The sequence below is a fragment of the Streptomyces sp. SID12488 genome, from assembly GCF_010548275.1.
GTDB lineage: Bacteria > Actinomycetota > Actinomycetes > Streptomycetales > Streptomycetaceae > Streptomyces.
The window spans coordinates 1-46,634 of the sequence record NZ_JAAGLT010000047.1; the positions used below are offsets into that span (position 1 = coordinate 1).

37 protein-coding genes and 7 pseudogenes are annotated in these 46,634 nt (G+C 67.3%); 24 read left to right on the forward strand and 20 right to left on the reverse strand.

The window, feature by feature from the left end:
* Positions 1-180: 180 nt before the first annotated feature.
* Positions 181-672 carry a hypothetical protein gene (locus tag G3I56_RS40095; protein WP_164418079.1) on the forward strand — a complete coding sequence of 164 codons (492 nt, stop codon included), beginning with the start codon at positions 181-183 and terminating at the stop codon, positions 670-672.
* A gap of 993 nt (positions 673-1,665) precedes the next feature.
* Positions 1,666-1,856 (forward strand): annotated as a pseudogene (locus G3I56_RS44470) (repressor LexA); the annotation flags it as partial.
* A 64-nt stretch (positions 1,857-1,920) separates the two neighbouring features.
* On the opposite strand, the pseudogene G3I56_RS40105 reads toward G3I56_RS44470, so the two are convergent.
* Positions 1,921-2,751: pseudogene (locus tag G3I56_RS40105) on the reverse strand (vitamin B12-dependent ribonucleotide reductase); the annotation flags it as partial.
* Positions 2,752-2,868: 117 nt separating this feature from the next.
* Complete coding sequence (gene nrdR / locus G3I56_RS40110; protein WP_164411112.1) at positions 2,869-3,420, reverse strand: transcriptional regulator NrdR; 552 nt, start codon at positions 3,418-3,420, stop codon at positions 2,869-2,871.
* Here nrdR and G3I56_RS43445 point away from each other — a divergent pair.
* Positions 3,406-3,605 (forward strand): annotated as a pseudogene (locus tag G3I56_RS43445) (S24 family peptidase); the annotation flags it as partial. The gene nrdR and the pseudogene G3I56_RS43445 sit on opposite strands and share 15 nt — an antisense overlap.
* Before the next feature lie 95 nt (positions 3,606-3,700).
* On the opposite strand, the gene G3I56_RS40120 reads toward G3I56_RS43445, so the two are convergent.
* On the reverse strand, positions 3,701-4,057 hold the full coding sequence (locus tag G3I56_RS40120) for a hypothetical protein (protein ID WP_164418081.1): 357 nt from the start codon (positions 4,055-4,057) through the stop codon (positions 3,701-3,703).
* A gap of 215 nt (positions 4,058-4,272) precedes the next feature.
* Here G3I56_RS40120 and G3I56_RS40125 point away from each other — a divergent pair, with 215 nt between their 5' ends.
* Positions 4,273-4,494, forward strand: a complete 222-nt coding sequence (locus tag G3I56_RS40125) for a hypothetical protein (protein ID WP_164418083.1) — start codon at positions 4,273-4,275, stop codon at positions 4,492-4,494.
* Here G3I56_RS40125 and G3I56_RS40130 read toward each other — a convergent pair.
* Together G3I56_RS40130 and G3I56_RS40135 are read right to left on the reverse strand one after the other, a co-directional pair.
* Positions 4,488-5,630 (reverse strand): caspase family protein, encoded by a 1,143-nt coding sequence (locus G3I56_RS40130; protein ID WP_164418085.1) that lies wholly within the window; start codon positions 5,628-5,630, stop codon positions 4,488-4,490. The two genes, G3I56_RS40125 and G3I56_RS40130, sit on opposite strands and share 7 nt — an antisense overlap.
* Positions 5,627-5,986, reverse strand: a complete 360-nt coding sequence (locus G3I56_RS40135; protein WP_164418087.1) for a hypothetical protein — start codon at positions 5,984-5,986, stop codon at positions 5,627-5,629. Before G3I56_RS40135 ends, G3I56_RS40130 begins: the two co-directional genes overlap by 4 nt.
* 371 nt (positions 5,987-6,357) lie before the next feature.
* Here G3I56_RS40135 and G3I56_RS40140 point away from each other — a divergent pair, with 371 nt between their 5' ends.
* The 3 genes from G3I56_RS40140 (at position 6,358) to G3I56_RS40150 (ending at position 9,002) form a co-directional block, all read left to right on the forward strand.
* The gene (locus G3I56_RS40140; protein ID WP_164418089.1) at positions 6,358-6,711 is read left to right on the forward strand and encodes a hypothetical protein; all 354 of its coding nucleotides are present in this window, start codon (positions 6,358-6,360) and stop codon (positions 6,709-6,711) included.
* Positions 6,712-6,990: 279 nt separating this feature from the next.
* Complete coding sequence (locus G3I56_RS40145) at positions 6,991-7,359, forward strand: hypothetical protein (protein WP_164418091.1); 369 nt, start codon at positions 6,991-6,993, stop codon at positions 7,357-7,359.
* 23 nt (positions 7,360-7,382) lie between these two features.
* Positions 7,383-9,002: an RIP homotypic interaction motif-containing protein gene (locus tag G3I56_RS40150; protein WP_203691790.1), complete on the forward strand. Its 1,620-nt coding sequence runs from the start codon at positions 7,383-7,385 to the stop codon at positions 9,000-9,002.
* A 326-nt stretch (positions 9,003-9,328) separates the two neighbouring features.
* On the opposite strand, the gene G3I56_RS40155 is transcribed toward G3I56_RS40150, so the two are convergent.
* Positions 9,329-9,886, reverse strand: a complete 558-nt coding sequence (locus tag G3I56_RS40155) for an XRE family transcriptional regulator (RefSeq protein WP_164418095.1) — start codon at positions 9,884-9,886, stop codon at positions 9,329-9,331.
* A 3-nt stretch (positions 9,887-9,889) separates the two neighbouring features.
* Positions 9,890-12,124, reverse strand: a complete 2,235-nt coding sequence (locus G3I56_RS40160) for a helix-turn-helix transcriptional regulator (protein ID WP_164418097.1) — start codon at positions 12,122-12,124, stop codon at positions 9,890-9,892.
* Between the two features lie 259 nt (positions 12,125-12,383).
* Between G3I56_RS40160 and G3I56_RS40165 the strand changes: the two genes are divergently transcribed.
* Positions 12,384-12,638, forward strand: a complete 255-nt coding sequence (locus G3I56_RS40165) for a hypothetical protein (RefSeq protein ID WP_164418099.1) — start codon at positions 12,384-12,386, stop codon at positions 12,636-12,638.
* 122 nt (positions 12,639-12,760) lie between these two features.
* Positions 12,761-15,250, forward strand: a complete 2,490-nt coding sequence (locus G3I56_RS40170) for a hypothetical protein (protein ID WP_164418102.1) — start codon at positions 12,761-12,763, stop codon at positions 15,248-15,250.
* 739 nt (positions 15,251-15,989) lie between these two features.
* On the opposite strand, the gene G3I56_RS40175 is transcribed toward G3I56_RS40170, so the two are convergent.
* On the reverse strand, positions 15,990-16,181 hold the full coding sequence (locus tag G3I56_RS40175) for a hypothetical protein (protein ID WP_024126132.1): 192 nt from the start codon (positions 16,179-16,181) through the stop codon (positions 15,990-15,992).
* Between the two features lie 121 nt (positions 16,182-16,302).
* On the opposite strand from G3I56_RS40175, the gene G3I56_RS40180 reads away from it, so the two are divergent.
* Together G3I56_RS40180 and G3I56_RS40185 are read left to right on the forward strand one after the other, a co-directional pair.
* The gene (locus tag G3I56_RS40180) at positions 16,303-19,191 is read left to right on the forward strand and encodes a helix-turn-helix domain-containing protein (protein ID WP_164418104.1); all 2,889 of its coding nucleotides are present in this window, start codon (positions 16,303-16,305) and stop codon (positions 19,189-19,191) included.
* A 129-nt stretch (positions 19,192-19,320) separates the two neighbouring features.
* Positions 19,321-19,710 (forward strand): hypothetical protein, encoded by a 390-nt coding sequence (locus tag G3I56_RS40185; RefSeq protein ID WP_164418106.1) that lies wholly within the window; start codon positions 19,321-19,323, stop codon positions 19,708-19,710.
* Positions 19,711-19,756: 46 nt separating this feature from the next.
* Here the strand turns inward: G3I56_RS40185 and G3I56_RS40190 are convergent, their stop codons facing one another.
* The 3 genes from G3I56_RS40190 to G3I56_RS40200 all read right to left on the reverse strand — a co-directional run bounded on the left by G3I56_RS40190 (position 19,757) and on the right by G3I56_RS40200 (position 23,177).
* Positions 19,757-20,842 carry a hypothetical protein gene (locus tag G3I56_RS40190; RefSeq protein ID WP_164418108.1) on the reverse strand — a complete coding sequence of 362 codons (1,086 nt, stop codon included), beginning with the start codon at positions 20,840-20,842 and terminating at the stop codon, positions 19,757-19,759.
* 74 nt (positions 20,843-20,916) lie between these two features.
* On the reverse strand, positions 20,917-21,144 hold the full coding sequence (locus tag G3I56_RS40195; protein ID WP_164418110.1) for a hypothetical protein: 228 nt from the start codon (positions 21,142-21,144) through the stop codon (positions 20,917-20,919).
* Between the two features lie 785 nt (positions 21,145-21,929).
* Positions 21,930-23,177 carry a hypothetical protein gene (locus G3I56_RS40200; RefSeq protein WP_343240202.1) on the reverse strand — a complete coding sequence of 416 codons (1,248 nt, stop codon included), beginning with the start codon at positions 23,175-23,177 and terminating at the stop codon, positions 21,930-21,932.
* A gap of 182 nt (positions 23,178-23,359) precedes the next feature.
* On the opposite strand from G3I56_RS40200, the gene G3I56_RS40205 reads away from it, so the two are divergent.
* The 3 genes from G3I56_RS40205 (at position 23,360) to G3I56_RS40215 (ending at position 26,170) form a co-directional block, all read left to right on the forward strand.
* Complete coding sequence (locus tag G3I56_RS40205; RefSeq protein ID WP_164418075.1) at positions 23,360-23,611, forward strand: hypothetical protein; 252 nt, start codon at positions 23,360-23,362, stop codon at positions 23,609-23,611.
* Positions 23,612-24,080: 469 nt separating this feature from the next.
* A complete protein-coding gene (locus tag G3I56_RS40210; protein ID WP_164418112.1) occupies positions 24,081-24,497 on the forward strand; it encodes a hypothetical protein in 417 nt (138 codons plus the stop codon).
* A 17-nt stretch (positions 24,498-24,514) separates the two neighbouring features.
* Positions 24,515-26,170, forward strand: coding sequence for an RIP homotypic interaction motif-containing protein (locus G3I56_RS40215; RefSeq protein ID WP_164418114.1), 1,656 nt, complete (start codon positions 24,515-24,517; stop codon positions 26,168-26,170).
* 153 nt (positions 26,171-26,323) lie between these two features.
* Here G3I56_RS40215 and G3I56_RS40220 read toward each other — a convergent pair whose 3' ends face one another.
* The 4 genes from G3I56_RS40220 to G3I56_RS40235 form a co-directional block, all read right to left on the reverse strand.
* On the reverse strand, positions 26,324-27,817 hold the full coding sequence (locus G3I56_RS40220) for a UvrD-helicase domain-containing protein (RefSeq protein ID WP_164418159.1): 1,494 nt from the start codon (positions 27,815-27,817) through the stop codon (positions 26,324-26,326).
* On the reverse strand, positions 27,814-28,296 hold the full coding sequence (locus G3I56_RS40225; RefSeq protein WP_164418116.1) for a hypothetical protein: 483 nt from the start codon (positions 28,294-28,296) through the stop codon (positions 27,814-27,816). The genes G3I56_RS40220 and G3I56_RS40225 overlap by 4 nt, the downstream gene beginning before the upstream one ends.
* Positions 28,293-29,171, reverse strand: a complete 879-nt coding sequence (locus G3I56_RS40230) for a DUF6083 domain-containing protein (protein ID WP_164418118.1) — start codon at positions 29,169-29,171, stop codon at positions 28,293-28,295. The genes G3I56_RS40225 and G3I56_RS40230 overlap by 4 nt, the downstream gene beginning before the upstream one ends.
* A gap of 171 nt (positions 29,172-29,342) precedes the next feature.
* A complete protein-coding gene (locus G3I56_RS40235; protein ID WP_164418120.1) occupies positions 29,343-29,606 on the reverse strand; it encodes a helix-turn-helix transcriptional regulator in 264 nt (87 codons plus the stop codon).
* 155 nt (positions 29,607-29,761) lie between these two features.
* Here G3I56_RS40235 and G3I56_RS40240 point away from each other — a divergent pair, with 155 nt between their 5' ends.
* Positions 29,762-30,832 (forward strand): hypothetical protein, encoded by a 1,071-nt coding sequence (locus tag G3I56_RS40240; protein ID WP_239135392.1) that lies wholly within the window; start codon positions 29,762-29,764, stop codon positions 30,830-30,832.
* A 216-nt stretch (positions 30,833-31,048) separates the two neighbouring features.
* Positions 31,049-31,705 (forward strand): BlaI/MecI/CopY family transcriptional regulator, encoded by a 657-nt coding sequence (locus tag G3I56_RS40245; RefSeq protein ID WP_164418122.1) that lies wholly within the window; start codon positions 31,049-31,051, stop codon positions 31,703-31,705.
* A 1,551-nt stretch (positions 31,706-33,256) separates the two neighbouring features.
* On the opposite strand, the gene G3I56_RS44475 is transcribed toward G3I56_RS40245, so the two are convergent.
* Together G3I56_RS44475 and G3I56_RS40265 are read right to left on the reverse strand one after the other, a co-directional pair.
* Complete coding sequence (locus G3I56_RS44475) at positions 33,257-34,186, reverse strand: transposase (RefSeq protein ID WP_164418126.1); 930 nt, start codon at positions 34,184-34,186, stop codon at positions 33,257-33,259.
* Positions 34,183-34,674 carry a transposase gene (locus G3I56_RS40265; protein ID WP_164418128.1) on the reverse strand — a complete coding sequence of 164 codons (492 nt, stop codon included), beginning with the start codon at positions 34,672-34,674 and terminating at the stop codon, positions 34,183-34,185. Before G3I56_RS40265 ends, G3I56_RS44475 begins: the two co-directional genes overlap by 4 nt.
* A 152-nt stretch (positions 34,675-34,826) precedes the next feature.
* On the opposite strand from G3I56_RS40265, the pseudogene G3I56_RS40270 reads away from it, so the two are divergent.
* The 4 genes and pseudogenes from G3I56_RS40270 to G3I56_RS40285 all read left to right on the forward strand — a co-directional run.
* Positions 34,827-34,916: pseudogene (locus G3I56_RS40270) on the forward strand (IS5/IS1182 family transposase); the annotation flags it as partial.
* 505 nt (positions 34,917-35,421) lie between these two features.
* The gene (locus G3I56_RS40275) at positions 35,422-36,030 is read left to right on the forward strand and encodes a DUF6879 family protein (protein WP_164418130.1); all 609 of its coding nucleotides are present in this window, start codon (positions 35,422-35,424) and stop codon (positions 36,028-36,030) included.
* 86 nt (positions 36,031-36,116) lie between these two features.
* The gene (locus tag G3I56_RS40280) at positions 36,117-38,429 is read left to right on the forward strand and encodes a tetratricopeptide repeat protein (RefSeq protein WP_343240203.1); all 2,313 of its coding nucleotides are present in this window, start codon (positions 36,117-36,119) and stop codon (positions 38,427-38,429) included.
* A 284-nt stretch (positions 38,430-38,713) separates the two neighbouring features.
* A complete protein-coding gene (locus G3I56_RS40285; RefSeq protein WP_164418134.1) occupies positions 38,714-39,415 on the forward strand; it encodes a GNAT family N-acetyltransferase in 702 nt (233 codons plus the stop codon).
* Positions 39,416-40,002: 587 nt separating this feature from the next.
* Here the strand turns inward: G3I56_RS40285 and G3I56_RS40290 are convergent.
* The 3 genes and pseudogenes from G3I56_RS40290 to G3I56_RS40300 all read right to left on the reverse strand — a co-directional run.
* A pseudogene (locus tag G3I56_RS40290) lies at positions 40,003-40,326 on the reverse strand (transposase); the annotation flags it as partial.
* Between the two features lie 123 nt (positions 40,327-40,449).
* A pseudogene (locus G3I56_RS44485) lies at positions 40,450-40,545 on the reverse strand (GNAT family N-acetyltransferase); the annotation flags it as partial.
* A 291-nt stretch (positions 40,546-40,836) separates the two neighbouring features.
* Complete coding sequence (locus G3I56_RS40300) at positions 40,837-41,307, reverse strand: hypothetical protein (protein ID WP_164418151.1); 471 nt, start codon at positions 41,305-41,307, stop codon at positions 40,837-40,839.
* 449 nt (positions 41,308-41,756) lie between these two features.
* On the opposite strand from G3I56_RS40300, the gene G3I56_RS40305 reads away from it, so the two are divergent.
* From G3I56_RS40305 to G3I56_RS40320, 4 genes and pseudogenes are all read left to right on the forward strand, one after another.
* Positions 41,757-41,957, forward strand: coding sequence for a hypothetical protein (locus G3I56_RS40305; protein WP_164418153.1), 201 nt, complete (start codon positions 41,757-41,759; stop codon positions 41,955-41,957).
* Positions 41,958-41,972: 15 nt separating this feature from the next.
* Positions 41,973-42,225, forward strand: a pseudogene (locus tag G3I56_RS40310) (sigma factor); the annotation flags it as partial.
* A 370-nt stretch (positions 42,226-42,595) separates the two neighbouring features.
* The gene (locus tag G3I56_RS40315) at positions 42,596-42,769 is read left to right on the forward strand and encodes a hypothetical protein (protein ID WP_164418077.1); all 174 of its coding nucleotides are present in this window, start codon (positions 42,596-42,598) and stop codon (positions 42,767-42,769) included.
* A 489-nt stretch (positions 42,770-43,258) separates the two neighbouring features.
* Positions 43,259-46,510: an AAA family ATPase gene (locus G3I56_RS40320; RefSeq protein ID WP_164418155.1), complete on the forward strand. Its 3,252-nt coding sequence runs from the start codon at positions 43,259-43,261 to the stop codon at positions 46,508-46,510.
* Positions 46,511-46,634: the final 124 nt, after the last annotated feature.

Here is a 46,634-nt window from a genome sequence, read left to right on the forward strand (position 1 = left end):
GGCATCGCGACTCGATACGACAAGACGCCCGAGAGCTACCTCGCCGGCCTCCACCTCCGCGCCTCGATGATCTGGATCAACGACCTACTGAAGGCAACTGATTGATCACGACGTCACACAGGCCCTAGGTCCGCGAACCCCAGGCGGAAGATCAACTGGTGGATACAGTCCAACACCCCATTGTTCAACAGGCCCGCCGGCGACGGCGCCCTGCTGAACGTCAGCCTCGGAACCACGCGGCTGACGAACCCTCGGGTTGTCGAGCTCGTCATCTCCAACCCGGGAGACCGAGATGTCACTCCACCGATGTTCCACGAGGCGAAGCCGATCAAGTTCGATTTCGACGCGGTGGCGGCCGTTTTGCATGTCGCAACCGACCCTGCGAACGCCCTCCTGCCCGAGATCACGACGTGGCAGGAGATCATCCGGGGCACCGGGGGCAGGCACAAGGGAGGCCTCTTGATCGAACCGGCCCACCTTCGCCGGGGCCAGACCATCACGGTGACCGTACTCATCGACGGGGAGGAAAAGCCGGTGCACTGTGTGCAGTTCCCGCTCATCGATGTAGAGCAGTCCAACGTGCGTCCCGGCTCTCTCTCACGGGAGACAGCCAATGCTCTCGATGGCGCGTCTCTCTACATCGGACCATTCGGGATCCGTGTAGGCCGTTGAGGACCCACGCCTACATGCCCGTCCTCATCCGACGCGCCTTCGCAACTCGCCAACCGTCGGGATCGAATGCTGCAGCGCGGGCCACGGCATCGACTGCAGCATTGCATTGCCATGCTGATGTCATACGATGCAGGGGCACCCGGGGACTCACCCGGAGTGGACGGGACTCTCCGAGAACCGGCCACGCTGGAAGCCCCCGAAGGGCCTGACACTGGCTGCAACCAGCAATCAGGCCCCTCAGAGGTGCCGCAGTCACGAGCCCGGCCGAGCATCAGACGGTCGGGCTCACTGCGTGAGCGCCTACCAGCCGGCCGTACTCTGCTTCTGGTCAAGACCAGAAGGACTGCAGCAGTACCCATATGACCTTGACAGTCACCGGCGCCCAGTCGAGCAGCGTCTGTCGTTTCGACAGCCGACTGCACCGTACGCAGTGACCCTCAGGAGATTCCTCCCTGGCCATGTGCCTCCTCCTTTCAGCCCCAGTAGGGGTCCTGAGTACCGCTCAGGACTTCGCCTCGATATAAGGCGAACAACTCGGTGGGACTCTCCGGAAGGAAGCAGCCCCCAGCATACGATCCCGCCGAGGATCCGAAGACCCGAGGGACCACAACTTCTGGGCTACAGCAGCAATCCAACCACTAGATGTGGGGATTGGCCCGTGCATCCATCGCGTAGCGCGTGTCGCACCAGTATTGACGTATGCCGACCTGCCACACTGGATGAATTCCCGTGTCTCCGCACACCGATCGCCGCCACAGGGCCTGCGGAAATACCGTGTGGGAACCACAAAGACGAGTCGTACGTCTCGCGTCATCAAGGCGGCGGAGAGTCCAGCAATGGACCCGACTGCCCAGCAAGCGCCACGTCAGCGGTACGCCCAGACACTTGATCACGATAGTCGATTCACGATCAACCACTCGAACGTGTATTTGATGCAGCCTCCCGTAAGCAACTACCGTTGCACTGCACGGGAGACCATCGAGAGGGGCCGACGTGACCACCACCCCTGACAGTGCCACCATCACTGCCCAGGACCGCCCCAGAGCCGACTCGAGCCGGTGCATGCGATGAACGAAGCCACGAATCCTGAGGGACCCAAGCGGTCCCTCCCTGGACGACCTCCAGGAATCCGAGCGGACAGCTCGGGACTCACCGACCGGCAACGGCGCGTGATCGAGGTCATCACGCCCCCACGCGCAGGGTGGAGATGTCCATCGCTGCCCTGCGCCGTGGGGCCGTGATGACCTCGTTCTGGTACTGGACGGACGTGATGTCGTCGCCGCCCAGGTCCATGTCGAAGCCCGCGTCGCGCAGGGCGCGGATCTTCTCCTCTCCTTCACCTTGGTCTCGATGAAGCCCTCGATGTCGGGGTGGTCGACGTCGAGGATGACCATCTTGGCCGCGCGGCGGGTCGCGCCGCCCGACTTGATCGTTCCCGCCGACGCGTCCGCACCGCGCATGAAGGAGACCGGACCCGAGGCGTTGCCACCGGAGGAGAGCAGCTCCTTGGAGGAACGGATCCGGGACAGGTTCAGGCCGGCGCCCGAGCCGCCCTTGAAGATCATGCCCTCTTCCTTGTACCAGTCGAGGATCGACTCCATGGAGTCGTCGACGGACAGGATGAAACAGGCCGAGACCTGCTGGGGCTGCGGGGTCCCGACGTTGAACCAGACGGGGCTGTTGAAGCTGAAGATCTGGTGCAGGAGGGCGTACGCCAGCTCGTGCTCGAAGATCTCGGCGTCGGCCGGGGAGGCGAAGTACTTGTAGTCCTCACCGGCCTTCGTGTACGTCTTCACGATGCGGTCGATGAGCTGCTTGAGGCTCACCTCGCGCTGCGAGGTGCCGACCGCGCCGCGGAAGTACTTGCTGGTGACGATGTTGACCGCGTTCACCGACCAGAAGTCGGGGAACTCGACGCCACGCTGCTCGAAGTTGACCGAGCCGTCGCGCCAGTTGGTCATGACGACGTCACAGCTCGCCCACTCGACCTCGTCGTACGGATGCACGCCGGGGGGTGGTGTGGATCCGCTCGATGCGTAGCCCGTTGCCATAGGCCTCAGCGATGGTCACGCTCTTCATCCTCACTCTCGGCTATCTGGTGTTGCAGGCGTCCGCTCGCTACGGCCCGCAACAGGTCCTCTCCTTGCCGCCGCCAGCCGGATCCACAGACACAGGCTCCGGATGCCGGCCCGCCGGTCAGTCGGCGGCGTTGGCGGGCACGGGGACCTGAGCAGTCCCCCCGGACCCGCGATCGTGCTGCCGGCGCCCCACGTCCGGGTCTTCGTCGTCCACGGCGGGGCCGCGCGGCGCTTCCCTGAGCTCCGCGATGGCGGCCTCGAAGTCGTCCAGCGAGTCGAACGCCCGATAGACGGACGCGAATCGCAGGTAGGCGACGAGGTCGAGTTCCTGCAACGGACCGAGTATGGCCAGCCCCACGTCGTGGGTGGTCAGCTCGGCGCTTCCAGTGGCGCGCACCGCTTCCTCGACCCGCTGGCCGAGTTGGGCGAGAGCGTCCTCGGTGACAGGCCGCCCCTGACATGCCTTGCGCACGCCGTTGATGACCTTCGTACGACTGAACGGTTCAGTGACTCCGGACCGCTTGACCACCATGAGCGAACACGTCTCGACGGTCGTGAACCGACGGGAGCAGTCAGGACACTGGCGGCGCCTGCGGATCGACGTGCCGTCGTCGGTCGTACGACTGTCGACCACACGGCTGTCGGGGTGCCTGCAGAAGGGGCAGTGCATGTTCTCCAACCCTCCCTCACAGCAGACTCAATAGCCCCGTAAGAGCTCTTGAGCCCCTCGAAGCAGCGATCTGCGACTGGGTCACCGTCCACCGCGAGCCGGTCGCCGAGAACGGCGACATCGTGGCCGCGATGCTGGACGGCAAAGCCACCGTCAAGCGCTTCAAGCGCGAGGACGGCCACGTCTGACTCCTCCCGCACAACTCCGCGTACCGCAGCCTCCCTGCGGGCCGAAAAAGGGTCCCGCTCGACACACGCGAAACCCAGTACAGCCAGGTGATTCACGCCGCCCGGTACTGCCCGCGCTGAACGCGGACAACCCGGCCAGCCTTAAGAAGCCCGTCGATGTAGACGGACACCCCATTGCGGGTGCTCAGCTTGCCCGCTGCGGTCATCGCCTCCGCAATGTCGCCGAGCGTCATGGGACCGTCCGCCCCCTTGAGGAGCGTGACAATGGCCTCAGCCTTGGTGAGCTCTTCTATCCCCTGACCAGGGATTACAGCAGTCTCAGCGAGCTTCCTGAGAGCATCGCGCTCAGCCCTAAGCCCCTCGATGCGGGCACCAATCCGGTCACGCTCACGCTCCGCCTCGCGCAGACTCTTCTCAACACGCTCAAGGTCACCCGTGTAGTCATCCATAGAGGCATCTTAGACATGAAGCTTAGAAAAACCTAGAGTTTAATTAAATCTCTTTAGGGTTCACTGGCGGTGCCCCGCACCCGGGTACGGCCGTCCGACCGAGCCGGCTGCAGGGGTGCGGAACCGGCCGTGCTCGGCCGTTCAGGAACCGAGACGGTCCATCCGCTGGAAGACTCTGCCCGTAAGCAGTCGCACCGAGCGGGGGATGTGTAGCTGTGGCGAAGGTGAAGAACCGCAAGGGGCACTACCGGGCAGCGCACTACGTGAAGCCATCCTCGGCATCCAGCCGATGGAAGAAGCCGTCACTGGGACTCCTTCTGGGCGCTGCTGTGCTGGCCATCGCCGCATGGAACACCCTGTTTCCAGACAGCCCCGACGACTCGGTCAAGACGCCCCAGCCGTCCGGTGTCTCAGCTTCCGCCGTACCCGGTCACTGAGCCCGCCCCCGGCGGAAGACCGAGAAAGGCCGCCGCCTTCCCTTCTCAGAGACGGTGCCGGGAGCAGCTGCCGGGATCTCCGCGCCAGCCGACGCCTCCGCCGTGCGCAGCTGCTGCCAGACAAGCTGCCACAGCGCGATCCGGTCCTCGGGGACACCACAGGCTGAAAGGTAGGCCTCAGTTGTCTCCCAGGTGGCCGGAAGCTCGGCGCGGTTGAGCAGCCGGCCGACGCTGCCAGCAGAAATACGCCCGTCAGAGCGCCAGCTCACTGCCTGCTGAGTCAGTCCGCTGACCACCCGCACGTCCGCGAGGGAGGTGAAAAACCCTGTGACGGTACGGATCGCAGCCGGATCCGGCCAGGGACGCTCCCCGACGGCCTCACCGGCCGCAACCGGTACGGCTGGCAGATCAGCGTGATTGCGTGCGAGCGCGACCTGGGCACCGCTGTTGCGGTCCCGGGCTTGCGGAACGGGGTGCCCCCTCGCTCCCAGCGTCAGACGCAGATGCCGGTAGAGGGAACCCAGATCGAGCAGCGCGGGACCGCCGGGTATGCCCTGGCGCAGCGTGTCGAGCAGCGCCCCGGTGAAAGCCGTATAGGTCTCCCCCACCGGCGCCAGAGCCGTCCGGGTCTCCGCGGCGGCCGCCAGAAGGAAACTGCCCTCCACCGCCGCCTGGTCAGCAAGCCCCGCCCCGGCGCTCATTCTCCCCAGCGCCCGACCGCTGTAACAGCAGTCCAGGATCACCACGTGCCGCTCGGCCCTGGAATCCAGCAGAAGAACCTGGCGCACCCAGTCATACGGAAGAACCGTCTCGATACGGCCCGCCTCGGTGTGCGGCAGAGCCAGACTCAGCTGATCCTGCGCATCGACCAGCCCGTGCCCGGCGAAGTAGACGATCAGCGTGTCGGTGGCCTCGGCGGCTGCCTGCCGCACCGCGCCCACCACCGTGTGCGCGGCAACCGGATTCTCCACGACGCTCACATGCCGGTCCGGCAGCTGCAGCGACAGCGGCCCTCGTAGAAGACCGGCCAAGGCGTGCACGTTGTTCGAGACGGCCGGCAACTGCTCCAGATACTCGTACCGGCCCGTGCCCACCAGCACGGCCCGCGACGCCCCCGGATCCGGCAGCACGCTCACTGCTCCCCGCCCTCATCACCGTCAACAGCCTCCAGCACCCGAACCGCCCGCCCGAGTTCCTCCTCAGAACAGTCCGTCAGGACGATGACCGTGGCCCCGCGGCGGATCTCCACACGCGGCCGATCCGGCCGGCTCTGCCGCCATGCCGCCACCGCCAGTACGAACGACGCCGCACTCCACCCGTTTCCCGTCACCAGCTCGAGCACGTCAAGGACCGTGCCCATCTCCCCCGGCCCAGGCACGCTCCCCCGCACCTCAACCACGGCAGACCGGCGCACCTCCGGATCGGCACGCAACCAGCCCTGCAACGAACGCAACTCCCCCGCGCCCAGCCCGACCCGCACCTCAAACCGCACCCAGACCTCCCCCGACCGACGCACAACACCCGACGACAACACACAACCGATCAGGAAACCCGCGACAGCACAACACCCCAACAGTGACCAGGCAAAACATCGTTGAACAGCACGACTCATACGCCGGGCCCCGGAGGTGTCTTCACTCCCCGGGGGCCCATGGCGTCCGGTTGGGGGCTATCAGGATTAATTCAAGACACTCCCGCCATGGAAGCGTTCGGCCGGGCCGTCAACGCGGTCACCGCGCCGCGGCTGTGGTGGGCACATCGGCGTGCCGCACGCGTGACCTGACGCAGGAGTTCGTCGGGGCTGAGGCGTGTGAGCGGGCGGTTGACCGCTGTGTGTCAGTGGCGCTCGATAGCCTTTGCAGTATGGGAACTTACGACGACAAGTCGCGTGACTACGACCGTCGCGCCGGCCAGGCGCTGGTCGCCTTCTACAACCTGGCCAAGGCTGGTGGCGGGCATAGCGGGGAAGCGGTAGCGCCTGCGTACCGCGACCTGCTGGATGCGGCTGAGTCCACGTTCCGAGCGGGTGTCGAGGCGGGTGACCTGGAGAAGGCCAAGGCTGGCTGGGACGAGCTCGTTGACGTGACTGCGCACATCGCGCACGCCAACGCCCGAGTTGGGACGGTGCTGCTGGCGACGGCAGTGAATCGTCTGGAGGAGACCCCGGAGGAGGTCGTCGCCCAGGTCATGGTGGAAGTGGAGAAGCACAGTTCCTGACCTCCCGAGGCGAAGAACCCGTCAGCTTGGCTGTGGATCTGCCCTCGCGGAATGCGTAAACGCCTCGTCCCCGGCAACTGAGTTGCTGTGACTGAGCACTTGATTTGGCGAGTTGAGCGCAAGGGGAGTCGCGTTGAGGCTGCTGCGTTCCCAGGGGCTTTGAGAAGGTGACGCCGTCGTGGGCGGACTCAGTCAGTGGACGGTCATAGGCGAAGGCCGGGCAGCCGTTACGCAACATCTGACGGTTGACAGCGTCGAAGGGCACCGAGACTCTGAGATATGGAGCCGCTTTCTTTGATCGCTACCGCCGTCATGGCCGGTGCGGCCGTCGGTCTGAGGAATACCGCGAGTGACGCGGTCAGGGATCTCTACGCGGGCCTGAAGAGAAGGATGAGCAACCAGGACGCCGAGCGCTTACCTGCCACGTCGGCTCTCGAGGGCGCCGACGAAGAAGCCGGGGAACCGGAGAGCACGGACGAAGTCGCGGCGCAGGATGCGCCTGAGACGCGCACTACCGACCCGGCCGGTGCCCGGGGAACGTCCGGCGGACATCACGTCGCCGTCATAGACAGTGAGGGCATCGTTGTGGGAGACCACACCAGGACGCAAATGACCTTCAACGGCAAGAAGAGCCGGAAACGGCGCTGAAGACGTCCTTGGGTTTCGACTGCATGCGGGAAGGGATCGCCGTGCGCGTGATCGGTGCTGTCCTCGGGGTGATCGTGGTCGTGCGGCTCGGTGCATGGGCATGGTCGGCCGCCGGCCGGGCCTGGCATGCCTTCATGTCGGCCCTGCTGGATGCCCTGATACACGTTGGGTTGGCCGTCGGAGTCCTGTGCACGGCGGTGGTCGTCCTGTTCGTCGCCGGTTTGGTCGTGAGCGCGTTCCACGAAGCGCTGACGTCACGGCGTAAGAGGCGTACGTCGCCACAGCGACGCCCGGTTACGGCCGAGCCGGACGCCGTCCCGCAGACCCCTTCAGCTCCCGCGACGACTGGTCCGGTAACGCCGGTCATCACGGGCACCCCCATCTACGGTCCCGACACCTCAAACAGTTCCGAGACCACGCCCATGCCGGACACACCGGTCATCCTCATCATCGGCATCCCGGACACACCAACCACCCTCATGATCGCGGTCCCCGCGTCATCACCGACTTCCCGAGGCAAGCGCGCCACACCACCGACCACTTCGTTCCCACGGGACGATGCCGACGTCACTCGCGGGCGAAAGGTCCCTTCCCCCGGTGGCTCCCGGCCCCCGCGCCCCGTTCCCGCGCGCCCCAGCCGTACGCTAGACAACGCGGCGGCTGGCCAACAGGCACCAGCTCAGCAGGTCTGCTCGACAGACCTGGAGCAAGCCAGTCCGGACGAGCCGGTTCCACCAGTCCTGATGCTGGAAAACTGCCGCGGCATACAGATAGGCGATCGCACCAAGAAGTACGTGCTGTATGAATACCGCGTTCAGGCCCCCGCACCCCAACTCGCCACACTGCTGCGCCGAGCAGACATCCGTGAGGACCTGGTCCGCCTGTGGCTGTCCCCCGGAGACGATGCCCGACGCGCAGCAGTGGTCAACAAGCTGTGTCAGGGACGTCCGTATCACCTGGTGCCCCGTGCCGCCCTCGACCTGGGTTCCGCACGGCGGCCGGGCTCCGCCCACACCTCACGTCCCTCGTCGCCAGACGTTCGCCTGCGGACAGTCCAAAGCCCCGACGGACCGGTCGTCATCCGCCGCTCAGAAGGAGTACAGATCGGCGACCGCACACGCCAGGACTGCCACTTCGTCTACCAGTGCAAGGGGCCGCGGATGGACACCCGCGAGCTGTTCGCCGCTTCGCCTTCCACTGCCTCCGCCCTTGTGGACGCCCTCATCAGCCGTAGCAAGTCCGTCGACACGGAACCTTTTCAGGCGGCGTTCACCGACGCTCTGCGGGACTGTCCGGTGTCGTCCTCCGAGCGGGGCACCGTGACCCGGACGCCCTCCACCACCGTCGTCGACGGCGTGGACGGCGTCAGCTACGGACGGAAGAACAAGATGACCGTCGATAGCGCCATCGACCCCGTGGTGTCGGCCCGGCGCGTGCACAGGGAGGTGGTGCGGCAGCAGCACGCCGTCCAGCGTTATGCCGAACGTCAGATGCGCTCCGCCCCGCCGGATAGCCGGCCGAGTGTCAGTGACACAGCGAGCGATCTCGACCGGACGGCATGGCGTCCTCAGCATCGGTACGAGTCACCGTCGGAGCGCGGCCCCGACCGGGACTTTCCCTCAGCACCCGGCATGTCGTTCTGAAGATGGGCGCCGACGGCCTGCCGACCTGGTCGCCACGTCACCGCCCGGCCTCGGTGAATGAGCGTCCCTCGGATTCTTGGGCCGTCCCGCCGCCCGTGTGCCTTCGCTCCACTGCTTGATGAGCTCGGACAGCGTCATGGGCGGGGCGAGCACGTCATGCAGGGTGTGGACGCGGGCCTTCGCTGGTTGTCGCGCTCCGACGATAGCTGAGTGCCACCAGGCGTTGATCAACAACTCTGAGCACCAAAGCGGCCAACTGAAGCACTCAATGGCCAACTGGAGCGCTCAGTCACAACCGGGGACGAGGCGCTGACGTGGGGCTGGAGCTACAGCTCGATGTCGAGCCGTTCCACGTCGGTGAACTCCACGCCCAGCCCGTGCGCACGGCTGTTGTTGGCGCGGAAGTACATCTGCGCGAGGCCGTCGGCCGCGATCTGCTGGAGCTGCTGCTCGTTGGCGCCCTGCTCGCGGGCGGTGAACAGGCGGTCGGCCCACTGGGGCGGCAGGGCCTGGGTGATGTCGCGGATCCGGGCGTCTTCGGTCGTATCCCCGGCGGCTTCGAATCCGAAGCGGGCGCGGGTGGAGACGACCAGCCCGCCCGTGGACGCCGCTTTCTTCCGCGCCTTCGCGCGGATCTGCGGCTGCCACCTCTTCTTGACCTCGCGCTCCAGGCGGCCTCGGAGATCCTGGCGGGGCCGCTTGAGCTTGCCCGCGACGTACCGCTCCACGGTGCGCTGGGAGATCCCGAGCGCCTGGGCTGCGGCCTTGGTGCCCTTGAGCTGTTTGACCAGGTACTTCATCTGCGCCTGGGCGCTCTGCGGGATGCGGCGGGTGAATGCCCCCTCCAGCGCGCGGTCCAGGCTGTCCCCGAGTGAGTCGGCCATGGGTTACTCCCCTTCTCCGGCGCTCTGGTCGGTCTTGATGAGGTTGGAGAGGTTGAAGACGCCGCCGCGTTCCTCGAACTGCTGCTCTGCCCACAGCACCGTTTGGGTGCCCTGGTGCTTGACCATGCCGGGCGAGACCCCCAGCCGGAACGTGCCCGGTACGGGCTTGCCTTCGTCGGTGAGCGGCAGGATGTCCAGCGGGGACGGGCCGGGCGAGGGGTAGACGATGGCGTCGGTGCCGATGGAGGTCGGGTACAGGTCGGCGGCGGCCGCCGTCTTCATCAGCTTGCGGTGCAGGCCCACGCGCTGGTTGGCCAGCACGGCGGCCCGGATGTCGGGGCGCCACGTCTCCCGCTTCAGCGCCGGGTATTCCTCGTAGTACGGGACCTGGCCCCGGCTGCGCTGGCGCAGTTTGCCGATGCCGCCCTTTGCCGTCGCCTTGATCGCGGTTTCCAGCAGCGCCATCGTCGGGTCGGCCTGCTTGCGCTGCGCCATCGCCTCGAGGAATTCCTGGCCGGTGAGGTCGGTGGTGACGCCCATGTCGGCCATCGTCTCCACGTACGCGTCGCGCAGCCGCTTGTACCAGGAGTCCAGATAGCGGCCGATCTGGGTACGCACGTGCGCCTCGATCGGCGCGACGTCGAAGCCGAGCTCCACCGCGTAGGCGACGGTCGGGGTGGCGTACCAGGCCGGGCCGGTGGGCCGCTCACCCTTCGGCGTGAACGGGCTCGGCAGCCGGTCCCCGTCGACGGTGCGGCCGTTGATACGGACGCGGGACAGGTCGACGTGGGAGAGGTCGACCAGCCATGAGCCAGGCAGCGACGCGTCGAACGTCGGGTTGCCGGTCAGGTGGGTCGGTCCGTTCAGCCCGACGGTGAGGCTGTTCGCGGCCGCGGCGAACGACATGTTGATGTCGACCGCGACCAGGTACGGGTTCGCGCACTCCTCATCGGTCAGCGGCCGGCACCAGTCGTAGGGCTCCTCCATCAGCATCTCTGCCGGGGTCCGCAGGTGGTGGCGCTCGAACCGGCCCTTCAGCTTCGGGTGTTCGTCGGGGACCTCGCACTCCACCACGTCGTACCGGGCGGTGAGCGCGTCGTCGTTGAAGGCGGCCTTGAACTCGCCGGTCGCCTCGTCCTTCTGCGCACGGGTCGGCGGGCGCAGGGCGACCATCAGCTCCAGACCGGTCGTCGCGGTGCTGCCGCGCGGCGTCATCACCCGCGCCGCGTACAGACCGAGGTAGCGGGCGAGGTCAGCCGGATGCATCGTCAGCAGCAGCTGCGGGTCGTTCTTCGTGCCCCACTCCCGGGTGTCCAACGCGTTCCAGGACAGGATGCACAGCTGGACACAGCGCCGCCGGGAGCCCTCGGGCTCACGGAAGACGCGGGCCCACGGACCGAGGCCGCGCTGGGTGAGCTGAAGGCCGGCCTTGGCGATCTGCTTGACCACCTTGTGGCTGTCCGGCAGCCGGCTCGCATGCCGCTCCTCCTCCGACAGGGCGATCGGCAGGCCGTAGCGCTCCAGCGCGGCCGGGGTGAGGACGAGGATCGGGTCGGCGTCGCGGCCGTTGCGGTGCAGCCGGGCCTGCCCGAGCCGGGCTTCTGCCAGCGTCCAGTCGACCAGCGCCGGGATCGTCTTGGCGGGCACGTCCAGGACCAGGCCGCCGACGCAGTACGCCGACACCTGCCCGTCCTCGCAGTCGATGACCGCGAGCGGGCCGCTCTCGAAACGCGGGTCCACGGCGGCGGCCGGCGCCGTGGTCTTCTTCGCCACCGCCTTCTTCGCACCCGGGCGCCGCGACGACGCGGCCGCCGGCTCGCTGCGGCTCGCTCTCGGACGCGGCGCCGCCTTGGGCGCCGGCGCTTCCGGCGCCGGAAGGTCAACCGGGACCTTCGGCGGGGGCACGTCTCCCCCATCGCCGGTCTGCCCGATCGTCTCCGCGAAGTCCGGCATCGGCGGCGGCTTGTACGGGTCAGGAGTCGGGGCGGGGAACCGCACGGCGAGGCCCTCCAGGAGCCTGGCGTAGGCGGCGCGCTTCGGCGGCCGCGGCTCGGTCCGCCCGGTCTCCCAGTTCCCCACCGCCTCCCGACGGGCGTCCAGCGCCGTAGCGATCTGCGCCTGACTCAGGCCAGCGGCCTCACGCAGACGCTTGCGCTCCGCGGGGACCGGCAGATCATCCTGCGCGACTTGCTCCAGCAGCGCATCGACGGCGCTGAACAGCTCGTTCTCAGTGGACACAGAGGTCACCTCCAATAGACAACATACCCGATCGCACATTAATTCGCGCCCTCAATCGCGCATAGATCGCGCACATGATTGAAGTGCAACACACGGGCGGGTAAGCGGCGCAACGGCTGTTCGTACGACCGAGATTTTTACTTGGCGGACGAGCGCAGTAGTTGTCGGACGCCGTCAACGTCAGCGGCAGGTGTCAGCGCTGGGTGACGGCTCGGGAAGCATCCGCAGGCTGTAGAGCACGTTGTCGTGGAAGCGGTCGATGATGTCGCCGCGGGTGACCATCTCGGCGGCGGTGAGGTCCTTCGAGGGCCTGGCGCTGGGCGGCGTCGCGGGGGTCGATTCCGCCGTCGACCCAGATGCGGAGGAGGACCTCGGCCTCGGCGGGCTGGATGGGGCCGCGGATGTCGGGGCGGGGGTTCTTCCGCCCGGTGACGGCGTCGACCTGGTGAGGGGCGAGGACGTCGAGGCGCGGTGTGGCGGTGTATGCCGCAGGACGAGCGCACCGCCGGTGTAGCGGCGTCCCGCTCAATGAGGGCGTCTCGATGGATGCGCGTCGAGTGGCGGAGGAACGGGTCCAGCCATGCCGAGAGCGTCTGCCACATGGCAGGAAGCCGGCAGGCTCGCGATCCTGGGGCTATGTCCAATGTGACGGAGATCCGCGTGCACGGCGTCAGCGGGACGCCCCCGGAGAGTCTGCTGGAGGTTGTCGATCTCAGGCAGGTCGACGGGGATGACACCGCACGATTCCTGCAGCGCTCAGTGCCGCCGCCCGAACCGCCCGTGAGAGAGGCATTTCACTGGGGGAACATGACCTCCGGGTCGATCCTCAAGGCCATGTGGCTGCTGCTCGCGCCGTTCGGACTGATCAATCTGGCCCGCTACACCCTCCCCATGGCCGTCACGACTCCCGGAGTCGCCGACACAGAGCAGAAACGCTGGGCGCGTGTAACCGCCGACGTCTTGCTGCGGCTGCTCGGCCTCGTACTGACCCTGCTGCTCACCGCAGCGGTCGCCTTCGTCGCGCTCGACCTCATCGCGTGGCAATGCGGCAACAGCATCCGCTGCGTCGCCGACAACAGCTGGCTGCCCTTCTCCGACAAACACCCCTCAAGCTGGCGGCTGCGCATGCTCCTGGGCGTCGCGCCACCAGTCGCACTGACCATGCTGCTGGTTCAGTTCGGCCGTCAGGTCTACCTCTATCCACCCCGGGTGACGCCGGCACCTGGCGCAGCGCAGCCACCGATGGAGTGGCTGGACGGCGTGGGCGCCCTCGCTCAGAAGGAGTTCTGGGCCGCGTCGCCGCGCGCCCCCATGCTGCGGCTCTTTCACACCACTGCCTGCGTTGCCCTGCTCTCCATGCTCGTCGCCTTCGCCCTGATCAAACCGGTCGCCGGGCTGCGCGGCGGCGACGAGTGGGTGGACGAGGTTCTCTGGGCTCTGTTCGGGGCCGCCGCGCTGATCGGACTGCTTTGCACCGGCTGGACGGCATGGGGCTACCACCCCAAGGGCGACCGGCTCAGATCCGATCCCACCAGCAACGACGCCATCCAGATCCCGTGGGCCTTCCGCGTGGTCCGCTGGCTCACTTGGGGCGTGCTGCTCGCCGTGTTGGTGATCGCCTTCTTCTTCGGACCGCGCTACTCCTCTCGGGGCACAGGTCTGCTGCCTGTCCATCTCAGCGGCTTCACCTGGGTGCTCAACCTTCTGTACGCAGCCGCTGCTGTCCTGCTGCTCTTCCTGGTGGGCATCACGTTCCTGCTGAGCCGCCTCATCCCGGATGCTGCTCCGACAAAACATTTTCGGCGGATGTGGGGCGGCATGGCCTGCCCCACTCTGGCGAGCTTGGCCGTTCTCCTGGCAACCGGCTTCACTGCTGGCTTCGCGATCCAGATGTCCAGGCTGCTGGGCGACCTCGTACAACCGAAGGAGAACCCCAGCCAGGACAAGGCTCCGCTCGTCCTCCCCGACGTATTCCATCTCACCGCTCTGCTGTGGGCGGGCCTTGTGGCCGTCGCCTTTGTATGCGGGCTCTGCCTGTTCTTCTGGTACCTCTTCCCCGGGTTGGGCCGTTCTCTCAAGGGCCGGATCAGTGACGACTACAACGACGTTTCACCCGCGGACCTACCGGAGCGCACGGTGTCGAAGATCGCCAAGGCATGGCGGCGAGGCTCCCTGAAGTTCAGGCTGCCTTTCGTCCTGGTGGTCTTGTCGTCCTTCAGCTTCATCTTTTCGCTGGCTCAGGGGTGCCTCGCCGGCCATGCGCTATGGACGCGGTCCGGCGTGGCGTTTCAGCGAGTGCAAGAGCTGCTCTACGAGCGCGTCTGGTTCGACGTGAAGTTCTTCGGACTGGCCGATGACGTCGGAGCTTGGGCTCTCACCGGACTGGCAGCCGCACTGGCGTTCGTCGGCATGCGAGCCTTCCGTGATCCGCGGTGGCAACGCCCAGTCGGTGTGGTGTGGGACCTGCTGGCATTTTGGCCGCGTCTGGCCCATCCCATCGTGCCTCCCCCGTACGGCGGGCGGGCCGTACTGGCATTGGCCAAGCGCGTCCAGGACAAGACTGGCGGCAGCGGCAGGGTCGTTCTCTCCGGGCATAGTCAGGGCAGCGTGATCTGTGTAGCCGCCGTACTCCGGGTGGGTGCCGAGACAGCACCGCAGCCGACGACAGGGGCGCAGCCGCCGTTGTCCCGGGTGGCGTTGCTGACTCACGGTTCGCAGCTCTTGTGGGCATACTCACGGCTGTTCCCTGCGTACCTCGGGGAGCGCCTGTTGCGGGACGTGTACGAGAAGAAACTCGAAGGGCGCTGGCGCAACCTGCATCGATGGAGCGACTACCTCGGCGCTCCTGTCCTCGCCCACCCGGTCTCGGGACGGCTACGGCCGACACTGGACGACGCTTGGGAATCGATCGACGGGAACAGGCCCGCAATCAACCAGTACGGCACCACAGTGGGCCCTGACATCTGGTACCGCGCCATCGGACCGGAGATCCAGCTTCGCGACCCGCACCGGGTCGTCGCCACCGATGGCTACCCTGTGGCTCCGCTGTTGGCGCACAGTTCCTACTACTCCGATCCGGCCTACGAAGAAATGGTGCAGCAACTGATCAACCAGCTTTCCGGCTGACGTGTCCAGATCGTCTCCCTCGACAGCCCAACAGAGCCCTCGGGGCCGTACGCCGCGACCAGCGCGCCCTTCCCGTGGCAGAACAGACAGCGTGATTGCTCGTCACTTCGAACGACGCCTCGCAAGCGAAATCCGTCGGACTGACCAGCGCCTGGAGCAGCCCAAGCCCAGCCGATGGAACCCATGTGCTACCGCCCTCGGCATCCGTGGCAGTGAGCTGTGCCGCGGCCCGGGCTCCTATTCGTGACCCCGGATCATCTAAGCCGTCGCCCACTGACACATGTCATGTCGCCAGCACTGACACCACTCTCGCGTCGTCCGGCAGATCTTGCGGTGGTCGCGGGCTGGCGCCCCGTCTGGAGCGTCCTTGACCACTTGTCGTCGCGTCGGCGAACGGTGAGGGATCTGCTGGGCATGCGGGATCAGCTGCTGACGATCATGTCGCTACCATCAGTCACTCAAGGTGATCAGTGCGGATGCCGGTCTGCTAACTATCGCCCTCCAGATCCGCCAACCAGTTCCCTCCGCAAGCTGGCGACCTGCACCGAAGAGAGTGGTCTGGAGTGCCGGGCGCAGCATGACGACGGCATAGAACCGGGGCTGCCAGGCTGAGCAGGTCCGGCCCGCAGGGTGATTGGGAGCTCCACCGTGCCCTGGTGACGTTCTATCCCCGCTCCGGCCTGTTCCAGGGAGCGGAGCCGTACCTGCTCCGTACGTAGGACAACATCCGTCTGGCGATTCAAGCGAACAGTGCTGCGAGGGCTGCGGTCACGGTCGCGGCGAGAGTGAGGACCGCTGTGAAGGCGGCGGCGGCCCGGGTGAGTGCGGTGGGGTACGTGGCGCCCTCCATGCGGGCGAGTTTGCCCGCGCCGGCGGCGGCCAGCAGTGCGACAACGATCACGAGCGCGGTGGTCAGAAGGACGACGGCCACGAGGACTCCCGGTAAGTGGTGGGGCGTTGACGTGGTCGAAGGTCATGGAACCGGTGTTCGCCGGGGTTCGCCGGGACGAGAATGAACACCGGCGAACACATCGGAGCCTCGGGGAAGGTACATGGACGAGCAGAACGGCCACAGCCCGCAACTCACCAAACTGCGCGGGAGACTGGCCGACGGGCTGGCCCGGGCCCGGTTGAACCAGACCCAGCTGGCCCGGCGGGCAGGTCTGGGACGGACCACCGTCTCGGAGGCGCTCTCTCCTCAGAAGCCGGTGCCGTCCGCGGAGACGGTGGCGGCACTGTCACGCGCACTGCAGCTGCCCGAGGCAGAAATGCTGGCGTTGCAGCGCACCGCGGTCCAGCAAGCAGGCACAAGTACGACAGAGGGGCCGGGCCGACCCATTGGAGAGTGGACGCCGCATGACCTGGAGGTCCACCGGGCCGGACCCGGCCCGACGGCCGCGGGCCCCGACATGTCTGCAGAGCGGGCTTGGCCCGCCTATGTGCGCCGCGAGCATGACCGGGTGCTGGACAAAGCAGTCGACGACACCATGGCTGGCCGCAGTCGGATCATGGTGCTGGTGGGCGCCTCCTCGACAGGCAAGACACGGGCGTGCTGGGAGGCCGTCCAACCCCTTGCCGATCAGGGGTGGCGGTTGTGGCATCCCTTCGACCCGACCAGGGCGCAGGCTGCGTTGGAGCAGCTGCACCGCGTCGGGCCCCGTACGGTGGTGTGGCTGAATGAGGCCCAGCATTACCTCGGCGACCGGGCAGTAGGTGAGCAGATCGCGGCAGCCGTGCACCGTCTACTGGTCAGCCGGGAGCGCGGGCCCGTGCTGGTGCTGGGCACGCTCTGGCCCGAGTACGCCACCCAGTACACGGCTCTGCCCTTACCGGCCGAGCCGGATCTGCACAGTCGAGTACGAGAGTTACTCGCCGGCCACCTCTTGGCAGTACCCGATGCTTTTGACGCCCCGGCCCTGGCTGAGGCCAGGGCTCTCGCCAAGGATGGCGACTGGCTGCTGGCCGACGCCCTCACCCGTGCACACGCCGACGGCCGGATCACCCAGGACCTGGCCGGTGCTCCCGAGCTCCTCAACCGCTACCAGCATGCCGGCCCAGCCGCCAAGGCAGTGCTGCAGGCCGCGATGGACGCGCGCCGCCTCGGCGTCAGCTTGCACCTCCCCCAGGCCTTCCTCACCGATGCCGCCACTGACTACCTCAGCCAGAGCGACTACGACCAGCTCACCGACGGTTGGGCAGAGCAGGCATACGCCGAACTCTCCAAGCCTGTCCACGGCAAACAAGCTCCCTTACGACAGACCACCCCCCGCCCCCTGCGACGCCCGCCCGCCCCTGCCTCCGCCGCCACAACGGGCGCAGAGGCAGGGAGAGGACCTCAGTTCCGGCTCGCCGACTACCTCGAGCAACACGGCCGCACCAGCCGCCGTCACCTGTGCCCACCTGCATCCTTCTGGCATGCCGCCCTCACCCATCTCGCTCACCCCGATGACCTGAACCGCATCGCGGATGAAGCTGAGAAACGCCTTCGGCTGCAGTGGGCTCACCACTTGCGCCACCAAGCCGCCGCCCACGGAAGCCCTGTGGCCCTGGCCTTACTAGCGGTGTTGCGTGCGGAGGCCGGGGACCCGGACGGCGCCGAAGTCTTAGCCCGGCAGGCCGCTGGCCATGGCAACACCGACGCCCTGCACCAACTGGCTGAGATGCGGGAAGAAGCCGGGGACCGGGATGGTGCCGAAGCCCTGGCCCAGGAGGCCGCTGGCCTCGGCGACACCGACGCCCTGCGCCAACTGGCGGTGACACGCGAACTCGCCGGGGACCGGGATGGCGCCGAAGCCCTGCTTCGTCAAGCCGCTGGCCTCGGCGACACCGACGCCCTGCGCCAACTGGCGAGGATGCGGGAGGCAACCGGGGACCGGGATGGCGCCGAAGCCCTGCTTCGTCAAGCCGCTGGCCTCGGCGACACCGACGCCCTGCGCCAACTGGCTGAGATGCGGGAAGAAGCCGGGGACCGGGATGGCGCCGAAGCCCTGATCCAGCAGGCCGCCGACCACGGCGACACCGACGCCCTGCGCCAACTGGCTGAGATGCGGGAAGAAGCCGGGGACCGGGATGGCGCCGAAGCCCTGGCCCAGGAGGCCGCTGGCCTCGGCGACACCGACGCCCTGCGCCAACTGGCGAGGATGCGGGAGGCAACCGGGGACCGGGATGGCGCCGAAGCCCTGATCCAGCAGGCCGCCGACCACGGCGACACCGACGCCCTGCGCCAACTGGCTGAGATGCGGGAAGAAGCCGGGGACCGGGATGGCGCCGAAGCCCTGATCCAGCAGGCCGCCGACCACGGCGACACCGACGCCCTGCACCAACTGGCGGTGACACGCGAACTCGCCGGGGACCGGGATGGCGCCGAAGCCCTGGCCCGGAAGACCGTCGTCTACGGTGACGCCATCGCCCTGTGCCGGCTGGCGGTGATGCGGGAGTCTGCCGGGGACCGCGCAAGCGCGGAAACCCTGGCCCGGCAGGCCGCCGACCACGGCGACACCGACGCCCTGCGCCAACTGGCGGTTATGCGGGAGAAAGCCGGGGACCGGGATGGTGCCGAAGCCCTGACCCAGCAGGCCGCCGACCGCGGTGACACCATCGCCCTGTCCCAACTGACAATGATGCGGGAGTCTGCCGGGGACCGCGCAAGCGCGGAAACCCTGGCCCGGCAGGCCGCCGACCACGGCGACACCGACGCCCTGCGCCAACTGGCTGAGATGCGGGAGTCTGCCGGGGACCGGGCGAACGCGACAATCCTGGCCCGGAAACTTGCCGACTACGGCGGAGCCTCTATCGAATACGAACACACGGCCTGGGCATCGATGCTCCGCATGCGATGGCCACACGGTATGGACCCGGACGGCACTCCGACGGCCCCCTGGCAACCGATGATGGATATCCCGTACAGCCCACTCACACCATCCGCCGCTTCATCGCCATAGGCATGCTGTCACTTCGCGGTTCGTTGGCCCGGTGCTGGTCACGGCGCGCATGAACTTCGAGCACGCCCACGAAACACCAGCCACGGCCGTCTAGCGTGCTCGGACGACGCCCCTCACTCGCTGGTCGTCATGGAATCGGCAGGCAGTGGTGCTGCGTCCCCGTACAGGCACACATGGACGCCGTCCTGGGGCCTCTGGCCGCTGGCGGCAGCCCCGGTCCTCGGCGATGTCGTCCTGATCGACTACAGCTGGAACTCCTGCACAACGACCGAGGGCGGCTTCGTCGATGGCCACGTCGCCGCGCCCGAGGGGGAAGTCGACGCCGACTCCCTGGAGTCACCACCTGAACCGCGGCACCCACCGCGCGCTGGTGAGCTCTACCCGCTCCAGGGAGCGGAGCCGTACCTGCGCTCGCTCGCCAATCGCAAGGACGTCGTCGCCAGGCTGCGTACAGCCCTTGCCGAGTGGGAGGAGGCGCAGCGCCGCGCCGTCCCCACCCCTGCGTCGGCGGTCGGCTGAGCGGCGCGCACTCTGCCGCCAGCCGCCCGCGCTCTCCGGAGCTGGCTTACGAGGCGGCCGGTGCGGTGTGCTGGAACGGCGCACTGGGCGCTCGCCGCGGCATCGGCCGCCGGAGCCCGGACGGGCCTCGGGCGCTGAGTTCGCCGTTGTCCGCCCGGCGCAGCATCTCGCCCGCGTTCTTCAGCGCCATGACGACCCGGGTGCGCAGGCGGGGGTGGAACGGCATGGCAAGCGGGACGAGAGCGGCGATGGCGGTCGGGTTGGGGATCGAGCTGTTACGCAGTTCGCGGACGACCTGGTTGAAGGCGTAGCCGAGCTTGTTCGGCAGCTGGACGTGGGAGCGCTGCAGAGAGGACAGCAGCAGCGCCAGCATGTCCTCGTACGCGGTGCGCAGGGCGTTGACGCTGTCGTACGACACGATGTCGGCGGCGAACAGCCCGCGGCCGCGCTCGAGGCGCTCGAGGATGGCCTTGAGCATCTTCAGGTCGATGTCGCCGGCGTACCGCAGGGGCTGTTCCACCCGGGCCAGCAGCTTGCCGCCCTCCACGCCCTCCCTCCAGGAGAAGCGACTCAGGAGGTGGAACCATGCCTCCTGACTGCGCAGCGAGTGGACACCGCAGCCGATAAGAATCTGGTAGAGGATCTTGGCCCGCAGCGGGCGCGCGCCGCGCAGGACGGCCCCGTACGTGACGTGGGAGTAGCCGGGGGCCTGTTGGGCGAGGGTGCGGTGGCTGAGCCCGTTGAAGTCCAGCAGCGTCTGCAGGAGCTCGCGCAGTTCGCCTTCGTCGGTGACCTGCGGCGGGATGAGGTTGCCGGTGCGCTCCCACCGGCGCAGCGCCTCGCGGCACAGATCCCCGGTGACCCCGGCGGCGGCCAGGCGCAGGCTCTCCCAGCGCGCGCTCCAGTCTTCGGGATCGCCGCCGCAGGCCAGGACGTAGCCGTTGACGGTCGCCCAGGTGGGCAGTTTCTTGCCCGCGTGGGCGTTCGACAGCGTCGCGGTGGACATCCCGCTGTGCTGGGACATCATCGCCAGCGGCGGGTCGCCGGCCTTCTTGCGCAGCGCCTGGAGGTCGCGGGCGAAGGCCACCAGCGGGTCGTTGCTCTGGGGCAGTTGGTTCATGGGACGGGCCACGGCGTCCATCTCCTTCCCGAGCCCGGAACGGGGCCGGGGCCCGTCGGTGGGACGGGCCCCGGCAGGGGATCGGGTCAGAGCAGACGCTGACGTAGTTCGGCCGCCAGCAGTCCGCCGGCACCCAGGATGGCCAGGGCCTCCTCCAGCTTCATCCCTCGGGCGAGCAGGACGACCAGCGCGCCCAGGAGGATGACCAGCAGGAGTATGGACGCCAGCGGCGAGGATTGCGTGGCGCTCGCCGGGGTGTGCGCGCACGGCCCGTTCTGCTCAGCAGGAACGGGCTCAGGAAGCAGGAAAGACAAGGAAGTTGACTCCCAACAGGAGGCGGGTGGTCGGTAGCGGTCCGGAACTTGGTGCTCAAGTGCCTTGCAGGGCACAGGACTTCACGCCGGTGGTTGCAGCCACATGCGTCAGCGAAGCCCACGTTACCCAGGCTTACGCTTGACGATGCCGATTCAGTTCCCATTGGAGGCAAGCCGTAAATAAAGCGCTGACCTGTTATTTAACGGCTGGAACGGAATTGTTTAAGGAATGGTTCGTCGCCGGATTGAACATCCCGCGAATCAGGCGCGTAGTCGCAGGCCGCGGCGGGTTTGGCCTGGCCACGAGAAACTATCTGCCTACATCTCTTGGCCGAGGTTAATTATCCCCCCATGATTGAGCTCGTTCCCACGTGCGCGTGACGCGCGCGGCCCGCGGGTCGCGCATGCGCGTACAAGAGAGGCGCAGGTCCAACGGTCCGGACACGCACCGCAGAACGCAGGAGGCCCCGTTGCAGCGGGGCACCTCCGCAAGGTGGCACGGCCAACAGGTCAGCCACTGGACTTCCTTCCGCCCGACGATGACGACTCTCGCGGGCCGAAGGGCGTACGGCAAGAGGGCAGGGCCCGGCGGAATCCGCCGGGCCCTGCCCTCTTGCTCACAGCCGCTCCCTCGTCACCGCCTGCCGGCGTGTCTCAGACGTCGGGACGGTGCGGGCCGCCGAAGTCCTCGTCGGTGAACGTCCCGAGCGCTGGCAGGAAGCGCAAGTCCCTGCAGGTCTCCCGGTTCTCCACTCGCGCGACGATCTCGTACGGCCTTCGCCAGGCTACGAGTCGACGAGGTACGCCTTCTCCCCCATCATCAGCGGCGCATCGGCGGGCCCCTTGATGTAGGGGCCACGCCAGATCACCCGGTGCTCCTGGCGACTGGGGTACCACTGCCGCACCTTGTGCATCCGCACCGGCCACCGGTGGTGATACTCCCGCTTGGTGTCCCCGGCCGGGTCCGATGGACGGGGCGAGGGTGTGACGAGCCGGATCACCCGCACATCGGGATCCTGCGGCACGGACGCGTCGCTACTGCCCGCAGCCGTGCCCCCGGTGGCCCGAGGCGAGCTGATCGCCGTGATGCCCTGGGAGTTCAGCCGGAAGAAGGCGAACATGTAGCGGCCCACGAAGTCGTCGTACGGGTCCTCCACCCGGCCGCCGCCCCACTCGCCGGTCTCGGGGACCGGCTCGGCACGCCACTGGGAGGCCTGGGCGCGGGCGTTTTCCATCTCACGGTAGAACTCGGAGAGGTGCGCGAGCGTTTCGGAGCTCTCCTCCGCGAGGCAGGCGTCGCCGCGCATCCCGTACATGCCGTCCGGCATCAACGGCGGCAGGGGGCTGCCGGAGGCGCGCGCCTGGGAGACCGCCTGGCGCCATCCGGTCGGCTGGACCGGACCGTCGCGGTCCATGAACGTGGTCACCTGCACGCCGGGGTACTGGGCGGTGGGCAGGATCTGGTGCTGGGTGACGAACTGCCAGCCGAACGCCTTGATGTCCGACAGTGAGCCGGTGCGGTTGACGACCACGACCGGTTCGGGCAGCACCAGCAGCGCGGTGGGTACGAGGATGTCCCGGTCGCGGTGAAGGGTACTGACGTCGGCCGGCTCGAGGGTGGCGGCCGCGGCCATGACCGCTGCGTGCGCGGCCGGGGAGATGACGAGGACCTCAGCCTGTCGCAACACTTTCTCGATCTGGCGGATCTCCCACCCGGCGGCTTCCCCGGCCGCCCGGGGCCACGGCGGCCGGTGGCCCTGTTTGCCCAGCGTCATCGACCATGCCGCATCCCGCGCAGTGTCCCCGGGCCGGTCCGCGATATCGGCGAGATTGCTGTGGAGCAGCACGGCGTACAGCTCGCTGACGACGTTTTTGATGTTGGAGGCGAGCATCGTCTGAACCCACGAGTTCCCGGCCAGAGACCGCCCGGTCTGCTCCCGCAGACGCCGCGCTGCCCGGGCAGCACCGGTCGCCGTCCACTGCTCGGCCTTGTCCCTGCTGCGCTCCTTCTTGCCCCGGCTCGCCTTGCCCACCCGACAGCCTCCCCCACCACCATGGCCAGTTGCCGAAGCCGTACCCGACCTCCGAGATCCGGACACGGCACGATCCAGCCGATGACCGCTGCCTTCAGGAGCTGGCTGATCACCCTGCTGACGCTGCCTCATCCTTTACGCCAGGGTGCGGTGATCGGAATCGACAGACGGAGGGGGCGTCCGTGGAAGCACGGATGTGGGACGCGCTGGTCGGCGTGATGAAGGAGGCGTACACCGCGGGACTGGGCGAGGGCGCCGTGCCGCGCCCGGTCATGATGCCGCTGGTGCACGGCGAACTGGTCGGGCTGATCTGGGTCCGCCCGCTCAAGGTCGGCCAGGACGCGCTCGTGCGCCGGTCCTCCGGTTCGCGGGCCTTCTTGGCCTTCGTCGCCGCCTCGCATTCCTTCACGATCGGCTCGATGCGCTCGTCATGACCGTGCTCACGCCGGACTGCCTTACCGCCCGTCTCGCCAGGGTCGGTGCAGCCCTGGCCGGCCTTCGCGTCGCAGAGCGGGCAGCGGCGGCGGATCCAGAACCGGCGGGCGACCTTCTCGTGCAGGGGGACCTTCCGGCCCATCGGACGGGACTGGAACGGCTGCACCGCCGACGGGGCGCGCTCGCCGGGCAGGTGCCGCCACGCGTCGTACCGGCGCTGCTTTTGCTGCCCTTCCTTGAACTCCCCCTCGCAGCTGGCGCTGGACCGTATTGAGGAGCTGCTGAACACTTGCCGGAACGGGTGTTCGCCTGTGGCTAATGCACATGCTGAACCGAACGACAACATCCCAATGGGAAACCCTGTCGTTCTCATCTGTCACCCGCTTCCCGCGTTGGCCTCCGGGAGATTAGGGATCAGTTCACGAGGTATGACCCTATTTTCGCCCCGCGCTCCCATTTGGGGGGATCATGGAAGTCATCGCGCTAATAGCGGCGGCCCTGGCCACAGGGGCCGCCGCCGGAGTACAAGCCAGCACGTCCGAGGCCGTAGGCAGTCTGTACGCCCGCCTGTGCCAGCGGGTCCGGGAGCGGCTGGGCGAACGGTCAGCCGAACTGGACCCCGCGATCGAGGCCCAGCGGGACAGGGACACCTCCGCCCCGGACCCAGTGGCTCCCGAACTACGTCGGCTGCTGGAGGCCGGGCAGGACGAGGAACTGCGGGCACTCGCTGACGCGGTACTGCGGCAGCCGGCGGATGCGCGTGGCCGCAGCGTCCGGTACGTGTGGGCCAACAACAACCAAGCCCCCGTCTTCGGCGACGGAACGTATCAGAGGAACACCTTCTACAACGCGGCGGCGCCGCCGGTGACGCCTGGAGAGGGGTGAATGTGAGGCTCCTGGGGTTGCTTCTCGTCGGGCTTGCCGTCATCCGGGTGGGTGCTTGGGTCCTCGCGGGGGCGGGGCATGTGTCCGAGGTGGCGGCGGGTGTCCTGGCAGATGCGCTGATGAACGTGGTCGTGTTCGTGGCCTGGACAGTGGCCGCTCTGGCCGCCCTGGGGCTGCTTGCCGCGCTCGCGCACGGGGTTGTAGAACTTCACGACCGACGCAGCCGAAAGCAGTGGGCAGCTCGACGCGTACGTCCGGTCGCCGTGCCTCTCCGTCCCGCCCCCGAAGAGGCGGCTCCGGCCACCCCGCCGATGCCAGCCGCCAGCGATCCCGTGGCCGTGCCTGTGGTCGAGCAGCCTGTCCTGGGACGGCTGGCGTACCCGCCCGCGGTCGGTGACCGGCTCGACGACCGCGATCCCGGCGGGTCCGATCGCGACGATGAGCCGCTGATCGAGACGGCTCTGCCGACGTTGCCGTACGACGATCCCGTGTTCGGCGGGTCCGATCGCGACGATGAGCCGCTGATCGAGACGGCTCTGCCGGCATTGCTGTACGACGATCCCGTGTTCGGCGGGACTGGTGAGGGCCCTAGGTGTTCTGTCCCGGAAGTCTGGTCGGCCATGCCGCCGAACCCTGTCAGCGAGGACGCGCCGATCATCGACGGAAACCATGTTCCACCGGCCTTACCTGCGTCCCAGAACCCCACACCGCCGCTGGCGCCGACATCGATTCCACAGGCCCCACCAGTCACCGCTTTGCTCGTCCTCGCCTGCCGTGGGGTCCAGATCGGCGACGACAACGAGCAGTTCAACACGTACACGTACACACTGCAGGACCCCACCGTGGACTTCGCGAAGGTCCTACGCCGCCCAACGGTGCGCGATGCCTTGAACCGTTTGATCATGGACCCGAAGAACGATGAGCTCCGCACCAAGGCGGCAGAGGCGTTGTGCGCGGGCAAATGGACCTTAAGAGAGAAAGAGTTGCTCGATCTCGGGCCGCTCGGCAGGCGGTCCCCGCACTCCGATGTCACCCGTGATCTCAAGGCGATGCAGGGATTCATCACCGTGCGCAACTGCCAAGGAGTCCAGACGGGGAAAAGTTGCTACCAGCAGAACGACTTCATCTACGCCTGCCGTCGGGCGACCGTCAGTGCCTCTTCCCTGCTCAAGTCACATCCAGAAGTGACGAGTTCGCTGATCGACGCTGTGGTCATGCCATCGCAGAAGGAGTGGAAGGAACCGGGCGAGAAACTGAACGCCGCGGTTCGTGCCGCGCTCAATTCACCCGAGTCACTCGACGCGATCCCGGACCGGTCGATCAAGGTCAGCCCCCGGAGCGCCGGTGTCCTACGCGACCGTGACGGGGTCAGCATCGGCTACGGGTGCCACGCCGCCGACTTCAAAGCCGTCATGGTCGAGCTCAGGGACCCGCGCAACCTGCCCAAATGTGTGGTCAAGGAATCCGGGCGCCTGATGGACCACATGGCCGCCCAACTCCGACGGCAGGCCTCGGCGAGGAGGGAGCCGCCTTCCCCGCCGCGCCGTAGTGTTACGAGCGCGCCTGACCTGGACGGACTGCTGCCGCCACCTTCCTCAGGAAGCCCGAACCGCGGGATGAAACCTCCGTCGGATCCCGAAAGCCCCTCGTCGGGACGCGGGATCGGATTTTAGTGCCAGCTGGCTCCTGATATGCCGTTGCTCCCGGGTGCTGGCCGGGGCAGGGCAACGGTGCGCAGCTTCGGCTTCTTCGTCTGTGGCGCCGTTCTTCTTCGCCGCCTCGCGGGCCGCGACTCGGAGAATCCGGCCTCGCCGGAAGGGTGAGACCTACGCGTCCTTTTCCCCAGCCCGCGGTGTCGCCGTAAGGGATGCGGCAGGGTGTTCCTCGATCCAGGACAGGCCTCCGATGTCGAGGTGGTGGCGGGTGCGGGTGACGGCGACGTAGGCGAGGCGTGCTTCGCCGTCGTCGATCGGGCCGGGTACCGCGCGGCCGGTGTCGTCCAGTTGGTCGCTGTCCTTGGGTGGGGTGAAGTCGTCGGCGATTCTCACGCCAGGCCATTCGCGGCCTTTGGCCTTGTGGGCGGTGGAGACGGTGATCTCGGCCTGTTGTTCGGGGACGAGTTGGGCGACGGCGGCCAGGATGGCGTCGGTGCCGTGGGTGTCGACGAGGTCGACGAGTGGCTGCAGATCGCGTCCGGCCGGGTCGTGGGCTGCGTAGTCCTGCAGCTCGCCCCAGGAGGGGAACAGGACCAGTTCGGGGTGGGTGGTGCGGCGGCCGTCCTTGAGGTCGTGGGCGGCCAGGGCCAGGGCGCGCAGGCTGTCTCCTCCCCCGACCAGGGCCACGCGATGTTCGGTGGTCAGCAGGTCCATGACCTGGGCGATGGCGCCGACGTTGGTGCGGCACAGCACGGCGTCGGGCCGGGTGAGGGGGCCGAGTTCGGTGGGCACGGTCCCGGTGCCGGTGAGGCGGAGGGGGGCGTCGGCGATGGCCAGCCACCGGTTGGCCTCGTCGGCGAGGCGGGGGCCGAAGCGGAAGGACTGGGAGAGGGCCAGCTGGGTGCCGTCGAAGCCGGTCATGACGTCTTTGGCGCCGCGCCAGTCGTAGATGGCCTGGGCGGAGTCGCCGACCATGACCAGCTGGGCGTGGTCGCGCTGGTCGAGGAAGATCTGTTCGACGACGGGGTTGGTGTCCTGGGCCTCGTCGAGGAGGAGGAAGTCGGTGGCGATTTTCGGGGCGGTGAGGGCCCAGATTTTCAGGTAGTGGTCGTGGTCGAAGCGGACCGCGCCGTCGTCGGGGTGCTGGAGGTCGGCCCAGGCTTTGCGGGCGAAGGGGACGATGTGGGCGGCGAGTTGGGCGTGCAGGTCGCGGTCGTCCAGGCCGCGCAGGTGGGGGACGTGGTGGCGGGTGATGGCGGGGTCGGCGGTGTGGCAGAAGCGGGCCACTGTACGCAGGGCGGCGTTGGAGAGCGTTCGTTGTGACAGGTCGCGTTCGCCGATCCGGATGGCTTTGGTGATGCCGAGGGCCTGTCCGGTCTGCCAGGCGGGGCGGCGGGGGGCGCCCAGGCGGCGGGTGTAGTGGTGGCCGACGGCGGCGTAGGCGAGGGCGTGGGCGGTCTTGCAGGTGACGGTGGGCGGGAAGCGGGCGGCGGCGTCCTGGGCGATGGCGCGGTTGTAGGCGAGGTAGCGGCCGCGGCGCCGGGTGGCGTGGGCGAGCTGCGCCAGGGTGGTGGTCTTGCCAGTACCCGCGCCGGCCTGCAGGGCCAGGTGTTCACCGGCGTGGAAGGCGTCGGCTGCGGCTTGCTGTTCGTCAGTGGGGGTCAGCACGGCGTGGCTCCGGGGGTACGGGTGAGGGCGCGGCCGAGGGCTGCGAGGAGGTGGGGTGCGGTGGTGTGGGCGAGCAGGTTGTGGACTGCGCGGTCGAGGCGCTCGGCCTCCTCGCCGGCGTGTCGGGCCAGGGCCCGGTGGAGGGCCAGTTCCAGGAAGAGGCGAGGCGGTTGTCCCGCGCTGTCGGCGGCGGCCTGGAGTACGGCGTGGGTGGCGGGCGGGAAGGCGACGTTGAGCAGGATCTTGCCGTCCGCGTCGGGGTAGTGCGTGGTGATCACGTCGATGGGCAGCAGTCCGCCGGTCTGGTGACGCAGCCGGTTGAGGGCCTTTCCCGGGGTTTTGGCAGGCACGACGGCCAGGAGGTGGGTGGTGTCGTGGTTGGCCGCGAGCGGCATCGTGCGAGCGGCCCGGTGGAGTTCAGCCGGGGTGAGGGGCCGGGTCAGGGTGATGTCCAGGGCGTGGTGCGGCATCGTCACGCCCTCCCGTGGTGGCCGGGCGTGGCGTGAGGCAGGCGGGTGCGGATGTGTACCGCGTGGAGGAGGGGGTCGAAGACCTGCCATCCGGCGAGGGCGAGGTCGGCGGCGCCCGGATGGGCGGCGTGGGCGGGGCAGCGCTGGGTGCGCCAGCGCATCTGCTCGGCGTAGGGCAGGCGGCTGAGGTCGTAGACGGCCATCAGGGTGGCGGGCAGGGTGAGTTGGCCGCGCTGCGGGCTCGCGGGGAGCAGCGTCCATAGGCCTTGGGGGGTGTTGGGGGCGAGCACGGGCTCCGGGCAGCGGTGGCGGTGTCGGGTCTGGGCCACACACCGGATGCCCTCGACGGGGGTCTCGGCGAGGTAGCGGCCCAGCAGCAGTTGCACGACGGACCGGGCCGGGCGGTTACTGCCGGCGGGCGGCTCGCAGGCAGCGGGTGGCGCGCAGACGGCGGCCGGGGCCGGGGTGAAGACACCCGCGTCGATGAGGCGGCGGGTGCGGACGGCGAGTTGGCGGCGTACCGCCTCGAGGTGCGGTCCGGTCCGGGTGGTGGGGGTGCGGTCCGGGCAGAGCACCGTGTGCGGGATGCGGCACCAGGCGCTGCCGTCGCCGTGAGGGTGGGCGATGCCGCTGCTCAGGTGCCAGCGGCAGGATTCGGGGACATGGGCGGCGGTCAGTTCGGCGGGGTGCAGGGCGATGGGCCGCTGGTCGGTGCGCTGGTAGAAGTCGATGCGGTTGCCGCACCGGCGGCAGCGGCCGCTCTGGCCGGCGCGCAGCAGGCGGCTGGGGCTGGTGGCGGCCACGCGCAGCGGACGGCGCGTCGGTGTGGTGCGGGGGCTGCCGTCCCAGGGGCAGCCGGTGGGGAGAGTGTTGGGGTGCATGGCGGGGACCGTGCCAGGCGACACCCCGCCATGGCGGAGACGGGCAGGGCCGTGTCCCCCGGGCGGCCCAGCGATATCGAACGCGTAAGCCAGACGACGTACGAAAGTTCGGTGCATGCTCGCCGGTTCGGGTGAATCACAGAGCGACGGGCGAGCAGGTGCCCAGCGCGGTCAGGAGTCCGGGGCGCCGGGTGGGGTGTGGTTGTCACAGATGGGGCCCAGCAGGTGGTCGATCGGCACGTCGAAGGCGTGGGCGAGGGCGTGCCAGGTGGTGACGCTGCCGGTAGTGCGGCCGTGTTCGAGGTCGATGAGGGTGCGCCGGGCCAGGCCGCTGCGGGCGGCGAGTTCGTCGAAGGTCCAGCCGCGCGCGTCCCTCAGCCGCGCCAGCGTCACACGCAGCGCAGTGAGGTCGGGGTCGGGCGGCAAGATCGCCACTCCACCATCCGACGGTGCAGGCCCCTGCCCTGTCAGTGCGGGTTTCTGCACTATCGACGCAGGTGGACGACGGACGGCTTGGCACTGCGGGAGGGCAGGGATCTGCACTACGGTGCGGCCGACTCCCGCTCTCGCTCACCGGGAGGGCACAGCCCATGCGACAGCACGGATTGGGATGGGAGGGCAACGGGCCGATGCGGCTTGCCAGCACGCACGCCACGGTGCAGCGCATCTGGACGGTGGAGCTGCGCCCACTACCGGGCGGGCCGGCTCTGGCCTGTCCCCGCTGCACGCTGCACGGCCACCCCGTACAGGCCGCCTCCGCACGATCCGCCGCCCTGACCCATCTGGCCCGCCACGCCCGCACCGACGCACTACCGGGGCACCTGCGGACCTGCCAGTGCCGGGCACGCGGCTGCCAGTGGCATCCCCGCCACCGCGGCTGCGCAGGACCGGTGCTCCTCGCCCTCACCCGCGACCGCAGCGGCCGCACGTGGCGCCTCGCCGACGCCTGCGCCGCCTGCGCGGCCGCCACCAGTCACACCGCCGTCGTCCCCTCAACCCTCCTCACCCCACGCCCTCCCGAACGCGTACGGCGCGGGCCCGAGCCACCGGGCGGCCCGGCCGAACGCACCCGCGTACGGGAGATGCTCACCTATCTGGCAGCGGCACTCCCCCAGTTCACCTCCCCCGCCACCCGCCTGCTCGCCCTCCAGTGCGCCCTGCGCTCCGACACCCACGGCCATGCCCGACTGCCCGATGGCCTGCTGCGCGGCATGCGGCTGCACGGCCGCAACGAACTGTGGGAAGAGCTGGAACACACACGCTGGCTACGCCGCACAGCCGGCAAGCACCCGCGCACGCAGGCGCAGTTGCTGGATGCGGCAGTCCTCTCCCAGCAACCGGGCAGCCGAGCACGCGCCCGCGCCGCACACTGGGCCCTGCACCCCACTCCCCTGGCAACGCCAACCGGACAACCTGCGGCTCTGCAGCTGACCGCACTGACCCTGGCCTCCCACACCTCGGGAGACACCGGCAGTACCGACATGGAGGTACTCGCCCGCCTGTGCGGACACTCACCCCACCAGACCGCCGAACTCCTCGACCGGCTGACGGCATCACGCACACTCAGCGCCTGGCACCACAACCGCGAAACCGACGAAGTCTTCTGGCACCTGCCCCCACAGCACGCCACAGGACGGCCCGGTGAGCATCGAACGCATTGACTACGGTTCGTGGACGACAAGTGCGGCTGAGCGCAGGACTTCGCCCGAGCGGAACAACTGGCTCCGCCCGCCCGTACCATCGCTACACGGGAGCAGACTGCACCAGGTGCGGCCGCCCATGACTCAGTCAAGTCCTGCGGGTCACCGCCCAGCCCAGGCGCCCGCTCTGGGGGTTAGCTTCAGCCCGCGGCCGCGCCCCGAGGAAAGGCCAACATCATGCCTGACACCCAGACCGCCACCACCGAACTGACATCGCATTACACGGCCCAGGTGGCAGGCGACCTTGACCGCAACGCCAAGGAACAGGAGCGCATCGGCGCGGAGATCGACGCGCTGCAGGAACAACTGCGCGCCCTGCAACACGACCACACCGTACTGACCAGCATGCAAAAGGCGCTCGGCGGCACGGGCACCGCCACACAGCCTGCCCCCGATGCGGCCACAGCACCCTCGGCACCGCGGCAGAAGACCTCCGCGAAGTCCGGTACAGGCAAGCGGGTGCGGGCGAAGAGGACTGCCACTGCGCAAGGCGGCGAGGCGGTCAAGAAGCCGATCGCCAAGAAGCCCGAGGCCACCGCCAAGGCGACGGCAGCGAAGGCGGTCCAGCCCACTCTCGTCGAGTTGATCCGCCGCCACCTCGCCGATCAGGGCGAACCTCGCTCCGCAGCGGAGATCGCGACCGCGCTCGGCCAGGCCCACCCCGACCGGAATATCAAGACCACCGTCGTACGCACCACAGTCGAAGGCCTCGTCGCCAAAAGCCACGTCCAACGCACCAAGCAGGGCAACTCCGTCTACTACACCACCACCGGCACCCCGGAACCGGCGGCACCCGCAACGACCCCGGCCGAGGACCAGCCCGAGACCAGCTGATCACCGGGGGGGGCCGGTGATCATGCGGGGGCGCTGGGCGGACGCCCTGGGCGCGGTCTCCGGCATCCGCACACAAGCCGACCAGGCGGGCCTGCCCGCAGATCAACGGGCCGCAGCGGACAGTGCCTGCCGGCCCTCATCAGCAACAGCGACTTCCCCCAGTACTGGGCCTTCCACACCCACAAAGAACACGAACGCCTCTACCCCCGGCCCGACCAGCACAACTACGAACTCCTGGCCTGACCGGCGACCTCACTTCAAAAGAGCCACACCCATCGCCGATCTACGCCTTCTGGCGGATATGAGGCACCCTCACCCCTCCTGGTAGAATTTGACATGCATTGTCGGGAGGGTGGGGCCCATGACTGTGATCAAAAGATCGACACTTGCACATCGACAACCGCGCTTCATCTGCAACCCGCCCGAACCCTATAGCTCGTAACGCTATGGCCTCACAACATCCCCTTGGAGGTTCAGGTGTCTTGCCCTGGGACGGATGAAGCCACGACTGGCGTCATGATATTTCAAGTTATCCTCTCGTTTGGAATCGTTGCTTTAGCTATTTACATTGCAATTAAATTCAAATTTGGATTCTGGGCCATTTTTGCAACAGCTTGTATCGTTCTCGCTTTGAGTAGCGCCATCGGGATGAACCCAACAAGTACTTGCCGCTAATACGGCAGCCACCGGACCGGCAGGGAAATTTTAAAGCCACGGTGATCATGTGACCATTACGGCAGCCGCGCTATCGCCTAAAGGCAATGCCGTGACTCTGTTGGTGATCTTCAGGAGTCATCCGGTCGCTGCGGTGCAGAGGGTGTGAAATCGGCTTGATCGTGTGCGTCCTCTGAGACCTCAGCAAGCCACGAGAAATAACCCCATGCGAGCGAGGATCCGGCAGGTGGGCGCTACCGTCCCTTCCCGCGCGTCCTGCAGTCCGGGCAGCCTGTCCCCTTCGGCTTCGTGCGCGACAGGGCCGTCGCCTCCCATTCATGTCCCTTCACGCAACGCCAGCGACAACGGTCGTTCGAGCCCGGCCGCATCTCGGCCGGTACCGTACCCAAGCGGCTGAGGTTGGTGAGAAACTCGGCCGCAACCTGCGGGTGCCGTTCCAGGAGTGAGCCACCGGCAGGAGGTGTACGCCGGGCCTGGCGTGTCCGTTCCCGGCCGCATCGCGGGCAGCCGCTCTTCTTGGTCCCGGTGCGGTCGCTCGGGGTGGCCTTCCACTCGCCGTGCCCTTTGGCGCAGCGCCAGCGACACGGCCGCTTGGAGCCGGGATGGAGGTCTGCGGCGGTGGCTTGTAAGTCATCGAGGACGAAGACCAGTTCGCCCGTGATCTACGGATGCAGGTCGGCGAGAGATTTTCCGGGGCAAGGCCTCCTGTTCCGCTTCTCGGCACCGCTCAGGTAGCAGGGCTGGCATCCGTTTGCCGACGGCACGGACGCGCTGGTCGATGGTCGCTGTCCACTCGTGCCCCCGGGGGCAACGCCACTGGCACAGATCCTTCTTCGAGCAGTGCCAGCACCGCATGGCCTGCGCACGCTGCGACTTCTACACCCCCCCCAAGGATTCCACGAGAGCCCAACTCCTCGCAGCCAAGGGCAACTTGCAGAAGATGGCCGTCTCAATCCCACTCACCGAAGACGAGCAAGCGGCCCTCACCGACGGCCATAGCGCACTCGACCGCCTTCTCGACAGGCTCGCCGACACCCCCACCCCGGCCGGACCAACACCCCGACAGCTCGACGTCCCGGCTGGCGCCACCCTCCTGCCGATCCTCGACGTCCGCCAGGGCAAAGCACAGCAAGCTTGACAATTCTGATTCCACAGAATGATCCTGGTGACGTTGCCCTCGACCGCTCCCGAGGTGTGCGTGGTGGTGAGGGCCGCAAGGACCGCTGCGCGGTTGCGCCGCATGTCTGCGGCCAGTGTGCGGAGTTCTCGTTGTCCGTCCAGACGGACGTTGGCGAGCCAGACGTCGAAGGCCAGGTGTTCGTTGCGCCGTTCCCGCACCAACTGGGCCAGGCGGCGGACGCATTCGGTGGTCGTGGCCAGTGCGGGGCTGCGTTCACACAGGTCGTCGAGGCACTTGCGCTCGGTGTCCGTGAGCTGCTCGGGCCGACACATGATCCAGTCGGTGACACGGCGGACGGTCGGCTGAGGCAGAGGGGCATCCGTCGGGATCATCCCGGTGCGATAGGGCCGTAGGTGGCGGCGGGCGGTGTTGACGTCATCGCGGTAGCCCAGTTGCTGGATCTCCCGGGTCGGTGCGGCAGCGTTGGTGCAGCCCTCCATCCAGCGATGATGCAGATAGAGCCGGTGGTCGTCGATCAGGCCGGGTCGCTGCGACGAGGAGCTCTTCGACACCGGCAGCTCGGGCGAAACGCAGAACGGTGCCGCGGCTGAGGTGGAGTTCACGGGCGATGGCGCGCAGGCTGTCGCCGCGTTGGATGCGTTCGTGGATCTGCTGGTGACGCTCACGGGTGCGGGCAACCAAAGGGACGCGGTCGTCCGTGGATATCCAACTCGGTGAAGGCGGCAGACGCAGGCGAGGAGGCGTCGTCCTGGCCGTTCCGGAGCGTGAGAGGTTCTCGCAGGTCAGCGCAATGTCGGCCGATGACGCGTTCGACTGCCTGGGCCAGGTTGTGCAGCAGCTGCCATGCGTCAGCAACCCATCGGGCCTGCGGAGCACCTGCGCAGGCCCAGTCACGGTAGGAGCCGGCACGGTTGCGACAGATGACCCGCACTTCGGGATGATCCCGCAGCCACGCCGCGAAGGTATTCGCGGCGCGGTCCGTGAGAACGTCGACGAGACGGTGGGTGATCATATCGACCAGGATCGTCGCGTACTTACGACCGCGGCGCACGGCGAACTCGTCAACACCGAGATGCGCAACGGGGCCAGCCTGAGGAAGGAGCGGTGCGCGGATCAGGCGGAGCAGGGTGTCCTTGCCGGTGGTGATGGCCATCCGCCGGAGCAGACGGGCTCACGCAGGCCCGCCCAGGAACAGAGCGATGTCCGCGAGTTGAGTGGTGAGAGCGTTCGTGCGGCGCGCGTATCGCCGGGTCAGGGCCGGGATCTGCTCGGCGAACGTCCCGTGGGAACCGGTAGAGGGCGAGTCTGAAGTCCTGGCGCATCTTCTGCGGAGCGCGATGCAGTTCGAATCGAATGACGTCAATCTCCGCAGTTGTCCTCACTCTGGAGCGGTAACGGCGAAAGAGTGCACTACTGCAATATCAACACGCTAGGCTTGAAGGATCACCTTGGTCAGCGTGGCGTGAATGGTGAGGTTCCATCGCAGCGCTGAGGTGTTGGCGGGCCAGGGCTCCCACTGTCCCGGTCTGCGCACGGCGAATCCGTAGGCACGACACCTCCATCGCGCTAGAATTGATACTCTGGAGATTCGTCTGGACACAGAGGGTGGCTATGGTGAGTGGTGTATGGAGTCCCGACCCGCAAGCCTCGTTAACCCGTCGGCTCGGCATCGCGCCGACGGATCCCGGCAGCGGTCGTGAGCCAGGGGAGACGGGCAGCGGTGGCGAGGGTGGCTGCCCGGACGTCTGGGAGCTGGACAACGGGGATGTCGTCGTGATCGGGCGCGACCTGACCGAGAACTACGCCGGGATGCTACCCAGTGGGGTCACTGTTGGTGCAGGCGAGCGGCTCGTGGTGATCCCCCGAGGAATGGCAAGGGCTGTACGGATGGACGTCCCGGATGCTTAACGAGTTGGCCGGCGCGCCGGGTGAACGATTGCTCGGCGACGCCTATTGGTCAGACTTCGAAGAACGCTTCTGGCGAACTAGTGAGCTGGGGTTCTGGAAGCTGGAACGCCTCCAGGAATTCCAGGAGCCCACGGACGACAGTTGGGTTGCTTCCTCAAAGGGCAACTGGCCGGAGGCCTTGGCGATGCTCGAGGGGCGCCGTGAGGCGCTCACCCAGCACTACGCCAAGCTTCGGGCCCACGGCTTCGAGACCTGGCGGATCCGAGTGGTGGAGCAGCCGCTCACCGACTACATGCAATGGGAGTTGCGCCTGCTGCTCATGCGGGACGAACTCGGTGGCCACACCAGGGTGATCGACGCTGGGCGACTCCGCTCGTACGAAGAAGATGGCGTACTGCCCGAGTTGATCACGCTTGGCGAAGACGTGGTGTATCGGTTGCTCTACGACGACAACGGCCTCCAACAGGGTGGCGTCCGCTACACAGACCGCGATCTGGTCGTTCGCTGCCAGGAGTTCGTGCAAGGGCTCTACAGCGAGGGCGAGGACATCAGGAAGTACCTTGCGCGCGAAGGGATGCTGCCAGCGCGAGAACAGCACTGATGGCACGCCCGTCTGACGATCCTCGTAACTTCGAGTCCCATTCCGACCTGTCCGGCTCCGCACGCGATGTGGTGCAGGCCGGGAACGTGCAGGGCGGAGTCCATTTCCACCGTGAGACGGACCCGAATCGCGCCAGCCCCCCTCGTCAACTCCCGGGAGATGTAGGGGCGTTCGTCAATCGTCGCAATGAGATCCGGGCCCTCGATGCGGTCCTGGGGCGAGAGCGGGGCGGTACTTCGGGGGCCGCCGGGATCTATGTCATTACAGGGACCGCCGGTGTGGGCAAGACCTCGCTGGCCCTTCACTGGGCGCACGGGGTACGAGACCAGTACCCCGGCGGTCAGCTCTACGTGAACCTGCGCGGCTATGACCCAGGCGAACCGGTCACCGCCGAGCAGGCCCTCGACCACTTCCTGCGGGCCCTGGGCGTCGCCCCGTCGTCGACACCGGCACGTCTGGAGGATCGCTCCGCACTGTTCCGGTCGATATTGGCCGATCAGCGTGCGCTCGTGGTCCTGGACAACGCGGCGACTGTCAGCCAGGTCCGGCCGTTGCTGCCTGGGAACCCGGACTGCCTGGTGCTGGTGACTAGCCGGCACCGCTTCTCCGGCCTGGTCGCCAGGGATGGCGCGCACCGGCTCAGGCTGGACGTGTTTTCAGAACAGGACGCGGTGCGGCTTCTGCACACCGTCACGGCGGGATACCGGGTCCTAACCGACACCGACACAGACCTGTCCGAGCTGGCCCGCTTGTGCGCCCGGCTGCCACTCGCCCTGCGGATCGCCGCAGAGCGGGCCTCGAGCAGACCGCTGATGCCCCTGGACGAGCTGATCGCAGACCTGCGTGACGAGTCAGCGCTATGGGGCGCGCTGACGGCTGAGGAGGACGACGAGTCCGACGCCGTGCGAACCGTTTTCGCTTGGTCCTACCGAGCTCTCTCAGAAGCGGCTGCGCGATTGTTTCGGCTGTTGGGCCTGCATCCCGGCCCCGAATTCGGCGTATCCGCTGCAGCCGCGCTCGCCGACGCTAGTGTCTCAGTGACCCGTCAACTGCTTGACGCCCTCACGGGGGCGCACGTCCTCGAACAGGCCGCGTACGGGCGATTCCAGTTTCACGACCTCCTGCGGATCTACGCCGCCCAACAGGCCGCGCAGTATGAGGACGAGGAGGCCAGGGACAGCGCCCTGGCGCGGATACTGAATCACTACCTCTTCTCCTTGGCCCGTGCGATTTCGCGCATCGCCCCGATGGACAGGCCCGTCCCTCTCCCCGAGCCGTACCCCGATGTAGTCGGGGAAGAGTTCACGGACCGTGCCACAGCATTGCAGTGGTTCGAGCTGGAACAGGCCAACCTTGTGTCCGCTGTCCGCACAGCCGCAGCCAACGGCCAGCACGCGGTGGCGTGGCGGATCGCCGCCCTGATGCGTGGCGTATACGTGAGCCGCAACCCGTTCCAGGAATGGATCTCCGTGTCCGAGACCGGTCTCGCTTCGGCCACCGCCATCGGTGACCAGCGGGGCCAAGCGGAGATGCATGACAGCTTGGGCAAGGCGTACTTGCAGTCGCAGCGACTAGACGAGGCCGAGTCACACCACCGCGAGGCGCTGCGGCTACGCCGAGAGATCGGCGACCGCTATGGCGAGGGCATCGCCGTCAACGCCCTCGGCCTGCTCGACTGGCGGCGCCGCAGGCTTGCGGACGCCGAGGCATGCTTCCAGAAGGGACGGGAGATTTTTCACGGCTTGGCGGACCTGCGCTGGGAAGCCCTACTCCTGTCGAACCTGGGAATGACCCGGTTCGACGCGCTGCGGCTCGATGCGGCAGCGACGGATCTCACCGAGGCGGTCAGGCTTTGCCGGGAGGCGGGTGACCGGGCCTACGAGGGGAACGCCCTGTTCTACTTGGCGATGACGCAGCGAGAGCGGGGCGAGCTCGAAGCCGCCCTGTCCAGGGTCCGACAAGCCCTCGACATCAGCCGGACGGACCGGCTTACCGCTTGGGGAGCCTTCTGGCTTCTGGAACTCGCGAGGATCCAACGCGCCCTCGGTCAGCCAGGCGAGGCCCTGGTGTCCTGTCAGGAAGCAGCCGTGGCCCAGCGGCAAATCGGCGATCGCAACCGTGAGGCTGCGGCGCTCGACTCTGCGGGTGAGGCCTACCGAGACCTCGGCCGTTTCACGGAGGCGACCAAATTCCATCGCATGGCCGTCTCCTTGTACCGTGAGACTCGAGACCGGTGGGCTCTTGCGAATGCGCTGGCCAACCTGGCGCTGGCGCTATCCGATGTGGGTGATACGGAGGGTGCCGCAGGCTGTGCCGCGGAGGCTGCGGCGGTCTTGAGTGGCTTCGCTGACGCGCGCGCGACGGCTCAGTACGAACGGATTGCGGGGCTGTTACCGTGAACGAGCGCCTCGCGGCCAGCCTCGGAGCCGATCCAATCGCTCTTCTGACGGAACGTCACAACCGGAGGATGGCCCAGATCGACCCCCGAGTAGCCCCTGCGCCCCCGCTAGCGGATGACCAAGAGCTTGCAGTCTCCAGCAGGAGCGGGGCAGTCGCAGCCGGTCGGATTCAAGAGTACAGATTCGGTACGGACACGTATGAAGCCCTATGGGGCGCGCTGCACCGTCAGGTACTGCAGGTACGCGTCTTCGGGGCGGACCCCACAACGGCCTTCGATGAGGTGTTGGCCGGACTGCTCGGCCGGCTCGGGGCCGATATTTACGCCAGTACCGGTGCTGGGCCGGATGCCGAGTTGAACGCCGACCGGTCCGTGGTGCTCACCTGGCCCAGCCTGGACACAGCTTGTGCAGCTCCGCTCGTCCGGCACGGCTTCGCCCCGCTGACCTCACTGGTCATCAAGCAGTTGGAACAGCGGCCGGATCCGCAGGGCGGAACGACCGTACGTCCCGCCCTGCCGAGCGACCTGGAACGACTCACCGAGCAGGCGGAGCGGCTGCACCTGTTCGAGAACCAGCTAGGGGTACTGCCCTGGCGGCCCGCCCTCCGGGCCCTGCTGGCGGAGGAGCTGGCTGGCGCCCTGGCCAGCGAGCCCTCCTTTGTGCTGACCTCATTGATCGATGGCATACCGGTCGGATTCCTGCACGGGCAGTTCCCACACGGCGCGTGGATCGAACAGCAGGTCACCGCGGGCCCCACGGGGTACCTGTCCCGGCTCTTCGTCGAACCGAAGGCGAGGCGGAAATTGGTAGGGCAGGCGCTGATTGCCGCCGCACACGAGACGCTCCGGGCGCGTGGTGCGCAGGCCGTGCTGCTCCACCACAGCCTGCACAACCCACTTGCCGCACCCCTGTGGGCGCGAGTGGGCTACCGGCCCGTGATGACCGCTTGGACGAGGAAACCACCCAAGACACGGGACTGGGGCTAGAACAGAAGTAGGCGTAGGCATACGGGACGGGGTGGGCGTGATGGAAGCGGAACTGGTAGGGCTGGCCTCATCGGGGGCGACGGCGCTAGTGGGGCTGATGGTGTCGGACGCTTGGACCACGGTGCGGGGCCGGATGTCCCGGTTCCTAAGCCGCAGTGCCGAGGACGACGATGAGAGTGAGACGGTACTTGGTGAACTTGAGGCTTCCCGAGCTGAGTTGGCTACGGCTCGGGCAGACGGGGATGATGGGCTGGCGGGTGACGTAGAGACGCAATGGCGGATCCGGTTAAGGCGCCTGCTGGCCGAGGACTCAGGCGCGGCAGCCGAACTGCGCGCTTTGCTCGACGAGGTGGCTCCACCCCGAGATAAGGGCCGATCCGAGGTGGTGCACAACGAGGTCTCGGGTGGGCGACAGAACGTTGTGGTCCAGGGGCGCGACTTCTCGCGGCTGACTTTCGGAGGCCAGGACGGACCGTCGACAGAGCCGGGCCCGGGTGAGCGATGAGCGGGCCCTTCGACAGCGACAACAGTCCCTCTGAGGACGAGGAACGTTCGATACCCGTGGGGCTTCCGATGACCACAAGCATTCTGCCGACGGTACCGGTGTACTGACGCTGGGCGCCGACCATGCCGGTGCCCTTTCACGTCGCCGGTCTCGTCGACCACCCAGCACAGCCTGGTCGTGTGCAGATGCTCCACCACGTAACCGCGCACGTCGTCACGGACGGTGTCGGCATCCCACTTGACCCGCCCCAGCAGGTGCTGCATGCCGTCCAGAATGGTTTCCCCGGCCCACTCGGCGATGGTCCAGCAATTCCTGCGCGGCAAATCCGACAGCAGCCCAAGCATCAAGCGCCGACCTGGCGTCGGGGTTCGACCTGCTTGAACCGGCCCGATAGTCCCTCGAACACCTCTTGCCATCGAGCAGGATCACGCTGTGACCTGCGGCCACCACGTGATCTTCAGTCTTCACACACCGATGATCAACGGTGGCCGCAGCCATCCCGCAGCCGGTTCACCGGCAAGATCGCGGTCTACAGTTCGAGAGCCAGATCGCGCTGATACCAAATACCCGGCTTACCACCGATGTCGGCCGGGGCTGCCGGGCCGACCAAGACGAACCCGGCCTTGGCCCTGTTCTCGTATAACTACCGCCAGGTGACTTGTAGCGCTGAGCAACTACCTGGGGCTGTGGTCGCGCTGCTGGAGGGCGGCGAAGTCGGCGCGGGCTGTCTCGACGGCCTCGGGGTGCGCCTGGGTCTTCTCGTGTTCGGCGAGCGCTCGCGACACTGGGGCCCGGCGACTACCGCCTGCGCGTCCACGCCCGGGGCCGGGACACCGTAGTTGACCTCGCTCCCGACGAGGTGACCGAGTGGTACCTCATCCAGGCGCGACCGGCACCAGCTCAACCAGAGTGACGCCTACGGCGCATCAATACGCACACTGAAACGCTGGCCGAACTGCCAGCCCGCCACCAGCGGGCGGGCAGACGCGTTCCATACGTGACTGCATCCCTGGGGACGTCGAAGAGCGGTCCTCCGGATCTCGGCCTGAGTGAGCATCCCGAATGACCGGAAGCTGCGTCCGGGGGAGGTCGACCGGGCCCTGACCTGGACCTGGACGCGCAGCGAAAAATCTACGGCGTCGGGAACTTCCTCCAGCTCTGAGCTGTCCTGGCCGACCTCGACATCATCGACGAACGGTTCGTCAACGCGTTGCCGGGCCGCCGGTACCTCGAGATCTGGGCCGCGCTGAAGTCGTTCGTCAGCAAGGAATGAGAACAGCTGGGCGTGCCCGACAGCGCCGTCCTGAGCGTCCTGGAAGACTCCGTGAAGCGTCTTGAGGCCTCCCCGGCCGAGCGGCCTCAGCTCCTGGCTGGCCAGCTCCGGCACTGACGCCACCCATAGCCCCCGCCGCTGTTCCTCCCACACCCAGCGGTGGCCAACTGGGCAGGCGAGAGCCCCGGCCGCCCGTCGCGCAGTTACCAGTCGGCGAAGTCCTGGTCGTCCCACAGTCCGTCAAGCCGGTCTCTCACCCACATCGCTGTCGTGCCGTTCGGGTTGCTCACCCGTGCGATCTGCACGGTCAGGGCCGGAATGTGCTCACCAGAACGGAGACAGGGAGACAACGGACACCTCGGCAACCGCATCGGCCTGCGGAACAGCCCGAGCATGCCCGCTGATCGCGCTGCGGCACCGGAAAACTCCAAGATCACCCAGTCCGGGGCAGATGCGGCCGGTGGGTGATGCGTACACGCTCTCACCGGATAGCCTCAAGGCTGCGTGGCCCGCCGACGCTCCAGTCGAGCGACTCCCGTAGCCCGAGGAGGCCCCCCGCCACCATGTTCACTCCCGCGGAGCAAACCGCACTCGCCGCCCACGCTGCTGCTTTGGGCCTCTCCGTCAATGAGTACATTCGGCAGACGGTGGCCGACCGGGCTCTGTCCTGGCACCGTGAGCAGGACGCCTTCCGTGCGATCGCGCAGCGGCTCGGCTGTACCGTCGACGACCTGCTGCAGCGCGGTTCCCTCAGCGACGACTGAGCTGCACCCTGTTTCGTGGAGTCCATTCGGAGCCTCACGCCGAGCGTGCTCGCCATCCTTGGCCGCCGCGGAGCCGACTTCGCGGCGGCCAAGGACACCGTGCAGGACGCACTGGTCGAGACAGTCCGTGTCTGGCCGGCCGACCCACCGCAGGATGCGAAGGGCTGGCTGGTCACCGTGGCGCCTGGCGGCGGTTCCTTGGAGCAACCGCACCGCCCGGTGTTGGCGTGAGGACCGCGTCGACGACGAGCCAGCGCCCGGGCGCGCCCACAGTGGACGGACACCCTTTAGGCTTCTTCGACGTCGGTGTAGCCACGGGGGGGTATTTTTGGCCTGTCCCCCAGCACCACCACCGGCTCCACCTGAAAGGCGGCCGCGGTCCAGTCGCACGCATCTGGCCGCTGCCGGATCGAGCATGGCGAGCGTGTCCCGCGGCGATGACGGATGCAGCCAGTCCAGCAGGGCGGTGTCGGCCCGCTCGGCGACACCTAATTGCCAGCGTGCCTCATCCGGCACGCGGGAATCGGCGGCCTCTGCTTCGAGATCCACGCCTACGCGCGCCGCGTAGGCCAAGGCGCTGGGTGTCGACACATGCGGGAACGGCACTCCCTACGGATCGGCGCCAAGGAGTGGGCGCCATGCTCGTCCAGGCTCTCGCCGACGACTTCGGCTGCCCCGTCGCTGAGGTGTCCTGGTCCACCCCGATCAGCGGCCATTCTTCGTGGGTGCCGAACGGCGATGTGTCCGTCTCATCACCACTCGCGGCTCGACAGTGCTTCCCGCTCATGTCGCGCGGATCACTGTCGATCTGACGACCTGGAACCAGGCTGGCGGGGTCCTCACGAAGGGGTTGCCACATCTGCCGGAACCCACGGTGGTCGATGAGCTTGTCGAAGCGACTCGGCGGTGGGTGCTCTTGCTGCAACCACGTTTCCACGCGAGTGCACTATGAGGTGGGACGTTCCTGAACGCCATATATGGACGGACTCCTAGGATAGTCGCTCAGGGGGCAGCGGCGCGGGGGGAAAGCAGTGACACGAGTACTCATTGTCGGTGTCGGAGCCTTCGATGAAGGCAGCGACGCTGATCGCTCAGATCCCTTGGCCCCTGCGAAGACGCTAGATCCGTTGCCCTCGGTTGGGCCAGCCGTCTCCCAGCTTGCGACGCACCTTGCCAAGACGCGAGGGCTGAGGATCGTGGGCAGCGGAGCGTCACTCGATCCCGATCACGAAACGCTCAGGCGGTTGTGGCGAGATGCTCATGGGCTGGTGGGGTCGAGCGAGGTTCCTGAAGCTCTTATCGTGCACTTCGCGGGCCATGGAATCGCCGGACAGGGCGATCAGTCGTTGTTCTTGGCGACGCGTGAGACACGGTTGGACAACTTCGCCCGGACTGCCGAGCAGGTGGGGACGTGGCTAGGTGAGGTCGAGGCAACTGCGGACGGGCCGCCGGTACTTTTCATGCTGGACGTGTGCGGAGCCGGCCGACCGGTTATGCAGCAACTCGTAGACAGGATCAGGGCGGCCGACCGTCGTGCGTGGGTGATCGCTGCATGTGCACCTGACGAGAAGACGTATGCCGCGCGGTTCACGTCTGCGACTGGCCTTGTCATGGAGCGGCTGTCCCAGGGACGGCTCGACATCTCCCCAACGGTGCAGCATGTCCCGGTGGAAACGCTGGCACGGGAGATCGACCGAGAACTGGCTCGGTCAGCAGCGGCTGATGGCCTTGTCTCTCAAAGCGTCCTGCGGACTGCTCATGCCGAGGCTCATGTGCCAGTGCCGCCTTTCTTGCTCAACCCCTCCTATCGCACGGGCGCCGGGGAGCGGTTCCTTCAGTCAGTAGAGACGGGATTGTGGCAGTTCGCGGCAGCTGTCGACCCGGCTCTCGATCCGTTGCACTTCATTTCTCGGGCTTCAGGGTCACCCCAGCAGCAGGACATTGCGCAGGGATGCTTCTTCACTGGTCGGCAGGAGCAGCTCGGGCAAATCAAGCAGTGGCTCGAAGGGCCAAGCGAGCCATCACTGATGGTGGTGACCGGGAGTCCTGGCTCGGGAAAGTCGGCGCTGCTGGGAGTTGTTGCCTGCCTGGCTCACCCTCAGCTGCGCGCAGTGACACGTCAGATCGCGCAGGCAGTGGATCGTGGAGTAAGGCCGGAACTGAACCCTGATCTGGCTGCGGTACACGCGCGGCAGCGCGGTCCTGCAGAGGTGCTGGCTTCGATCGCGGCTCAGCTCAATCTGGGTGAGGAGCCGGGGCGGGGGTGGACCACCACCGCGATTCTTGACCGGCTCACCGAGCAGCGAATCAGGCCGGTGACGGTTGTAGTGGATGCTCTCGATGAGGCTTCGTCCGACTCCGCTTTGGTCGACGCTCTGATTCAGCTTGCCCGGTCTCGCCGGAAGCTCGACGAGAAGAATCCGGACAGGGATCGAGTGGTATGCAGGGTGCTGATCGGGACCCGGCCGTGGTGGGACCGTTATCGAGATCTACTGAAGGAACTTGAGCGCAGTGACCAGTTTGTCGATCTAGATCAGGTTTCGGTCGAGCAGCGAACCATGGAGCTGCGGGAATACTTGTGCGAGATTCTTGAGACTTCCCAGGTGTACAGCGGGCCGGGGACTGCTGAGTTGCGCGTCGCAACTGCTACCGCAGTTGCCGAGCGGCTAGGGGTCCGAGACGAGGCCGGGTTCTTGTTGGCGTCACTCTTCGCGCATTACTTGGTTCATCAGGTTGCCCCGCCAAGTGTGGTGGATGTGGTCCGCCGGATTCCCTCGGGTCTGCCGGCCATGTTGCAGCTGCATCTGGGCATTCTGCAGGAGGAGCATCCGGCGATGGCCTCCGTACTTGCCGCGGTGGCGCACGGGTACGGTCAGGGCATGCCGCTTGAGGTGGTCCACCAGGTCGCAAGTGCCTTCGTGACATCAGGCAGCACCGCACCGGGTCTGAACGATGTTCAGAAAGCGTTGGCAGCAGCTTCTTTCTACCTACGGTTCAGTACGGATAGTGACGGGCAGCGGCTGTATCGCTTCTACCACCAGAGCCTCGTGGACTATCAGCGCAAGGCGTTCGAGCGTGTGAGCCGGTCCAGCATCCTCGCGTCCGTTCTCGACACTCTGCCGGGGCCTGCCGCTGTGGGGGAACGCAGGTTCGGGTTGGCTCTCCCGTACGTACTGCGGCACGCAGCGCAGCACGCTGCGGACGCCGGAGAGCTCGATACGCTCCTTCTGTCTGCGTCATTCCTTGTCCACTGTGATCCGCAACTGCTGAATGAACGACCGGTCAGCCGTTCGCTACGGGGCCGCATGGTGGGACTCCTGTGCCAGGCCGCGTTGTCCGTCGGACACGAACCGTGGCAGCGACGTCTGTGGTTGCGGGATACAGCCGCAATGTGGGGGGAATCGTGGCTTGTCAACGCGTTGGACGCGCTGGAAGAGCCTACGGCGCAGCCTCCGGAGCACCGTCTGCTGCAGTTCTCTTGGGGCTCGGTGGAGCTCCCTTCTCTATTCGCCGGCTGGAGTCCCGACTTCGTGGAGGCTGTTCTCGTCCGAGGTTGCGGTCGATGGCTCGCCGCGGGGCTCACGTTTGAAGAGCAGGTCGAGGTGTGGGATGTCCGGACGGGGGTGCATTTGTTCTCCTTGTCGCTTCCAGGTGACAGTCCACTGACGGCATTGTGCGGCGGGTACGGACGGTTCGGAGCACTGGTGGCTGTGGGACGGTCCGACGGCCACATCGATGTCTGGGATCTCGAGACGGGCAGTATCAAGACAGCGATCAGGACGGATGCCGTTCCTGTGGTCGCGCTCGGCATTGTTGAGCATGGCGACAGCTTCCTCGTCGTGGCCTGCGGCGGGGGTGAGGTCACCTCGTATGACCCGACAGGGAGCCGAGTCGCCTCCCTGGATGTCATTGGCGATTGGCTGTGCAACCTGGAAGCCGATGGCAGCGTGGGCGACTTGCAAGAGCCAGATCTCGACATTGAGGGATACGACTGCACCGCAGTCGGTGCAGTCGAACTGGATGGTGTACGGCTATACGTCTCGGGGGCGAAGAACGGTTCGGTGCACGCCTGGGAGGCGGCCGGCAAGGATCTGGTGTGGCCCGGCGGAAGTGCCCCTGTCCTCAGTGTTCAGACTGTGCAGGGACCCGGTGGACCAGTCGTGGTGACGGGTGCCGACGACGGCACTCGGGTCTGGGACGTGCGTACGGGAACCCATCAGCCGCTGGACAACATCGGCCACGCTGGCGCCGGGACGCTCCTCCTTGGAGAGGGCGGGAGGCCGTACTTCGCGTACTTCGAGCCGGGGCACGGAATCCGGGCACGCTCGCTTGACGGGATGGAGGACGAACCCGCACTCCTGAGCGTCACTCCTGAGCAAGTTTCGAGCGTTGCCGTATTGGCGGTAGACGGTTTGCAACTAGCAGCCATCGCATGGGTTCACCACGCAGCAGGGTCGGAGTCGTGGGACGAGGCCGTGCTGTTGTCGGAGACACCTCATGCGCAGTCGGGTTCGCTCCTGTGGGGGGTGTCGCACGCTTCTGCGGTGGATTGAGCTTGTTCCGCTTTGACGGACACCATTGGTGTGGTGGTCAGGCTGCGAGTGCGGTCTCGTATTCGGCAGGGCTGAGGTAGCCGAGGCTGCTGTGCAGTCGGTGCAAGTTGTACCAGCTCTCGAT

What these genes read in the sequence shown, in the direction of transcription:
- nrdR (WP_164411112.1), bottom strand. Translation starts at nt 3,420, where the DNA reads ATGCACTGCCCCTTCTGCAGGCACCCCGACAGCCGTGTGGTCGACAGT.
- G3I56_RS40120 (WP_164418081.1), bottom strand. Translation starts at nt 4,057, where the DNA reads ATGGATGACTACACGGGTGACCTTGAGCGTGTTGAGAAGAGTCTGCGC.
- G3I56_RS40140 (WP_164418089.1), top strand. Translation starts at nt 6,358, where the DNA reads ATGGGAACTTACGACGACAAGTCGCGTGACTACGACCGTCGCGCCGGC.
- G3I56_RS40145 (WP_164418091.1), top strand. Translation starts at nt 6,991, where the DNA reads ATGGAGCCGCTTTCTTTGATCGCTACCGCCGTCATGGCCGGTGCGGCC.
- G3I56_RS40150 (WP_203691790.1), top strand. Translation starts at nt 7,383, where the DNA reads ATGCGGGAAGGGATCGCCGTGCGCGTGATCGGTGCTGTCCTCGGGGTG.
- G3I56_RS40155 (WP_164418095.1), bottom strand. Translation starts at nt 9,886, where the DNA reads ATGGCCGACTCACTCGGGGACAGCCTGGACCGCGCGCTGGAGGGGGCA.
- G3I56_RS40165 (WP_164418099.1), top strand. Translation starts at nt 12,384, where the DNA reads ATGATGTCGCCGCGGGTGACCATCTCGGCGGCGGTGAGGTCCTTCGAG.
- G3I56_RS40170 (WP_164418102.1), top strand. Translation starts at nt 12,761, where the DNA reads ATGTCCAATGTGACGGAGATCCGCGTGCACGGCGTCAGCGGGACGCCC.
- G3I56_RS40180 (WP_164418104.1), top strand. Translation starts at nt 16,303, where the DNA reads ATGGACGAGCAGAACGGCCACAGCCCGCAACTCACCAAACTGCGCGGG.
- G3I56_RS40185 (WP_164418106.1), top strand. Translation starts at nt 19,321, where the DNA reads ATGGAATCGGCAGGCAGTGGTGCTGCGTCCCCGTACAGGCACACATGG.
- G3I56_RS40210 (WP_164418112.1), top strand. Translation starts at nt 24,081, where the DNA reads ATGGAAGTCATCGCGCTAATAGCGGCGGCCCTGGCCACAGGGGCCGCC.
- G3I56_RS40230 (WP_164418118.1), bottom strand. Translation starts at nt 29,171, where the DNA reads ATGCACCCCAACACTCTCCCCACCGGCTGCCCCTGGGACGGCAGCCCC.
- G3I56_RS40240 (WP_239135392.1), top strand. Translation starts at nt 29,762, where the DNA reads ATGCGACAGCACGGATTGGGATGGGAGGGCAACGGGCCGATGCGGCTT.
- G3I56_RS40245 (WP_164418122.1), top strand. Translation starts at nt 31,049, where the DNA reads ATGCCTGACACCCAGACCGCCACCACCGAACTGACATCGCATTACACG.
- G3I56_RS40265 (WP_164418128.1), bottom strand. Translation starts at nt 34,674, where the DNA reads ATGGCCATCACCACCGGCAAGGACACCCTGCTCCGCCTGATCCGCGCA.
- G3I56_RS40275 (WP_164418130.1), top strand. Translation starts at nt 35,422, where the DNA reads ATGCTTAACGAGTTGGCCGGCGCGCCGGGTGAACGATTGCTCGGCGAC.
- G3I56_RS40305 (WP_164418153.1), top strand. Translation starts at nt 41,757, where the DNA reads ATGTTCACTCCCGCGGAGCAAACCGCACTCGCCGCCCACGCTGCTGCT.
- G3I56_RS40315 (WP_164418077.1), top strand. Translation starts at nt 42,596, where the DNA reads ATGCTCGTCCAGGCTCTCGCCGACGACTTCGGCTGCCCCGTCGCTGAG.